The following is a 57,671-nucleotide window of genomic DNA, read 5'->3' as shown; positions in this document are numbered from 1 at the left end:
CGTCTTCTGGTCATGCATGACGAGGCCCTGGAACAGGTCGCGTATGATATCGGCTTCGTAGACCGTCGAGGTCTTGTGCGGATCGAGCGTCTCCGCTTCGGCGGCGGCTCCGCGGTTGTAGACGGTCTCGGCGAAAGCCGGCGTGTAGAACGTACCGGCGGCCAAGACCATGGTCGTGGCGAGTACCGTCGCCTTCAGCACATGTTTCAACATGGAGTTCTCCCTAATGACGTCGCCCTTCGGCCACGTCTCTAAGTGTTGACGCCCCGAAACCGATTGGTTGGTTCCTTTTGAGCGCGCAGCCGGTTCCCTCTCCGGCAGCTGGTGGCCAAACAGTAACGTGGAGATTTTTTATTTCAACAGACTCTCGGGGTCACCCAAAGTAAGGGGGCCGGGGCAGTCGTTTTGCGGGCGGCCAATCAATGGTCGAAACCATGAGTTTGACTGGGTTTCCTGGCCAGAACGCCGATCTGGGAAATAATCTGGCCGATCATTTCAGTTTACCGGAATGTATTAATTGGTTCTTAGGCAACCAAGGGTTACAAATTTCGATGGAATCGGCACATCGACCTTGGGTTCCAACGGGCAAGGGCAATGAACAAGATAGACAGTAATACTGTCGCATTGAAGCGTAAAATATTGCGCCACATACGGACGAATCTACGCAAAATTGGAGAAGAGTCCGGAACTTCCGCGGTCGAGTTCGCCCTGCTTTCCCCAATCTTTATCCTTCTTTTGCTCGGAATGGTTGCATATGGTATCTATTTTGGTGCAAGCAACTCCTTGCAGCAAATCGCCGCCGATGCCGCCCGCACCGCAATTGCCGGATTGAATCAAACCGAGCGCCAGGCGCTGGTGGCGAGTTTCGTCAAAAACAATGCCAGTGGATACCCGTTCGTCGATTCCGGCAAGCTGACCTATCAGGCGACGGACAGCACGGCCGACGGAAATCAGTTCGTCGTGTCGATCCAGTACGATGCCAGCAACCTGCCGATCTGGAACCTGTTACCAAGCCTTGCGATGCCGCAAACCACGATGTCGCGCAGATCTACCATCAGGATTGGAGGCATTTGAAATGTCGCAGTTCTTGCTGAGGAGCATCGGGTGGATCGCTCGCTCGATGGTTGGCGACAAGAAGGCGAACTTTGCCGTCATGACGGCGCTGACAGCGCCATTCGCGCTGGGGCTGGCTGCCTTCGCTGTCGACGAAGGTTCGATCTACACGGAGCGCAGGGAAGCCCAGGCGATGACCGATCTGGCGGCGATCACCGCGGCGTCGAACATCAATAATATGGAAGCCGCGGCGGTAACCACGCTCAGTGACAACCGAATGCCCGGCATCATTGTTCAAAAGGCAGGTCAGACAATCGTTCCCACGGTTGGCAAAACCGTCGTGTCGGTCACCGGCGGCCGATACTCAGCGGCGTCCTCCGTTGGTGTCGACAAGCGCTTCGAAGCCGGCAAAACGCCTTACAACGCCGTTCGCGTCACTCTGCGAAAAATCCCCGCCCGGTATTTCGCCAGTTCGCTCATCCCTACTCCGGTTGTCGGCACCGAAGCCATTGCCAGTGTGACCCCGCAAGCGATGTTCTCGGTCGGGTCCAGGCTCCTCAGCGTCAATGGCGGCATCCTCAACGCGCTTCTCAGCAAGTTGCTGGGCGCCAACATTTCGCTCAGCGTCATGGACTACAACGCGCTGATCTCGGCCGATGTAAACGTGCTTTCGTTCGTCGATGCCCTTGCCGTACAGTTGCAACTGACAGGTGTCAGCTATTCCGACGTGCTGGCGTCAAAAGCGACGGTAGGCCAGATCGCGACCGCCATGGCCAATGCGTCCGGGTCGGGCAGCGCCAGCAAACTTGTGCTGCAGACGATCGCGTCGAGGGCCACCAACACGGTCAAGATACCCCTCAGTCATCTTATCGATCTTGGCTCGATCGGCAGGCTCGGCCTCGGACAAAAGTCTCCCGGCTTTTCCGTCGACGCAAGCGCGATGGGCATGCTGGGTGCCGCCGCCTCGCTGGCCAATGGCTCAAACCAGGTCCAGGTCGATCTCGGCGCCACTATTCCGGGACTTACCTCCACCACGCTCGCCATCGCCATCGGTGAACCGATGCAATATTCACCCTGGCTGGCCGTCGGGGAAAAAGGCACCGTGGTGCGCACCGCGCAGACACGACTCAAGCTGGTCACCACGGTGGGCATCGGCAATTCCAATCTGGGCGGCGGCATCAGTCTGCTGTCCGTCAACCTGCCTCTGCATGTCGAAGTCGCCTATGCGGAAGCCAAGCTAACCGACATCAGCTGCCCGACCGGCCGGCCGGATAGCATCAAGGTCTCGATCGCCGCGCAGCCTGGCGTGGCCTCGCTGCACCTTGCCGCCAGCGACGCCGACAACAACGCATCGGCCTTCGCCGATTTCAGCAATCCGCAATCGTTCTCCGATGCCACGATTGCCCAGGTAAGCGTGAAGCTTCTGCTGCTTACCCTCAATCTGCTCGATGTGAAGGGTTCGTCATCACTTGCCATCACCAACAACGATCCGACCACATTGACGTTCGACAGCACCGATATCGCCAACAAGACGATAAAAACTGTCGCCACAAAAAACCTGACGCAATCACTCACGACATCGCTGGTCAGCGGCCTCTCGCTCTCGGTCAATGCACTGGGCCTCGGGCTGGACGTGACGGCCCTGCTCGGAACGGTTAAGCCGGCGGTTGTAACGGTTCTGAACGGCGTGACGGGGCCGGTCGACGAACTGGTCTATAACGTGCTTGCAGCTGTCGGCGTGCATGTCGGCGAGGCCGATGTGCGGGTTGTCGGCGCGACTTGCGGGCGCTCCGTGCTCGTTCAATGAGATAATGAAATAGAGCTCAGCCGATCCGGCCGAGGAAGCAGCCCAGCGGCGGCAGCGACAGCGTTCTTTCCTGCAAGACGCCGGCAGCACCGCCAAGGTCTATCGGCTCTATCGCTTCCAGATCCGGTGGCAATTGCCAGCCGGCCGGCTCGTCGGCGAAATTGAAGACACTGAGCAGCTTTTCGTCACCGCCTTCGCGAATGAAAGCAAGGACGTCGCCCTCGGCATCGAGGAACCGGATCGAGCCTCGAACCAGCGCCGGATGCTGCTTGCGCAAGGCCAGCATCGCACGGTAGCTCGCCAGGACGGAGGTTTGCTCGCCATCCTGGACGTCGACCGCCTGGGCGCGATGGCTTGCCGGGACCGGAAGCCACGGCTTGCCCGTCGAAAAGCCGGCATTGTCGGCGCCAGCCTCCCAGACCATCGGCGTTCGGCACCCATCCCGCCCCTTGATCCCCGGCCAGAAGCGGATGCCGAAAGGATCGCGCAAATCCTCGAACGCCAGTTCGGCCTCCTCCAGCCCGAGTTCTTCGCCCTGGTAGAGGCAGATCGATCCGCGCAGGCAGGAAAGCAGCACGATCGAGAATTTCGCCACCCTGTCCGGATCGCCGCCCGGCCTTGTCCATCGACTGACATGGCGCACGACATCGTGGTTGGAGAACGCCCAGCAAACCCAGCCGTCGAACACCTTACTCTCGAAGGCCTCGACACAGCCACGCACATGCGACGCCGAGAATTGCGGGCCGAGCAGGTCGAACGTGTAGGACATTTGGAGCTTGTCGCCACCGCCGGTATAGGCGGCGAGTGTCTGCAAGGAACGCGTTTCGTCGCCAATCTCGCCGACAGCGGCGCGGCCTTCATATTCGTCAAGCAAGGCCCGGAAGCGCCTGAGGAAAGCAAGGTTTTCCGGCTGGCTCTTGTCGAACAGATGCTCCTGATAGAGATAGGGGCTGGTTGCCGTATTGGTGCCGGCGACGCTTTCCGCCAAAGGCGGGTTGCTGCGCAGCCAGCGGTCGTGGACGTAATAGTTGACCGTATCCAGCCGGAAACCGTCGACGCCGCGCTCGAGCCAGAACCGCACCGTTTCCAGCAAGGCGTCCTGCACCTTTGGGTTGTGGAAATTCAGGTCCGGCTGCGAGGCGAGGAAATTGTGCAGGTAATATTGCCTGCGCGTTGCGTCCCATTCCCAGGCCGGGCCGCCGAAAAGCGACAGCCAGTTGTTGGGGGCGGTGCCGTCGGGCTTCGCATCGGCCCAGACGTACCAGTCGGCCTTGGGGTTGTCATGGCTCGTGCGGCTTTCGACGAACCATTCGTGCCGATCCGACGAATGCGACAAGACCTGATCGATGATCACCTTCAGGCCGAGCCGGTGCGCCTCCGCAATCAGTGCGTCGAAATCCTCTAATGTGCCGAACATCGGATCGACGGCGCAGTAATCCGAAACGTCGTAACCCATATCGGCCATTGGCGACTTGAAAAAAGGCGACAGCCAAACGGCGTCGGCACCGAGCGATGCGACATGGGCCAGCCTCGAGGTGATGCCGCTGAGATCGCCGCTGCCGTCGCCTGTCGTGTCCTGGAAGGAGCGCGGGTAGATCTGGTAGATGACGCAGCCGCGCCACCATTCGGCATTGTCAGCCATCATGGCTCTCCCCTGCGCCCGCACGCGCTGTCCTGCTTTCGATCATGAACAGGACTGTTCGCCCAGGCACCGGCCGCGAGATATCGCTACTATCCGGTTCGATAGCTGGGCGCCAATGAAAACCCGCCCGTTCCGGCAGCGTGAACATGCAGGCCCGGCGGTCGCCATTGATGACCACCGCAAGGCGACTGTTCTCACCGCTACCGAGAACCATGACCAGCCGGTGCCGCCTGGCATCGTCCCAGGCTGCCTCGTCGAACGGCACGCCGGTTTCCGTCAGCCAGGCTACGTCTGGGATTTCCGAACCCGCAAGCTGTTCTCCGGTCAGGAATGCTGTGTCCAAGAGCGCCGGCACGGCGCGACGCATCCTGGCGAGCAGAGCCGTATGATGCTCGAGCGCCAGGTCGCGCCCGGCCCAGTCAAGCCAGGTGATGTCATTGTCCTGCGCGTAGGCGTTGTTGTTGCCGCGCTGCGTGCGGCCGAACTCGTCGCCGGCCGTCAGCATGATCGTGCCGCGCGAGGCAAAGAGCGTCGCCAGCAGCGCGCGCTGGTCATCGAAGCGGGCCGTAACGATTGACTGGTCGCTGGTCTCGCCCTCGACGCCATTGTTCCAGGACAGGTTGTCGTCGTGACCATCGCGGTTCTGTTCGCCATTGGCCTCGTTGTGCTTGTGCTCATAGGCGACGATATCGGCCAGCGTCATGCCGTCATGCGCGGCGATGAAATTGACGCTGCGGCTCGTTGTCTGGTCTGCTTTGGCAAAGACATCGGACGAACCCGCAAGCCGCGTCGCCAGCGCACCGATCATGCCGCCGTCGCCGCGCCAGAAGCGGCGGATATCGTCGCGGTATTTGTCGTTCCATTCGAGGAAGGGCGGCGGAAAATTGCCGAGCTGATAGCCATCCGGTCCGATATCCCAAGGCTCGGCGATCAGCACCCGGTCGCCAAGAACAGGGTCGTTGCGAATGGCGTTCAGCAGCGGCGCATCGGCGTCGAAGACGCCGTCGACGCGGCCGAGGATCGGCGCCAGGTCGAAGCGGAATCCGTCGACACCGGCGCGCTGGACAAAGTGGCGAAGCGTGTCGAGGACCATTTCCCGGACGACCGGATGGTCGCAGGCGAGCGTATTGCCGGTTCCGGTGTCATTGACCAGAGCGCCGTCCGGCTCGTGCCGGTAGTAGGCGCGGCTGTCGAGCCCGCGCAGCGACAATGTCGGGCCGAGCCGGTCGCTTTCGCCGGTGTGGTTGAACACCAGGTCGAGAATGGTGCCGATGCCGGCCTCGCGCAGCGCGGCGACCGTTCCGCGCAACTCGGCCAGACCGCCGGGCGCCAGTCGCGGATCGAGCGCCATGAAGGTCACGGGATTATAACCCCAGGCGTTGCGCAGACCGAGCGGCGGTAAATGCCGTTCGTCGATCGATGCAGTCACCGGCATCAACTCAATGGCTGCCACGCCGAGTTTTTGCAGATGCTCGACAACGAGGGGGTGAGCGAGCGCTGCAATGGTGCCGCGTTGCTTCTCGGGAATGTCGGGATGCAGCTTTGTGAAGGCGCGTACCGGCACTTCGTAGATAAGGCCGCCGGGCCGAAACAGCGGCGGCAAGGCGGACAAGGGTTCCGGCAAGGCGCCGGCGATGGCTTTCGGCATCAGCGGCGCCGTGTCGGCCCCCTCGCCTCGGCGCGCGGCGAGCCGGCCGTCATAGGCATAGGGCCTGTCGATCTCGACGGCATAGGGATCGGCCAGCAGCTTGTCGGGATCGAACCAGAGACCGTGTTCCGGCGCGTAGTCGCCATCGGCGCGGAACCCGTATCGGGTCCCGGCGGCGAGACCGGCAACAAAAAGTGCATGGACGCCCTCGTCTTCCGACTGGAGTTCCAGCCGGTCGACTTCGCGGTTGCCGTGTTCGTCGAAAATCGAAACCCAGATGCGCCGAGCCGACGAGGACCATGCGGCGAAGCGGATACCGCCCTCCCCGGCAAGCCCGCCAAATCGCGGACGATAGCCGGCGGATAGTCCCGACGACATCAGGTGATGACGCTCGGCTTGGCGCGGCCCGTATGGCTGCGAATCCCGGCAATGTCGTCGGCCGCCGCGATCAGATCGGCAAGCGCCTCCTGGGTGTCGAGATCGTGGCGGTTCTTGTCCGGCTCGTAGCGCTCGACATAAAGCCGCAGCGTCGCGCCCGAGGTGCCGGTGCCGGACAGGCGAAAGACGACGCGTGAGCCGCCTTCGAACAGCACCCTGATGCCCTGTTTCCTGCTGACCGAGCCATCGACCGGATCGTGATAGGCGAAATCATCGGCGCTGGCGATCGTCATGCCGCGCACGCGGGTGCCAGGCAGCGAGCCGAGCTTGGCGCGCAACTCGCCGACAAGCGCGTTGGCACGATCGGTCTCGACCTCCTCGTAGTCGTGGCGCGAATAATAGTTACGGCCATAGGCCGTCCAATGCTGGGTGACGATCTGCTTGGCGCTTTCGCCGCGAACGGCAAGGATGTTGAGCCATAAAAGCACAGCCCACAGGCCGTCCTTTTCGCGGACATGGTTGGAGCCGGTCCCCGCACTCTCCTCGCCACAGATCGTTGCCATGCCGGCATCGAGCAGATTGCCGAAAAATTTCCAGCCGGTCGGCGTCTCGTAGATGCCGATGCCGAGCTTTTCGGCGACCCGGTCGGCAGCACCGCTGGTCGGCATCGAGCGGGCGATGCCTTTCAGCCCCGCCTTGTAGCCCGGCGCCAGATGGGCGTTGGCGGCGAGCATCGCCACCGAATCCGACGGGGTGATGAAAATTCCCTTGCCGATAATCAGGTTGCGGTCGCCGTCGCCATCCGAGGCGGCGCCAAAGTCTGGCGCATCCGGCCCCATCATCTCGTCGTAGAGGTGTTTTGCGTGCACCAGATTGGGATCGGGATGATGGCCGCCGAAATCCGGCAGCGGAATGAAATTGCGGGCGGTGCCGTTGGGCGCGCCGAGCCGGTTTTCGAGGATCTCCTTGGCGTAGGGGCCGGTCACCGCATGCATGGCGTCGAAGCGCATGCGGAAGCCCGACCTGAACAGCGCCCGCAATGCGTCGAAATCGAACAGGCTTTCCATCAGTTCGGCATAGTCGGCGACAGGATCGATGATTTCGACGGTCATGTCCCCCGTCTTGACCGTGCTGATCGTGTCGATGTCGACCTGCCCGATATCGGCGATCTTGAAGCTTGAAATCGCCTTGGTTTTTTCGAAGATCGCGTCGGTCAGCTTTTCCGGCGCCGGGCCGCCATTGCCGGCATTGTACTTGATGCCGAAATCCTCATGCGGGCCACCCGGATTGTGGCTGGCCGACAGGATAATGCCGCCAAAGGCCTTGTATTTGCGGATGACATGCGAAGCGGCCGGCGTCGACAAGATGCCGCCCTGCCCGACCATCACCTTGCCGAAGCCGTTTGCCGCGGCCATGGCGATGGCCTTCTGGATGACCTCGCGGTTGTAGAAGCGGCCGTCGCCGCCGATCACCAGGGTTTTGCCCTCGAACCCGTCCAGCGCGTCGAAGATCGACTGGATGAAGTTCTCGGCATAGTGCTCCTGCTGGAACACCGGGACCTTTTTACGCAGCCCGGAGGTGCCGGGCTTCTGGTCGGGATAGGGTTTGGTGGCGACGGTGCGGATCATCAGTCAGGCAGCCCTTTTCGAAAGCAGCAAGCGATAGAGTTGGATATATTTTTCGGCGCTTTTGTCCCACGAAACGTCGGCCTTCATGCCTTGCCGCTGCATCGACGTCCACACTGCGGGATTGGCATGCGCCTCGACAAGGCGGCGGACGGCGTGCAGCAAGGCGCCGGCATTGGCGGGCGCAAACTGGAAACCGGTCGCCACGCCGGCAGAGATGGCGGCTTCGTTGGCATCGATGATCGTGTCGGCAAGGCCGCCGGTGCGCGCGACGACCGGCACGCAGCCATAGCGCAGGCCGTAAAGCTGTGTCAGCCCGCAAGGTTCGAAGCGCGATGGGATAATGATTGCGTCGCAGCCGCCCTGCATGGTGTGGGAGAGTCCCTCGTCATAGCCGACGACGACGCCGATGCGGCCGCGATGGCGGGCTGCGGCGGCAAGCAACGCGCCTTCCAGCCCAGCGTCGCCGGAGCCGAGGATCGCCAGCCGTGCACCTGCCGCGACGATGCCGTCGATGGCCGCAGCCAGTATGTCCATGCCCTTTTGCCAGGTCAGCCGGCTGACGACGCAGACGATCGGACTGTCATCGCGATCGAGGCTGAAACGGTCCTCAACCGCGGCCTTGTTGGGCATTCGCGCCTTGAGCGTCTTTGCGGTGTAGTTGGAGACCAGATGCTTGTCGGTTTCCGGGTTCCAGATCTCGGTATCGATGCCGTTGACGATGCCATGGAGATCGACGGAGCGCATGTTGATCAGGCCGTCGAGGCCCATGCCGAATTCGGGCAAGCGGATTTCCTGCGCATAGGTCGGGCTGACCGTGGTGATCGCCCACGCCGCCTGCAGGCCGGCCTTGAGGAAGCCGACGCCGCCGTAATATTCGACGCCGTCGAGCGCCATCGCCGCCGCCGGCAGGCCAAGCTCGCCAAAGATGCCGGCGCCGAACTGGCCTTGGAAGGCTAGGTTGTGCACGGTGATCATCGACGGCGTGCCGACCGCCTTGCCGTAGCGCATGTAGGCAAGCGTCATTGCCGACTGCCAGTCATGGGCATGGACGATATCGGGCAGGTAGCCCGAGATCGCGCCGCCGGCAATATCACCGCCTACCTGGCTCAAGGCCGCGAACCGCCGCCAATTGTCCGGCCAGTCGGCGCCTGTCGCGTTGCCGTATGGGCCGCCGGGACGGTCGAAAAGATGCGGCGCGTCAAGCACGAACAGGTCGAGCCCGGCGATCTGGGCGGCATACACCGAAGCCTTGCCGCCCTGCAGCAATGGATATTGCTGAACCGGCTTCTTTTTCCTGAAGGCGCCCATCACCTGAGGATAGCCGGGGACGAGCGTGCGCATGGTGACGCCCTTGCCGGCCAATGCCACGGGCAAGGCGCCGGTCACGTCGGCGAGCCCGCCCGTCTTGACCAGCGGAAAGATCTCGGGCGCCACCGACAGAACCTGCATGCACTACGATCCCAGCCTGTTGATCATGTCCTGCGTGACGAGGCAGATGCCTTTTTCCGAAACGCGGAAACGCTTGGCGTCGAGGACGGGATCCTCGCCGACCACCAGACCCTCCGGGATCCTGACGCCGTGATCGATGACCACGCGCTTCAGCCTGGCGTTGCGGCCGACATGGACGTCCGGCAGCATGACGACCTCCTCCAGCGTCGAATAGGAATTGATGCGCGCGCCGGTGAAGATCAGGCTTCGCTTCAGCGAAGCGCCCGAAACGATGCAATCGCCCGACACGAGAGACGACACGGCCGACCCGCGGCGGCCATCCTCGTCATGCACGAATTTTGCCGGCGGCTTCAACTCGGCATAGGTCCAGATCGGCCAATCGCGGTCGTAAAGGTCGAGTTCCGGCGTGATGTCGGTCAGGTCGATATTGGCCTCCCAATAGGCGTCGACCGTGCCGACGTCGCGCCAATAGGCCTCGTTCTCGGCGGTCGAGCGCACGCAGGATTTGGCAAAACGATGGGCGATCGCCTTTCCGTGCTCGACGATGTAGGGGATGATGTCCTTGCCGAAGTCGCGGCTCGAGCCGGGCTCCGCCGCATCGCGACGCAATTGCTCCATCAGGAATTTGGTCTTGAACACATAGATGCCCATCGAGGCCAGCGCGAAATCCGGTTTGTCGGGAATGCCCGGCGGATCGGCGGGCTTTTCGATGAAGGAGATGATGGTGTCCTTGGGATCGACATGCATGACGCCGAAGCCGGTGGCTTCCATGCGTGGCACTTCGAGGCAGCCGACGGTGACGTCGGCGCCCGCCTCGACATGCTGGCGCAGCATCATTTCGTAGTCCATCTTGTAGATGTGGTCGCCGGCCAGGATGACCATGTATTCCGGCCCGTAGGCCTCGATGATGTCGATGTTCTGGTACACGGCGTCGGCGGTGCCCTCATACCATTGCGTTTCCGACACACGCTGGCTGGCCGGCAGAATGTCGAAACTCTCGTTGCGCTCGGGCCGCAGGAAGTTCCAGCCGCGCTGCAGATGGCGGATCAGCGAATGCGCCTTGTACTGGGTGGCGACGCCGAGGCGGCGGATACCGGAATTGAGCGCATTGGAGAGCGCGAAATCGATGATGCGGGTCTTGCCGCCGAAATAGACCGCCGGTTTGGCGCGGCGGTCGGTCAGTTCCTTGAGCCGGCTGCCACGGCCGCCGGCCAGCACATAAGCCATGGCGTCGCGTGCCAGCGGCTGTGTTCGTTTTGTTTCAGCCATTCCTATCCTCCCAGGTTAGATGCTCCAGACATAGCTCAGTCCGGGACGAATTCGAGCATGATCGTCGACAGCGGCGGCAAAAGCATCGTCGCCGAAATGCCTCCTCCTTCCGCCTGAGCCTCGACGCCGCCGCTATTGCCCTTGCCGGAACCGCCATAATCCGTGGCATCGGTGTTGATGATCTCGCGCCATTTTCCGGCCTGCGGCAACGGCACGCGGTAATTGTCGCGCGGCACCGGCGTGAAGTTGGAAATGACGGCGACCGGGTTGCCGCCCGGCGCGCTGCGCAGCCAGGCAAATACCGAGTTCGCGCTGTCGTCGACGATCAGCCAGGAAAAGCCCTCCGGCTCGCAGTCGCGGGCATGCAGCGCGGGGCGCGAGCGGTAGAGATAGTTGAGATCGCGCACCGTCTGCCAGACGCCGCGGTGGAGCCGGAAATCGAGCAGGTTCCAGTCGAGCGCGCGCGCCTCGCTCCACTCGCGGCGCTGTGCGAACTCCTGGCCCATGAACAACAGCTTCTTGCCGGGATAACCCCACATGAAGGCGTAATAGGCGCGCAGCGTCGCGAACTTCTGCCAGTCGTCGCCGGCCATCTTGTTGAGCAGCGTGCCCTTGCCGTGCACCACCTCATCATGGGACAGCGGCAGCACGAAATTCTCGCTGAAAGCGTAGACCAGGCCGAAGGTGATGTCGTTGTGGTGATGCTTGCGGAAGATCGGCTCCTTGGAGAAATACTCCAAAGTGTCATGCATGAAGCCCATGTTCCATTTGAAACCGAAGCCCAGTCCGCCTTCATGCACCGGCTGCGAGACTTTCGGCCACGAGGTCGATTCCTCGGCGATGGTCATCACACCTGGATGGTGGCCGTAGACCTCCTTGTTCATACGCTGCAGGAAGCTGACCGCTTCGAGGTTCTCCCGGCCGCCCTTCTCGTTGGGAATCCATTCACCGGCCTTGCGCGAATAATCGAGATAAAGCATCGAGGCGACCGCATCGACGCGCAGTCCGTCGACGTGATATTTCTCGGCCCAGAACAGCGCATTGTTGACCAGGAACGAAATCACTTCGCGGCGCCCAAAATTGTAGATCGCTGTGTTCCAGTCGGGATGGAAGCCCTTGCGCGGATCGGCATGTTCGTAGAGCGCGGTGCCGTCGAACTTTGCCAGACCGTGTTCGTCAACCGGGAAATGCGCCGGCACCCAGTCGAGGATGACGCCGATGCCTGCGCGGTGGGCGCCGTCGACGAAGCGGGCAAAACCGTCCGGATCGCCAAAGCGGGCAGTCGGCGCATAAAGACCCGTCGTCTGGTAGCCCCAGGACGGGTCATAAGGGTGTTCGGAGATCGGCATGAATTCGATGTGGGTAAAACCGGTCTCGACCACGTAAGGGATCAGCCTGTCGGCGAGCTCGTCCCACGACAAGAAGCTGCCGTCGTCGTGAAGCCGCCATGACCCGGCATGGACCTCGTAGATCGATACGGCTTCGCGCCTGTGGTCGGCATTGCGCCAGTAGTTCCGGTGCGCCTCGTCGCCCCATTCGTGCGCCGGCGGCAGCGCCGTCACCGAGGCGGTGGCCGGGCGCAGTTCGGACTTGAAGGCGAACGGATCGGCTTTGAGCGGCAATCTCACGCCATCCGGCCCGATGATTTCATACTTATACGGGCGGCCAGCGCCAATGTCGGGAATGAACAGCTCCCAGATGCCGGTATCGCGGCGGACGCGCATGGTATGCCTGCGGCCGTCCCACTCGTTGAAGTCGCCGACCACCGAGACGCGCCTTGCATTGGGCGCCCACACCGCAAAATGCACACCCGATGCACCTTCATGGTCGATGAGATGGGCGCCGAGCTTGTCGAACAGCCTGAGATGCGACCCTTCGGCGATGTAATAATCGTCCAGCGGGCCGAGCACGGGACCGAAGGAATATGGATCGGTCAGCCACCAGTCACCGCCGGAATTCCTGGCGTGATAGCGCAGCGGCTGGCGTTTGCGCAGCGACAGTTTGCCTTCGAAGAAACCGCTGTCGTCGCGTCTCGACAGCTCGCCGGCCTTCTTGCCGGTCAGCGTATAGGCGGTGACGAACTCGGCATGAGGGACGAAGCAGCGGGCGACAAAGCCCTTTCCCGCCTCATGCACGCCAAGCACGGCAAACGGATCGCCGTGCGTGCCGGCGACAATCGCCGCGACATCGCCGGCTGGCGCCAGTCCGTCCGGCCCGTTTGTCGCAACGGTCGCGCGCGGCTTGCTCATCAGGCAGTGACCCTCCCCGGGCACCAAGTGTATGTTTCTAGTGGAGTTTTGAATTCGACATTCGCATGCCGCCTTACCCTCCAAGGGATGCGAGGGTCAAATCACTCCATTAGGGCCACATTGTTCCTAGTCTCATGCAATCACATCAGGCGGGCACGTGCCAGATGTCTTTCGCATATTGGCGGATCGTGCGGTCGGACGAGAACCAGCCGACGCGCGCGACATTGCGGATGGCTCTGGCGTACCAGTCCGGGCTGTTGCGCCAGACGGCATCGACGTCGCGCTGGGTGGCGGCGTAGGCATCGAAATCCGCGGCGACCATGAACCAGTCGCTCTGGTAAAGACCGTTGATCAGGTCGCGATAACGGTCCGGATCGTCAGGTGAAAAGACTCCGGATGAAACCGCGGCCAGCGCCTGCGCCAATTCAGGCGATCCCTCGATCACAGCGCGCGGATCGTAACCATTGTTGCGCCGCTCGGCGACCTCATCGGTGGTCAGGCCGAAGATGAAGATATTATCGTCGCCCACGCATTCCTTGATCTCGACATTGGCGCCGTCGAGCGTGCCGATGGTCAGCGCGCCGTTCAGCGCGAACTTCATGTTGCCGGTGCCGGACGCTTCCATGCCGGCGGTCGATATCTGCTCCGAAAGATCGGCGGCCGGCATCATGATCTCGGCCAGGCTGACATTGTAGTTCGGCACGAATACCACTTTCAGCAAGCCGCGCACCGCCGGGTCGCGGTTGATGACCCGGGCGACGTCATTGGCAAGTTTGATGATCAGCTTGGCGTTGTGATAGCTGGGCGCCGCCTTGCCGCCGAAGAATTTGACGCGAGGCATCCAGTCGCGCTCCGGATGCGAGCGGATCTGGTCGTAAAGCGCTACCGCTTCGAGAATGTTCAAGAGCTGGCGCTTGTATTCGTGGATGCGCTTGACCTGGATGTCGAACAGCGCCGATGGGTCGACCTTGATGCCGAGCCGGTCGGCAACGAGCTTGGCAAGCCTCATCTTGTTCGCCCGTTTGACGGCGGCGAACTTGTCGCGGAAGGCTGCGTCCTCAGCGAAAGGATCAAGCCGCTTTATCTCGTCGATGTCGTCGAGGAAGCCGTCGCCAATCGCCTCTCGGGTGAGTGCAGTGAGGCCGGGATTGCACTGTATCAGCCAGCGCCGCGGTGTGATCCCGTTGGTCTTGTTGTTGATGCGATCCGGGTAGAGCCTGTGGAGGTCGGCAAACACCGTCTCCTTCATCAATTCCGTATGCAGTGCCGACACGCCGTTGATCGAGTGCGAGCCGACAAAGGCCAGATTGCCCATACGCACGCGCCGATCGCCATTTTCCTGGATCAGCGAGATGCGGCTGATCTGCTCGTCCGAGAACTGGTCGGAGGCGCGCGCCTCGAGCAGCACCTCGGCGTTGATGGCGTAGACGATCTGCATGTGGCGCGGCAACAGCCGCTCGAACAGCGGCACGGGCCAGCTTTCCAGCGCTTCGGGAAGGAGCGTGTGGTTGGTGTAGCCGAAAGTGCGCTTGGTGATGCTCCAGGCCTGGTCGAAATCCATGCCGTGGACATCCATCAACAGGCGCATCAACTCGGGGACGGCGATGGCCGGATGGGTGTCGTTAAGATGGATCGCCGCCTTGTCGGGCAGCGATTGCAGGTCGCCATACTGGCTGAGATGACGCTGGACGATGTCCTGCAGCGAGGCGGTGGAGAAGAAATACTCCTGCCTGAGCCGCAACTCCTGGCCGGCCTTGTGGGAATCGGCCGGGTAAAGGACGCGCGACAACGCATCGGCCTTGTTGCTTTCGGCGAGCGCACCGATGTGATCGCCGGCATTGAACTTGTCGAGCAGGATCGGGTCGACCGGCATGCCGGACCACAGACGCAGCGTGTTGACGCGGTTGGCCCGCCAGCCAACCACCGGCGTATCGTAGGCAACGGCCAGAACATGTTCGGTCGGCTTCCAGACGTGCCGCTCGAGCCTGCCGTCCTTCGAGGTGATCGATTCCACCGAGCCGCCGAAGCCGACCTCGAAGGAGCGTTCGCGGCGCTCGAACTCCCAGGGATTGCCGTGATCGAGCCACGTCTCGGGCAGCTCCACCTGCCAGCCGTCATGGATCTCCTGCCGAAACATGCCGTTGGCGTAGCGGATGCCGTAGCCATGCGTGGGGATATTGACGGTCGCCATGCTTTCCATGAAGCAGGCGGCGAGCCGGCCAAGACCGCCATTGCCAAGGGCAGCGTCCGGTTCGAGCGCTGCAATGATGTCGAGGTCGACGCCAAGCGACGACAGCGCCTCGCGCATATTGTCCATCAGGCCGAGATTGGAGAAGGCATCGCGCATCAGGCGGCCGATGAGGAATTCCAGTGACAGGTAGTAGACGCGCTTTTCCTGCTGGGCGTAGGCCTCTTGGGTCGCCTGCATCCAGTGATCGACTATGCGGTCGCGTACAACCTTGATCGAGGCGGTGAGCCAATCGTACTGGGTTGCAACGTTGGTGCCCTTGCCGACCCTGTATTTGAGGGCTTGCAAGACTTCCTCGGCGAGCGTCTTGGGATCCGGGTTTTCGAGCGTGGGCAGAGGAGCTTCGGTTGTCATCGCGCGCGTCATGCTGCCTCTCGTGACGTTGCCAGGATCATGCGGCTTTCACCATCTCTTCCAATGCTAGTACATCCCACCGGATGTTCAATCGATTCAGGTGATCGCAAGCCGGGTTGCCCTGCGGCAATTTGGCATTTGGAAACAGCGCGTTTGGGACCTCCGCGATGGGCCTCAAGTTCTTGCTCAGGCCGCCAGCGCCACTTCCGGCGGCACCTTGGCGCCGGTCATGAAGGCGACCGCGTCGGACATCGTATACTGCTTCGGATCGATGACGCAGAGGCGACGGCCGAGCCGGTGAATGTGGATGCGGTCCGCCACCTCGAAAACATGCGGCATGTTGTGTGAAATCAGCACGATCGGCAGGCCACGCCGTTTAACGTCGAGGATCAGTTCGAGCACGCGGCGGCTCTCCTTGACGCCGAGCGCGGCCGTCGGCTCATCCATGATGACCATCTTCGAGCCGAAGGCGGCGGCGCGGGCCACCGCCACGCCTTGGCGCTGGCCGCCCGAAAGCGTTTCCACCGCCTGGCTGATGTTCTGGATCGTCATCAGGCCAAGTTCGGTGAGCTTGTCGCGGGCGCGCTTTTCCATCGCCGGACGGTCGAGCATGCGTAGCCAGTTGCCAAGAAAGCCCGGCTTGCGGATCTCGCGGCCGAGGAACATGTTGTCGGCGATGGACAGCGCCGGCGACAGAGCCAGGTTCTGATAGACGGTCTCGATGCCGGCCTCGCGCGCCTCCATCGGTGATTTGAAGGCGATAGGCTTGCCTTCAAGCCGTATCTCACCTTCGTCGGGGGTGACCGCTCCGGAAATGGCTTTGATAAGCGATGACTTGCCGGCGCCGTTGTCGCCAATGACAGCAAGGATTTCGCCCGGATAGAGGTCGAAGTCTGCGCTGTCGAGAGCGGTGACGCGGCCGTAGCGCTTGACCAGGCTGCGCGCGGTAAGGATCGGTTCGTGAGTCTGGTTCATGCCGAGATCTTCCTGATCCACTGGTCGATACCAACAGCGATGATGATAAGGGCGCCGACGGACAATTGCGTCCATTGCGGATCTGTCCCCCAAAGCCTGAGGCCGAGCGCGAACACGCCGACGATCAGCGCACCGAAGATGGTCCCGAGGATGGAGCCGCGGCCGCCGAACAGCGAAGTGCCGCCGATCACCACGGCGGTAATCGAATTGATGTTCTCGAACTGCCCGGCCTGCGGCGAGACCGATCCGATGCGTCCGATCAGGGCCCAGCCGGCGATGGCGCAAATGATACCAGTCAGCGTGTAGACCGCGACCAGCATCCGGCTGACGCGCACTCCCGACAGTTCCGCGGCCTCCGGGTCGTCGCCCACCGCATAGACGTGCCGGCCCCACGCGGTGTGATTGAGCACGTACCAGGCAATTGCCGCCATGATCAGCACCAACAGCACGCCATAGGTGAAGACGGCGCCCCCGATCCTGAACGATCCGCCGAAAAACTGCAGCAGCGGCGCCGTCGTCTCGAGATCCTGGCTGCGGATGGTCTCGTTACCGGAATAGATGAAGTTGATGGCAGCGTAGATCGACCAGGTGCCGAGCGTCACGATGAAGGGCGGCAGTTTCACCCAAGCGATGAGAATGCCGTTGATCAAGCCGCAAATCGCGCCGACAAGCAGCCCGACGGCAACGGCCACCGGCGCTGGAACACCGTAATGCATGGCAAACTGGCCCATGACGACCGAGCTCAGCACCATGATGGCACCGACGGACAGATCGATGCCGGCGGTGAGCACCACCAGTGTCTGCGCGATGCCAACCATGCCGGTTATCGCCACCTGCTGGAGGATCAGGGTGAGGGTGAAAGGAGAAAAGAAGCGTCCGCCGACGACCACCGCGAACAGACCCACCGAGATGATCAGGATGATCAGGGGCACCATGGCAGGGCTTTTGTGCAAGCGGTGCTGGATGCTCTCGAGCGTCGAGCGGGAATGCGTCTCGAATGAAGCGACGCTGGTGTCGCTAGTGGCCAGGACCGTCTCGAATTCCTGCGGTCCCTTGCTCCTGGTAGTTTCGACGCTCAAGTCGGCCTCCCCGCCTGTGATGTGGAGCGGCCGAAACCGCTCCACATTCTCTATTGTTCTTTTGAAGTTGAGCCGATCAGGGGATCAAATCAACCCCAGCACTTGCTGAGGCCTTGCTTCGTGTCAATGGATTCGATGCCGGCGGCAGGCTTGTCGGTGATCAGCGTCACGCCGGTGTTGTAGAAGTTCAGACCGGGCGACGGCTCAGGCTTCTTGCCGCTGTCGGCAAAGGTCTTGATCGCCTCGATGCCGAGCGAGGCCATGAGCAGTGGATATTGCTGTGAAGTGGCGCCGATCACGCCCTCGGCAACGTTCTTGACACCCGGGCAGCCGCCATCGACCGAGACAATCAGGACGTCCTTCTCCTTGCCGACGGCCTTCAGCGCCTGGTAGGCGCCCGCGGCCGCAGGTTCGTTGATGGTGTAGACGACGTTGATATCCGGATCCTTCTGCAGGCAATTCTCCATGGCAGTGTGCCCGCCATCCTCATTGCCGCTCGACAGATCGTGACAGACATTGCGTGCGTCGGTTTCGTCGCCGATCTTGTTGGGATCGCCGAGGTCGATGCCGAAGCCCTTCATGAAGCCCTGATCACGCTGCACGTCGACGGAGGGCTGGCTGGCGATAAGATCCATGTAGGCGATGTGCGCGTCCTTAGCCTTGTCGCCCAAGGTGGCCTTTGCCCAGGAGCCGATAAGCTCGCCGGCCTTGAAATTGTCGGTCGCAAACGTCGCATCCGCGGCGTCGGCAGGCTCTAGCTGGGTGTCCAGAGCGATCACCAGCACCCCTGCATCACGCGCCTTCTTCACCGCCGGCACGATGGCCGCAGTGTCGGTGGCGGTGATCAAAATGCCCTTGGCGCCGTCGGCGATGCAGGATTCGATCGCCGCAACCTGGCCCTCATTGTCACCTTCCGCCTTGCCGGCGTAGGCCTTCAGATCGACACCAATTTCCTTGGCTTTCGCGGCGGCACCTTCCTTCATCTTGACGAAGAAGGGATTGGTGTCGGTCTTGGTGATCAAGCAGGCGCCGACCCCGGCGGCCGATGCCGTCGACGCAAAGGCCATCAGGCTCAGTCCGGCCGCGGCAAACACGGTGGATTTCAACAGTTTTGACGTGGTCACGATTTTCCTCCCATGGAACCATTTAGGATGCCGGCCAACCGGCATCTGCAGCGCGTCCGACGAAATCTCCCAGTGTCGGCGCCGACACTCAAGAGACACCAGTCCGCCAGCACTGTCAATAATTAAATCACTCTTATTTATTATTGACAACGCAGGATCGTTCACTCACTCTAGACCAAAAGCATTGAGGGGAAACGACGGGAGGAACAGGGTGGAGACCGGCATTACGAGGCACGGCTCGCCCGATGCGGCCGAAAGCCGCCTGCACCGCGGCACCAATCAAAGCGGCATGCGGGACCACAATGAGCGGCTGGTGCTGTCGCTGGTGCGCCAGCACGGCAGCCTGGCCAAATCCGACATCGCACGTATGACCGGCCTTTCGGCGCAGACAGTGTCAGTCATCATGCGCGAACTGGAGGAGGACGATCTGCTCGTCCGCCAGGCGCCGTTGCGCGGCAAGATCGGCCAGCCCTCGATACCCATGGCGCTCAATCCCGACGGCGCCTATTTCATCGGCCTGAAGATCGGCCGCCGCAGCGCCGAGTTGGTGCTGATCGATTTCCTCGGCAATGTGCGCTCTATGCTGCAGCATTCCTACCGCTATCCGGCGCCGCGCGAAACGGTGGAATTCGTCGCAAGCGGCATGAAGAAGATGCGCGGCGAACTCACCCCGGCGCAGGACAAACGCATTGCCGGGCTTGGCATCGCCATGCCGTTCGAATTGTGGAACTGGGCCGACACCGCCGGCGCACCGCGCGAAATCATGGACGAATGGCGCCATCGCGACATCCGCGCCGATATCCAGGCGCAATGCGAATTTCCAGTCTATCTGCAGAACGACGCCACCTCGGCCTGCGGCGCCGAACTCGTGTTCGGCCACGCGGCGGGTGCGGCACGCGATTTCGTCTATTTCTATATCGGTGCCTTTGCCGGCGGCGGCATCGTGCTGAACGGCCGGTTGTTTGGTGGCCCAACCGGCAATGCCGGCGCGCTGGGCTCGATGCCGGTGCCAGGGCCGGACGGCAAGCCGACGCAGTTGATCGACGTGGCGTCGATCGCCATGCTGGAAAAGGCGCTCAACGCGCGCGGCATCGAGGCCTCGCATCTGTGGACATCACCGGGGGACTGGGGCGAGATCGGCGCCGAGCTTGACGACTGGATCGCCAGCGCCTCGCAGGCGCTTGCCTATGCCATCGTTTCGGCCTCGTCCGTCATTGACTTCGAAGCCGCGGTGATCGACGGATGGATGCCGCTTGCCGTGCGCAGGCGGCTTGTCGATGCCATTATCCAGGCAATCGGCCGGATCGACGGCGAGGGCCTGAGGCTGCCGGCCGTTCGCGAGGGAACCGTCGGCATCCATGCGCGGGCGCTGGGTGGCGCCAGCCTGCCGCTGTCGGAGCGCTTCCTCATCGGCTCGACCACGATTTCCCGGAGCTTCTGAGCATGCTGATCGGCATCCCGGCGCTGCTCGGCCCCGAGCTTCTGGCGATATTGCGCGCCATGGGCCATGGCGACGAGATCGCCTTGGTCGACGGCAACTACCCGGCCGAGCAGCAGGCACAGCGGCTGGTCCGCGCCGACGGTCATCATCTCGTCCCCGTGCTCGATGCGGTATTGAGCGTATTGCCGGTCGACGACGCCGTGCCGCAGGCGCTGTTTCGCGCCTCGGCCAAAGGCGATCCCCTGCTCGCCGATCCGGTTCACCATGAGATGGAAGCGATCTGCGCCAGGCGTGCGCCGGGCCGCAAGGTGGTTGCGCTTGCCGGTGCCGACTTCTATGCACGGGTCAAGGCCGCGCACGCGATCGTCGCGACGAGCGAGCCGCGGCTCTACGCCAACATCATCATTCGCAAGGGCGTGATCTATCCGCCGGAAAGCAAGACTTCATGATCCTCTGCTGCGGCGAAGCCCTGATCGACATGCTGCCGCGGACCACGACGGAGGGCGAGCCGGCCTTTGCCCCCTATGTCGGCGGTGCCGTCTTCAACTCGGCCATTGCGCTAGGCCGGCTCGGCGCGCCCGCTGCCTTTTTCTCCGGCCTGTCGTCGGATCTGTTCGGCGGCCAGCTCAGGGAGGCGCTGAAGGCCAGCAAGGTCAGTTCCACCTATGCGCACACCTCGCCGCGTCCGACTACTCTCGCCTTCGTGCGGCTCACCAACGGCCAGGCGACCTACACCTTCTACGACGAGAACACCGCCGGGCGCATGCTGACCATCGAGGACTTGCCGGAACTCGGCAGCGAGATCGAGGCCATGCTGTTCGGCGCCATCAGCCTGATCTCGGAGCCGGCCGGGTCGGCCTATGAAGAGTTCATGCGGCGCGAGCATGAGCGCCGCGTGATGATGCTCGACCCCAACATCCGGCCAAACTTCATTCCCGACAAGGCCAGGCACCTCAGGCGCATCCGCAGCATGATGGCGATGGCCGACGTCGTGAAACTGTCGGACGAGGATCTGAACTGGTTCGGCGAAGCCGGCTCGCATGAGGACGTCGTCCGCAACTGGCTGGATCGCGGCCCGAAGCTGATCGTCGTCACCCACGGCAGCGAAGGCGCGGTCGGTTACAGCAGCCAGCACCGGGTCACGGTCGTGCCGGACAAGGTCGAGGTGGTCGATACGGTCGGCGCCGGCGACACATTCAATGCCGGCATTCTTGCCTCCTTGCACGAACAGGGTCTGCTGTCGAAGACGGCAATCGCCAGTTTGCCGGAAGACGCCATCCACAAGGCGCTTACGCTCGGTGCCAAGGCGGCGGCGGTGACGGTATCGCGGGCCGGCGCCAACCCGCCATGGCGGCATGAAATCACTTGACCGGCTGGTGCGCAGCCCATGGACTGCTCACCGACGATCACTTTATGTTTCGTCCAGCCTGGCGGGCGGGATGCGAAGCCTGTATCAGGCCGGCCGAAGCCCGCATTTCCCCGCGTTTAAGAGGGCAGATCGGAAATCAGAGGTAACAGGCTGCGACACTTGAGCAATTCAGGGTTTTTGCCCTGCGGCTTTCTCGGCCGTACCAAGTCTGCTACCAGCGGCCGGTTATCTGACTAAAACCGTTTGAGGCCGACATGCAGTTCATCGATCTTGGCGCGCAGCGCGAACGCATCCGCGACAGGCTGAAAGCGGCAATCGACCGGGTTGTCGACGAAGGCCGCTATATTCTCGGACCGCAGGTCACCGAATTCGAAAACAAGCTCGCCGCCTATATCGGCACCAAGCACGTGGTCGCTTGCGCCAACGGCACCGATGCGCTGCTGCTGCCGCTGTTTGCCGCCGGCATCGGCCCGGGCGACGCGGTGTTCGTGCCGAGCTTCACCTTCGCCGCCACGGCCGAAGTGGTGGCGCTGACCAAGGCCGAACCGGTGTTCGTCGATGTCGATGCCGACAGCTACAATATCGACATCGCCAGCCTCGAGGCGGCAATTGCCATGATCAAGGCGGAGGGCCGGCTGAGGCCGAAGGCAATCATTCCCGTCGACCTGTTCGGCCTCGCCGCCGATTACGAGGCGATCATGGCCATCGCCGATCGCGAAGGCCTGATGGTCATCGAGGATGCGGCGCAGGCGACCGGCGGCTCGGCTGACGGCAAGATGTGCGGCTCGTTCGGCACCGTCGGCTCGACCAGCTTCTATCCGGCAAAGCCGCTCGGCTGCTATGGCGACGGCGGTGCGATGTTCACCAATGACGATGCGATGGCCGAACAGCTGCGCTCGTTCGCCTTCCACGGAAAGGGCGAGACGCAATACGACAATGTCCGCGTCGGCATCAATTCACGGCTCGACACGCTTCAGGCGGCGATCCTGATAGAGAAGCTGGCCATCCTCGAGGACGAGATGGTGGCGCGGCAAGCGGTCGCCAATCGCTATGCCGAAGGTCTCGGCGATATCGTCAAGGCGGCGCGCAATCTGGGCGGCGGCCGCTCGGCCTGGGCGCAATACGCCATCGAAACGCCGAAACGCGACGGGCTCAAGGCACATCTCGGTGAAAAGGACATTCCGTCGGTCATCTACTATGTGAAACCGCTGCACAGCCAGATTGCCTATCGCGATTATCCGCGCACGCCGACCGGCCTTGCCGTTTCGGAAGAGCTGCCGAAGCGCATCCTGTGCCTGCCGATGCATCCCTATCTGAGCGAGGCTGACCAGGACCGGATCATCGAAACGATCCGAAACTATATCGGCTCGAATTCGGCGCATGTAGCGGCGGCATAAATTCGAAAGCTTCGAAGCATGGTCGCGGAATACATCGACGAGTTCATCATGTTCTGCGCCGGGTTGTGGATGGCTGGCGTCGGCTTCGGATTTCTCGCGGACCCGTTCCAAGCTCGCCCCGGCCAGCAGCAAGCATGGTGGACCAACTTTGGGACTCGCTTCAAATGGATGGGACCGCTGTTGATCCTCATCGCGATAGCGCTCGCATTCGCGGCACCTTCCTAGGCTGGCTATTTCATGAAGAAGATTGGTTTCCTCTCGTTCGGGCACTGGACGCCCTCGCCGCAATCGCAGACGCGGACGGCATCCGACGCGCTTTTGCAGTCCGTCGAGTTGGCGGTCGCGGCCGAGGAGCTGGGTGCGGACGGCGCGTATTTCCGCGTGCATCACTTCGCCCGTCAACTCGCCTCGCCCTTCCCGCTGCTGGCGGCGGTCGGCGCAAAGACCAGCCGAATCGAGATCGGCACGGCGGTGATCGACATGCGTTACGAGAACCCGCTCTACATGGCCGAGGACGCCGGCGCCGCCGATCTGATCGCCGGAGGGCGTCTGCAGCTAGGCATCAGCCGCGGCTCGCCGGAGCAGGTAATCGAGGGATGGCGCTACTTCGGCTACGCCCCGCAAGAGGGCGAGAGCGATGCTGACATGGCCCGCAGACACACCGGAGTGCTGCTCGAAGTGTTGCTGGGCAAAGGTTTTGCGCAGCCCAACCCGCGGCCGATGTTTCCCAACCCGCCCGGCCTGCTTCGCGTTGAACCACACTCGGAGGGCCTGCGCGACCGCATCTGGTGGGGCGCCGCCACCAACGCCACGGCGGAATGGGCGGCGAGGCTGGGGATGAACCTGCAGAGCTCCACGCTCAAATTCGATGAAGGCGGAAAGCCGTTTCACATCCAGCAGGCCGAACAGATCAGGGCTTTTCGTGAGGCCTGGAAGGCGGCCGGACACACGCGCGAGCCGCGGGTGTCGGTGAGCCGGAGCGTTTTTGCATTGGTCGACGATCGCGACCGGGCCTATTTCGGCGGCAACCAGAGCGGAGATCATTTCGGTTACATCGAGGCAGACAGACGCGCGGTGTTCGGCCGCTCCTATGCCGCCGAACCGGACGTCCTGATCGAGCAGCTAAAGGGCGACGAAGCCATCGCCGAGGCCGATACGCTGCTGCTTACCGTCCCCAACCAGCTCGACGTCGACTACAATGCCCATGTCATCGAGGCGATCCTGACCCATGTCGCCCCTGGCTTGGGCTGGCGCTGACGCGACTTTGTTCGAAAAGTCAGGGCGATCGTACGATGCCCGTGTTCTTGCGGTCTCACGGCTGCTTCCCGTCGGCTCGTTTCAGCATCGCAAATGCGCGACTGATCCGTTGCAGGGCTGTGGCGTTGGCCAGCACTGCGTACAGCGCGAACCCGCCCGCCAGAATCCAGGGCGAAGCCGCGCCCATGGCGGTCGCGACTCCGTCGGCGGCGAGCAGCACGCAAATGAACACCAGACGTTCCATCCGCTCGAAGAAATCCGGCCAACCATGGTTTTCCACGGGAATTTCCAGCGCCGTCCGCGCCTTGGCGTAACTGGTCAGGATCCCGCCGGCGAACGCGAACATTGCGATCGCCCACAGATCGGCGACCCAGCCGATAGCCGCAAAGACGGCCAATTCCTGATAGCGGTCGACGACGGCGTCGAAATAGCCACCGGCCTTGGTGCTCATATTTGTCCGGCGGGCGACCGCACCGTCCAGCGCATCGAAGGTGAAGGCAAACGCCAGGCAAAGGCCAAAGGCAAGGCTTGAATGGTGGTAGACGTAGGCCGCCGAGGACAAAGCGACGAGCACCAGCCCGCTGGCCGTAACCTGGTTCGGCGTCATGCCGATCCCGATCAGCGGAGAAGCGGCCTGCTCCCACAGTGGGTCGATGCGACTTTTCATGAGACCGGCGATCATGGCGGCTCCTCTGATGATGTCGTTTCACCGAGCTTTACCAGCAATTTGCGGGTTTGTTCCACCATCGCTACCGCTCCAATTGGTCAAAGCGGGCCGAGGCCGGGCTCACGACATTCCCAAGTCGCCGCAACAGCGATCTCTTTTGGCGAATGCGGCCGGCGGATTAAGGTGCTCACGAAGCTGACGGAGCAAATCGGCCGGCGGTCTGGCGGCCGCACCCGAACGATGTGACTATGATTGCTTGCAATCCTCGGGAAGCCGGCCGAAACTCGATGCATAAATTTCCACCCAAGTTTGCCTATCTGCTCGCGACCTCTGTCGGCGCGGGATTATCTCCAATATGGCCGGGCACGGCCGGCGCAATGGTTGGAGTGGCTGTTGCGGCGGCTCTGATACCTGCATCGTCTTGGCTGACCGTGCTTGCCTATGCGGCCCTGTTCGTCGTCGGCGTATGGGCGTCATCGCATGTCATCTCCCGTACCGGGACGGAGGACCCGCAGATCGTCGTCATCGATGAGACCTTCGGCGCTGCCGTGACAGTTTCCATGCTGCCGCTCGACCCACTCTGGTGGGCAGCAGGCTTCGTTGCTTTCCGGTTTTTCGACGTCGTCAAGCCTTGGCCCATCCGTATCATGCATGACAAGGTAAGGGGTGGGGCCGGCATTATGCTGGACGACGCGGCCGCGGCTGTCGTCGCTGGGGCGTTGCTGCTCCTGCTGAACGGCTTGATTGACCATTTGCGGTAACGGCGACATTCGGTCTGCCAAGGCCACGGTGGTCCATCGGAGTTTAGCGCCACAAGGGGAGACCGAACCGATGCGAAGCCACAGGATCGCGGCCATTCCAGGCGATGGGATCGGCAAGGGAGTCGTAGCGGCCGGGCTTCGTGCGCTGGCCGTCTGCGCCCTTGGCATCGGAACGCAGAAGGCATCCGACGGTCTGCCATTGCCTATGCCGTGTGGTGGGATATCGGCGGCGGTTCGATGAACCTGCTATCTGCGCCAGCGCACTGCCAGGCAGTCCTGAGCTCACGCGATCGAATTCAGCACCATGGAACATCGCCTCACCCGACGAGCACTTTACGACCGTGCTGATCCTCGCCGGTTGGTCGCCTGGCAAGTACCAGGCGACTTGGCGACGTGGCCCGTACGATTACGCTGGCATCAGCGGCTTGACGCGATCGACAATGGCGGCGACCGCTTCCTTCGGGCTCTTGCGACCGAGGACAGCGAGCTGAACCTCCTCGAGAAACGTCGACTGAGCGCGAGCGGCTTCGGGAAAAGCCGGGAAGGCCGGTCGCGCTTTGGCGAGCGCGGCAGCCTCGACCTTCGCCTGCGGCAGCGACCCGGCGAACGACGGCTCGGCATAGGTCGAGGTTCGGACGGGGCCATTGCCGTTGCGCGCCATGTCGAGTGTGGCGGCCTTGCTCGCTACGAAGCAGATGTAGCTCCAGGAGAGCTTCTTGTCCGTCGAATTGGCGGGAATGGCCATCGCCCAGGATTCGACGACCGGATGCATTTCGTGACCGCTGCCGAGGGTTTTGGAGCCGGGGAACTCGATCGCCTTGATCTTTCCCGGTGCGGTCGACTGTTCCTTGTTGTTGAGCTGCGCGTAGCGGGCGAAAGGCAGCACCGCGAAGGCCGCGCGCCCCTGCTGCATCCACGTCACCATGTCGTCGTTGCGCGTTGTGGCATAGCTGCGGGGGAGCGCGCCGGCCTTGAAGAGGTCGGCAAGCGCGGACAGGCCTTTTTCCATCGCCTCCGGATCGGGGACCACCTTGAACTGCTTGTCGATGAAATCGCCGCCGAAGGCGCGGGCGAACATGACCGGGAAGACGGCGAGGTCGCTCGCAAGGATCATGCCGACGACGGGCGTGCCGGACCTGGAGGTGAAGGTCAGCTTCTTCGCCTGGTCGACCAGCTCCTCCAGCGTGTTCGGTGGCGCCGAAATGCCGGCCTCCTGAAGCAGCTCCTCGTTGTAGAAAAGCCCCTGCGTGGCATGGCGCACCGGAACGCCGACGAGCTTGCCGCCGACGGTCATCGAGTGGCGCAGGCCCTCGGCGATATCGTCGAAATCCTCGATCGGCTCGGCTTTCCGGAGATCGTCTAGCGGCTCGAATAGCGAGGCGATCTGCGACGTCATGCGGTTGTCGATGACATAGCCGATGTTGAAATCGGTCTCGCTCAGGCTCGCCTCTCGGAACAGCCGGTCCTGGAGCGGATTGCTGTCAAGCGTGGTCCAGGATATCTGGGCATTGTTCTTGTCCTCCCAGGGCTTGATGACATTGCCGGCGGCGCCGGTCGTCAGGTTGGCTTGGTGGACGCGATGGCAAAGCACATTCAGCGTCTTTACCTGGGCATGGGCCAACCGACCCAAGGCACCCGTCGCGCCGGCGGCCATCGCCGTCGTCAGCAGGGCTCTGCGTGTCATGTGCAAAGGCATTGTCTTCCTCCCTTTCTCGGTGACGTCGTCACCCCTTGGTCGCGCCGGCGGTCAATCCGGCGACGAGAAACCGGTTCATCAGGACCACGAAGACGAGAACCGGCAGCAATTGGACGGTAGAGGCAGCAAAGAGGACGCCCCAGTCGACGCCATCGATCGAACTGATCATCTCCGAAAGGACCAGAGGCGCGGTCTTGGCGTGGTTGGCGGTGAAGATATAGGCGAACAGAAACTCGTTCCACGCGAAGACGACCACGAAGACGGCGACGGCGAGCATGCCGGGCGCTACGAGCGGCAAGATGATCTTCACAAGGATCGTCAGCGGCCGCGCGCCGTCGAGGACGGCCGCCTCGTCGAGTTCGCGCGGTACCTGGTCGATGAACGTGCGCATCAGGAGCGTGCCGAGCGAGACGAAGAAGGTCGCGTAGAGCAGGATCAGCACCAGATGGGTGTCGTTGAGCCCGAGCCGATTGACGACCGGGAACAGTGGCAGCGTTACGACGATCGGCGGGATCAGCCGCGATCCGATCAGAAACATCACCGATCCCTCCAGGAAACGGACGCCTCGATAGCGCGAGTAGGCAAAACCGGCGAGCAGACTTGCCATAACGGCAAGCGCCGTCGCCCCGGTGGTGATGACCAGGCTGTTGACGAGCCCGTCGAAAAAGGCCGGCCAGCGCTGCCACAGCGAGGCGTAGTGCTCGAAGGTCGGTTCGAAGAAGAGCTCCGGTGGAACCGCGAAAATCTCGCGACCGGGTTTGAACGACGAGAGCACGATGAAGCCGATCGGAAACAGTGACCAGACGACGATTGCCGCAACGGCGAGCGTCTTTCCGGCACCGATGGCGAGACGCCTAGAACGCATTGGCCACGGATTCCTTGCGCAGCCGCCAGACATAGCCAGTCGCAAGCAGCAGCGAGATGACGACCATCATCCATGCCGTCGCGGCCGCCGTGCCGAACGAGTTGTAGCGGAAGCCTTCCTGATAAAGATAAACGGAAACGACCTCGGTCGTGCGTGCCGGGCCGCCCTGGGTCAGGAGCCAGACCTCGGAAAAGAGACGGAAGGCGAAGATGTAGCGGAAGAGCAGCGCGATCAGCATCGCTGGCGCCAGAAGCGGCAGCGTGATGTTGCGGAAGAGCTGGAACGCATTGGCTCCGTCGGTGCGCCCAGCCTCGTAGAGCTCCTTCGGAACCGCGAGCCGTGCCGCATAGAGGATGATGAATGTGAATGGCAGGTGCAGCCAGATCGTGAGCAGGCCGACGAGGATGAGGCCGTGAGAAGGGATGAACGTCCAGTCGAGCGTCGGCAGACCGGTGTATCGCAGCATCAGCGTGATCGGGCCGACGTCTGGATCGAACAGGAAGCGCCACATTGCGACCGCCGTCACCTCGCTGATGGCGTAGGGAGCGAGCACCACGACGAGCATGACGCGCTGGAGGGGAAGCCCGGAGGCGAAAAGCAGGGCCAGGCCAAGGCCGAGCAGCAGTTCGATATGAACCGCCACGGCGACGACGAGGACCGTGTTCCAGACCGAACCCCAAAAATAGGGATCGGTGAGGACGCGGATATAGTTATCGAAGCCAACGAAAGTTGCCGATTGGCCGAATGACGAGGCTTCGAAACTCAGCCACAGGACGAAGATCGCGGGGAGCACGATGATCCCAAGCACCAGGAGGTGCACGGGCGTCGCATAGAGGTAGGCAGGCGAAAACGCGAAGCGCCGCCTCTTGGTCTCGCCAGCCGCTTCCGCCGCCCCTTCCCCCCTGTGGCCGACGGACGCCTCGGAACCAAATGCCATTGCTCCTCCCTGAGCGGTTGTGCGTCAGCCGTCCCTGGCGGCAAGTGGAACGGTGCCCTCCACCGTTGTTCTGTACATCACCCGGCGATATCCGGGATAATCGTTGATGGCGGTGTGCAGGACATGGGGATTGTTCCACATACCGAGCGTCTTCGGTTCCCAACGCAGCCTGCAGTTGAACTCGGGCCGGACAGCCCGCGCCATCAGGAAGTCGATCATCGGCTTGCTTTCTTCCTCCGTCATCCCCTTGAAATTGGTCATCACGCTGCTGACGAAGACATAGCGCCGGCCAGTCTCGGGGTGGCGACAGATCACAGGATGCTCGACGACGGCATTCTCGATCGCCTCGACATCGGCCTTGACGCCGAGCCGGCTGTGGGCCGCGTTGATGGCGAAGACCCCGCGGCCGCTATGGACGCCCGTCAGGCCTTGCAGGATCTCGACCAGCCGCGGCGAAAGCGAGTCATATGCCTTCTCGAGGCTGGAGAAGCAGGTGTCGCCGCCAACCGGCGGCACCTCCTCACCGTAGAGAATCGTAATGCCCGGTGGCTTCGGTAGCCAGGCGAGGTCCATGTGCCAGTCCTCACCGATCACTTTGCCCGTGTCGTCCGGCTCGCGCACGAAGCGCACGATATCGTCAAAGCCGTCGATCGGCGTGTGCACCGGATTGCCGCTAAATGGTCCGAACCGGCGGGCGACCTTGTGGACGCCAGCGGCGTCAAGCTCCTGATCGCGCACGGCGAGCGCATGATATTTGTAGAGCGCGCGGCGAACGTCCTGGAAGGCATCCTCGTTCGCGCTCGCCAGATCGATCCCGCGAATTTCCGCACCGAGTGCACCAGTGAAGGGGCTGACCTCGAAACGGGTGAATGCATCATCGCGCAGCACGTGATCCTCCCTAATACGCGCCTCGTCGCCATCATGGGCTGACTTACCTGCAAGTAAGTAATGTGAAAGCCAAAGGCTGTCAACTCACCCTCGCTTTGATCCACCCCATGTCTAGCCTCGATCCGAGCCCTTTCCCGCATCCTGCCAAGCGGCGCGGATGATCGCGGCGAGCGCTGCGAAGGTCCTGGCGACCTCGTCGAAGCTTCCGGTGTCCTGCGTCATCGGTGGACAGGACAGAAGGGTAATGCGCAGCATGTGCACGAGTTCGTTCCTGAGTGTGTGGGAGGAAAGCTCTCCGTCCTTCACCGCCTGGTCCACCGCATGACGCAGGCTCTGATCATAGACCCGATTGACGCGCTCCAGGGCACGTTCCGCTGGTTCTCCGAGAACCGGGAGGTCGTGGCGAAGGCGCGAAAGCGGGCTCCACATATTGCGGGCTCCCTTCTCAGCGTTGAAACGTTCGTAGAAGCGGCGCAGATCCTCGAGCTGCATATCGAGACGGTCGAAGAACCGGATATCGGGGGTCGTCCAAAAGCGCTTGATGCGGGCCTCGGCGTTGGCGGCGAAGTCCGCGATCAATTCCTCCATCAGCTGACGCTTGTTGCCGAAGTGATGATGGATGTTGGCGCGCGTCGTGCCGATTGCCGTCGCTATATCGCCGAAGCTGAAACCATCGTGGCCGCGCAGGACATAGAACTCGGCCGCGACCTCTTTGATTCTGCTGCGGGTAGAGTGCGCCTCATCACCGGGAGATCCTGAAGTGTTGGCTCTCATATCCCTTCCGAAATTCATGCCGCCGTTGGACGATCAGTATACGGGAGCGAGTTGCACCCCCCGTTTCATACATGGATATTCTTCTACGCACGAGTGGAAGTAATTTGCGCCAGGGGCAGACATTCGCGAAGCATCTTGGCGGCAGCGATTAGCTCGGTGCGGCGGGTGAGTAGATACGGGATGCGTGTAGCGAACTTCAATCGGGTTCGCGCCCTTGACTAGAATTCCGGGTCAAGCAGGGCAGTCAGCTTGCCGGGGGCACGCCGCAACTCAGGCAGTGGATAGTGGCTGCGCATCCGCTGCGCCAACCACTTCCCGCATTGTCACGATGGTGCGGAACGCCCTCACGTTCGAATTGGCGTGGAAGACTTCCCGCGCGAAGACATCGTACGCCTCCATCCCCGGCAATTGCAGGAGGAGCACGAAATCGGCTTCACCGGTGACATACCAGGCCTGACGAACCTCCGAGCGCCCGCGGAGCTTGCCGATGAAGGCGTCCAACTCGACAGCGCTCTCCCGTTCCAGGGAAACGAGCACATGGATGGTTAGCGGCAGGCCCACGGCCGCCGGACGAATGACGGCAATATCCGCCGCGATCACGCCATCCTTCCGCAGCCGGCGCAGGCGGCGCAGGACCGCACTCTGGGAAAGCCCGACCTGCTCGGCGAGACGCCGCGCCGGGATCTGGTTGTCGCGCTGAACCAGCGACAGCAGCACATGGTCGAAGCGATCGAGGGCGGCGGTTTTCGTCATTTGGACAGGCATCTATGACGAAATCAGGCAGCTGGGCAACGACAATAGGCGCCAAGCGCCATCGTTTCGGGAATAGAATTTCGCCTCATGACCACAGACACACAGCCGGGCCTTGGCCCTGATCTCATTGCGGCGCTGTTACAGCGCCTGTCGCCGTTTTATGCACCGACACCGCTGCTCGACCTGCCAAGCCTGGCTGCGAGCCTGGATGTGACCCAGGTGCTTGCCAAGAACGAGGGCCACCGTGCCCTGGGCAGCTTCAAGTCCCTCGGCGGCACCTATGCCGGTCTGTGCGCTCTCGCTCGCGCTACCGGGATGGATATCGATGAACTGCTCGATCCAGAGCGGGCCCAGACGCCGCTGCCGGCGCTAATCACGGCCAGCGCCGGCAATCACGGACTTGCCGTCGCCGCGGCGGCGAAGTTTGCCGGCGGGAGGGCAAGGATATACCTCCATACGGGCGTTCCTGCGGCGCGGGTGCGGCGTGTCGAGTCCCAAGGCGCCGAAATCGTGTGGGTCGACGGCACCTATGACGATGCCGTCGATCGGGCCTCTGCGGCAGCCCGCGCCGGGGAAGGCATTCTGGTGGCCGATACCTCGAGCGACCCGGATGATCCAGCGGTCGCTGATGTCGTCGCTGGCTATGGCGTGATTGCCGCGGAAATCCGTCGCCAAGTCGACGAGATTGGCCATCTGAGGCCAAGCCACCTTTTCGTGCAGGCCGGTGTCGGTGGACTTGCCGCCGCCCTGACGACTGGGCTGAAGGACTGGCTGATGCCTCCGGCCATGATCGTCGTGGTAGAACCAGAGGCCGCAGCCTGCGTCGCGGCCGCGCTGTCGCAAGCACGCTCAGTTCGGATACCCGGCGATCTCAAGACATCGGCAGACATGCTCGCCTGTGGCGAAGCAGCGGCATCGGCGCTCGACGTACTGCGCCAAGGCAACGCTCGGGTCATAACCGTGTCCGAAGCGGCGCTTGCCGACGCGAAGAGCCGGCTTCGTGAGGCAAACGGTCCAGACACAACCCCGTCGGGTGCCGCCGGCCTCGCCGGCCTCGCCACCGCCGTCGCGGCTTACGGCCTGTCGCAGGAGCTTGCGCTCGACGAATCGAGCCGGGTGCTCATTATCGTGACCGAGGCCGAACTGGAGAAGGACGCAGGACGATGGCACCGGACCCGGGATCATTGAACGGAAGAGCGGCTGGGCCACGCACTGCTCGATATGTCCGCATTCCAGACCCAACGCAGAACGGGTCCATGAAACTCATCTACCAGACCCACTCTCCCTACGCGCGTAAGGTTCTGGTCTTTGCCCACGAGACTGGGCTTGCCGGACGTCTGCGCGTCATTCATCAGGAGACGAGCCCCATCAATCGCAACGATGATGTGTTTGCGATCAATCCGCTTGGCAAGGTGCCCGTTCTCGTTGTCGACGACGGCTATGCTCTCTTCGATTCGGGCGTAATCTGCGACTATCTCGACAACCTTGAAAGCAGTCGTCGGCTCATCCCCGAAACAGGGCGGGCCAAATGGTCCGCCCTGCGCCTCCAGGCGCTTGCCGGCGGCATGTGCGACGCAGGCATTTCCATCCGCTGGGAAAACGAGCGTCGCCCTGAACATCTGCGTTATCCCGCCTTGGGTGCAGGCATGACGATGAAGCTTATCGAATCCTATGACTTCGTGGAAAGCGAGGTCGAATTCGACGCGCCGCTCCATGTCGGCCACATCGCGCTCGCCACTTGTCTAAGCTGGCTGGAATTCCGCGGACTGCCCGACTTCCTGCAGGGAAGGCCACGACTGGCACAATGGTATAGCTCCTTCGTGGAACGCCCTTCAATGCGTGCCACGCCCTACGGCGGCGACACGCGAGATTGATATCGATCGCCAGGCTTTCGAGTTCCAGCATGTGTCCCTCATCAGCCAGGCATTCTCGCGGCCATTTGCTGGTCGGCCTCGATAATAGAGCGCGAAACCGGTAATCTTGCCCGGGCTCGCGACCACGGCCGGCAGCTTCTGACGCAGGATTGCGCCGAAGTCATTCGGGATTTCCTGTACTGAAACCGGAGCAAAGCCGCCAGCCGAGAGCATCAAAATTCCTGCGACCAAGCCAATGCACAGTCGCTTCCTGGAAATGTAAGAAATGATTGGTTCTCCCGCCCGACCGCCCTGGCGCTGCCGCGCGACTTGTCCCAGGCGCAAGAACTGACATTCACGCCGATTGTTTCACCGGTTCGAAAAAATGTTGATGGCGGGCGGAACTGCGAGGATGTGGCGTTGCGGGGCCATTGAAATTTGGTCGAAACTCTCCAAAATTTTCAGTTGGTGGAAATCGCGAGAGCCACCACAGACGACGTCAACAGAGGAGACTATTCAAAGCGGAGGACTATCGATGGAAGGAGCCATTTCGACGAGTTTTCCCCCAATCGGGCCAGAGGGCCCTGATGTTTTTCTTGACCGGTTGCTCCATCCGGCACGGCATTTCGAGCGACCTGAGAACGTGCTGACCGACGTGACGCTGGACTTCCAGGAGAAGCGTGCAATCCTTTCGTCATGGGCATCTGATGCCTGTGCAGTGGAATCGGTGCCGGCGCTGCGCATGCCGCCGGGAGCAACTGAACCGGTCAGCTTCGATGCCATCATGGACGCGTTGCGCCAATTGGATCAATTGGAGAAGCTTCCCGGCGCCGGTCGCGGTCGTGAAATCGAAAGTATCGCGGTCACCGGTTTTACAGCATCCGTCGATCGACTTTGAGTTGAACGCGGCCACTCTCTGCATCCGAGGCATCCGCCCGCCGGCGAGGAACTCGCCGGCGGGCGAGGACTGGCGCGTTCTCTCCGCGTCCATTCATGTAGGGTTCCATAGGTCCGGCTCTCGCCTGAGTGTTGAATCCTTGCGATGCGGAAAAGCGGCCGCATGCCGGCGCAGATGTTGTCTGGAACTGCCTGGCGTTGCTGCAGAGCAGCAACCGCCACCGGTCGCAGGCGCTTGCCTGCGAGTGCAATGCGGCCGTCAGCCATCATTTCAACGACGTTTTGAAGGGGGTCTATCCGGCGGAGGAAAACGGCATGCCGGGCATGCCGCGCAGGAAAGGACAATGCAGACCCAGTATCGTCGCCGGCTGGTCTGGGCTTCCCACTTTTTTGCGCCGTACCTGGCCTGCACCGATGCCGCGTGGGCTTGGCGACCTATATCCGGTTCCCTGTGGAGGCCGCCATGGACATGAGCAACAGAAAGACGCGGTTCAATATCTGGTACTGGGTCGCGGCGTTCGTGGGCGTGATGGTCGTCCAGTATATCTATGCCACGACGCAGCACGTCGCCCAGATTCCGTACAGCCAGTTCGAGACCCTGCTGAACGCCGGCAAAATCGCCGAGGTGCAGGTTTCGGACCGCTTCATCCAGGGCCGCTTCAAGGAGCCGCAAGACGGCAGGCCGCTATTCATCACCACACGCGTCGAGCCGAACCTCGCCCGTGACCTGCAGGAGCACGGTGTCACTGTGACCGGCCAGGTCGAAAGCACCTTCCTGAGCGACCTGCTTTCCTGGGTTGTGCCGGTGCTCGTCTTCTTTGGCCTGTGGATGCTGCTTCTAAGACGCATGGACGGCGGCGTCGGAGGTTTGATGCAAATTGGCAGGAGCAAGGCCAGGGTCTATGTCGAAGCCAATACCGGCGTGACGTTCGACGATGTGGCGGGGGTCGATGAAGCCAAGGCCGAGCTGCAGGAGATTGTGGATTTTCTGAAGAACCCGGGCGAATACGGCCGCCTCGGAGGCCGCATGCCCAAAGGCGTGCTGCTGGTCGGACCGCCGGGCACGGGCAAGACTCTGCTCGCCAAGGCCGTCGCCGGCGAAGCCAAGGTCCCGTTCTTCTCGATCTCCGGTTCGGAGTTCGTCGAGATGTTCGTGGGGGTCGGGGCCGCGCGCGTGCGCGATCTTTTCGAGCAGGCGCGGTCCAAGGCTCCCGCAATCATATTCATCGACGAGCTCGACGCTCTTGGCCGCGCCCGCGGGACCATGGTCGGCGGCCACGACGAAAAGGAGCAGACGCTCAACCAGCTTCTGGTCGAACTCGACGGTTTCGATCCACAGATCGGCGTCGTGCTGCTGGCCGCGACGAACCGTCCTGAGATCCTTGATCCGGCACTTCTGCGCGCCGGCCGTTTCGACCGCCAGGTATTGGTCGACCGGCCCGACAAGCAGGGTCGCATCAAGATCCTGCAGGTTCACATGAGCAAGGCCAAGCTGGCGACGGATGTCGACGCGGAAAAAGTGGCGGCGCTGACGCCCGGTTTCACCGGTGCTGACCTGGCCAATCTCGTGAACGAGGCGACGTTGCTCGCCACGCGCCGCAAGGCGGATGCGGTAATGATGGGAGATTTCAACAATGCGGTGGAGCGCATCGTCGCGGGACTGGAGAAACGCAACCGGCTCCTGAACCCGAAGGAGCGCGAGATCGTCGCCTACCATGAAATGGGTCATGCGCTGGTAGCCATGGCGCTGCCTGGCGTCGACCCGGTGCACAAGGTGTCGATCATACCACGCGGCGTCGGCGCGCTCGGCTACACTATCCAGCGTCCGACCGAGGATCGCTTCCTGATGACACGCGAGGAGCTGGACAACAAAATGGCAGTGCTGCTCGGCGGCAGGGCGGCCGAATGGATCGTATTCGGCCATCTGTCCACCGGAGCCGCCGATGATCTCGCCAAGGTAACCGACATAGCGCGCGCCATGGTGACGCGTTACGGCATGTCGGCAAAACTCGGGCACGTGGCGCTGGAAAAGGACCCACGCTCCTTCCTGAGCCCCAACCCGCTCGCCGGCGGACCGCGCGAGCACGATTACGGCGAAGCCGCCGCCGATGCCATCGACGCGGAAGTGCGCGACAGTGTGGAGGCCGCGTTCGAACGAACCGTCAGCCTGCTCACCGAGCGGCGCGACGTGCTGGAAAGGGCGGCACGCAGGCTGCTCGAGACCGAGACGCTCGATGAGACTGACCTTGCGGCGCTGGTCGGAGACGCCTCGACGGCTGATCATGCTGCGCAGTATAGTTCCAGTCCGTCTTCGCATAAGAAGAAGGCTGTGCTGCAGCCGGCCAGGACCGCGGCTGCAATCCCCACGCGCGGATCGGGGAAATTTCGGACGCAATAATGATGTTTCGGACTGCTCCCGCCGGCATAGATCGCTCGTGGAAAGCCTTGCCGCACGCTACGACGGTGACACGCGAGATGGACATTGATCTCTAGGCTTTCGAAATCCAGTATGTGTCGGTCACCAACCAAGCGTTCTCGATGCCATTTTTCGGTCGCCCTCGGTGATATTGCGCGAGACGGGTGACCTTGCCTCGCGCAGCCTTGAGGGCGACCATCAAGGCCTTTTCTTCGTCACTTCGCCTGGCTCCGCTGCAGGGGTAAAATCCGCATGGCACAAGTGATCGTACGGGAAACGTATCGCCAGCCCTTTCCAGAAGCATCATGAAACCTCGTCGGTCTTCACCCGTGAACGGCAATGCCATCCGGCCAGCGTCGGACAAATTTGAAAGCCACCGTTCCGGCACGTGCGTCACTCCGGCAAAGGCGATCACGACATCGAGGTCTGGCAGATCAATTGCCTGCGTTGCATCACCGCACGTCACTTCGACGTGCGCATAATGAGCGAGATTGCCTTGCGCGCGCCGAGCTAGTTCTTCGTCGATCTCATATGCAATCACGCGTCCTTCAGAACCCGTCAGTTCAGCGAGGATGGCGGTGAAATAGCCGACACCGGCGCCCACCTGAAGGACGGTCTGGCCGGGAGTGATGTTCAGATGGTCGAAAACCAGTGCCCAAAGCGACGGCAAGCCGCTGTTCAGTCCGCGTTTTTCGTCAAGCAAGACCAGAACGTCGTGGTAGATCTCATGAAGTGCGGCTGAAGGGCTGGTATGGACCGCCCCGATTTGCAATCTCGAATGGATACGCCATGGCCCGTCGCCAAGGTAGTGTTCGCGCGGAACCCTTGCAAAGGCCTCGATGACCGCAGGATTGTGCAAGACAGGTGATGCGACACGCAGGTCTTCGGCAAACCACCGGCGCGCTACACTAGCATCGATTTCTGTTGGCATAGAGTATCGGCTCCCGGATTGCGCGTACTCCATCATGCTCTCAGAAAACCGAGTGACGGCAAAGGGCGCCTATCCTCGTATGGACGGGGCGACGCGCGCTGTCCGTTTGCGACCGAGCGCGGTCTCGCCGAGCGCCCTCCGCGAGACTGTAAACCATGGCGATATGGAAGAACACTCTGCCCGACGATCATATCGTCCGGCTGGCGAGCAGCCTTGTGAGCCAATCCGGATCCATTTCCGGCACGGAGGACAGAAGCCGTTCGGTATAGGGGGCATGCGGCGGCGTGAGAATTTCGCTCTTTAATCCCTGCTCAACGACTTTACCCTGGTGCATGACCACAATTTCGTCGGCGATCGCCCGCACGGTGGCAATGTCATGGGTGATGAAAATGTAGGTCATGCCGAGCTCGCGCTGAAGCCGGATCAAGAGCTTCAGGATTTCCTCTTGCACAATCTGGTCGAGCGCGGACGTGATTTCGTCGCAGATTATCAGCTCCGGATCGGCGGCCAACGCCCGGGCGATGCAAACGCGCTGCTTCTGGCCTCCCGACAGTTCGGCCGGCAGACGATCCAGGTAAGTTTCGCTCATCTCGACCATGTGCATGAGTTCGCCGATCCGCCGATCCCGTTGTGCACCCTTGAGGCCAAGGTAGAATTCAAGCGGACGAGCTATAACTTCTTCGACCGTCTGGCGCGGATTTAGGGCGTTGTCGGGCATTTGATAAATCATCTGTATGCGTCGCAGGATCTCTTTTGGGCGCAACTTCACGGTCTTGGAAAGGGCCTGGCCGGCAAAGGAAATCGACCCCGAAAGCGGGGGCAGCAGGCCGGTAACGACGCGAGCGAGCGTCGATTTCCCGGAACCGGACTCGCCGACCACAGCCACCGTTCTTCCGCGTGGAACTTTGATCGAGACATCCTGGAGCACCTTAACCGCCCGGCCGTAGGCCGCGGTGACGTTGTCTATCGTAAGCAAATATTCATCGGCCGGAACTTCGGGCTTGGCGAGCTTGCGCACGGCCCAGAGCGTCTTGGTATATTCCTGGGTGGGCGAGGCGAGCATCTGGCGCGTTTCTGCCTCCTCCACGGTTAGTCCATGGCGCAAAACCATGATGCGGTCCGCCATTTGCGCCACCACCGCCAGATCATGCGTCACATAGATTGCAGCGGTGTTGAACTCCTCCACGATGTTGCGAATGGAGGCGAGAACTTCGACCTGCGTTGTCACATCGAGCGCCGTCGTTGGCTCGTCGAAGACGATGAGGTCCGGACGGCAAGCCATCGCCATCGCGGTCATCGCCCGTTGCAATTGTCCGCCGGAAACCTGGTGAGGATAGCGAAAGCCAATGGTCTCCGGATCTGGAAGCTGAAGACGCCGATAAAGATCGACCGCACTCCGGTTCGCTTTCTCTCGGCTGGCAATCCCATGCGCCACCACGGTTTCGACAGTCTGATCGAGGAGTCGATGGGCCGGATTGAAAGAGGCCGCCGCGCTTTGCGCGACATAGGCGATACGGGAGCCTCTGAGGCGACGCCGCCCTGTTTCGCTTAGTGCCAGAAGATTGATCCCGTCGAACAGGATCGAGCCCTGTGTAATACGGCAGCCCGGCTTGGCGTAACCCATCGCCGCGAGGCCAATGGTGGATTTGCCGGCGCCTGACTCGCCGATCAGGCCAAGAACGTCCCCCCGCTTCAGCGCCAGATCGACCCCGCGGACTATGGGATACCACCGCTCGTCCGAGAAACCCTCCACATGCAGATTGCGGATCTGAAGCAGATCCTTGCCTTTTTCGCGCAATCCGGGAGCGCTATTTTTCATCCCGCAACCCGCTTGTTGCATGCAGGAACCAGTCCACGACGAAATTCACAGAGACCGTGAGGAGGGCAATCGCGCCGGCCGGCAGCAGCGGCGTGACATCGCCGTAGGTGATCAGGGTCGCATTCTCGCGCACCATCGATCCCCAATCGGCGGTCGGTGGCTGAATACCGACCCCCAGGAAGGACAGTGCCGCGATCGTGAGGAATACGAAGCAAAATCGCAAGCCGAACTCCGCGACCAGCGGCGGCATCACGTTGGGAAGGATTTCCTTGGCGATGATCCATTTCGGGCCTTCGCCGCGCAATCGCGCCACTTCGACATAGTCCATTACCGCCACGTTAAGCCCGACGGCGCGTGCGAGCCGAAAGACACGGGTAGAATCGAGCAGCGCAATGATGACTATCAGGCTTGTGATCGACGAGCCGAAGATCGAAAGCAGCACCAGGGCGAAGATAAGGCTTGGGATCGACATCAAGACGTCCACCGCACGCGACAGTATCTGGTCGAGCCATCCTCTGTACAATGCGGCAAGAAGGCCTAGCGAGACGTCGACTGCGAAGGACAGCAATGTAGTCGCGACGGCTATACCGATGGTGTTGCGCGCACCGTAAATCAAGCGTGTGAGCATATCGCGGCCGAGCTGGTCGGTCCCGAATCTGAACTGCTGGCTCCACGGTGCGAAGGCCTCGCTGAAGACCTGTGTTTCGCCGTATGGGGCGATCCAGTGCGCGAAGACCGCAACGACGACATAGCCAATGATCACGAGGATGCCGAACCAGGCACTGAAGGGTGCCTTCTTCAGCGCCGTTTTGGCCCGGGTGGCGCGCGAGCGCCTCAGCCTGTGAACCTGCGCGATGGGTTCGTAGCTGGTCATCGTGGATGCAAGAGCCTGGGATTGGTGGCGATGGAAATGATGTCGGCGGTCAGATTAAGGAGGATATAGGTCGCCGCGAAAATCAAGGCGCAAGCCTGGACAATCGGAACATCCCTTGATTTGACCGCGTCGACCATCAGCTGACCGATGCCGGGATAGACGAACACCACTTCGACGACGACCACTCCGACGACGAGATAAGCAAGATTGAAGGCCACCACCGTGACGATCGGAGCCCATGCGTTGGGCAAGGCATGCCTGAGTACGACGGCCATCGGCGAGACTCCCTTGAGACGCGCCATGTCGATATAGGGGCTTGCAAGCATGTTGATGATCGCCGCTCGTGTCATGCGCATCATGTGTGCGACGATGACGAGCGTAAGCGTGGTCGTCGGCAAGGCTACTCTCCAGACCTGATCCCAGAACGGCGTCTGGTCGTTCACGTTCGACAATGTCGGGAACTTGGGAACTGCGTTAAGTATCCAGTTCAGTGACACTGCAAGCCAGTGCGGCAGGGATTGTGCGAACTCGGAGCCGATGAATGTGTCGCGCGAGATGACCAGGTAGGCAAGCATATAGGCGACGAAGAACTCCGGGAACGAAATGGTTGTCAGCGTCACTGCGTTCACCACCCGGTCGAACCAGCCATTGCGGTGGAGCGCAGCGAGGATGCCCAGTCCCAGGGCGAGCGGAACTGCGATCAGCGCGGTCATCGATGCGAGGAACATCGTATTGTAAAGGCGCGGCGCGATGATCTCGGCGACGGTGCGCCGATATCCGGTGCGGCTTGCGAACGAAGAGCCGAAATCCCCGTGGAGCATCTGCCCGACCCAGACGAAATAACGCTCGACAGGCGGACGGTCGATGCCAATTTCTCGCTGGAAGGCGGCGACCGTTTCGGGTGTCGCGGATTGTCCGAGCATCGCCTTGGCGAAGTCGCCCGGCAGCATTGCAATCGCAGAGAAGATAATGATGGAGACGATGAACAGCGTGACCAGGCCGAGGCCAAGGCGCTGCAGAACCGTTCTTGCGACCGGGTTCATTTGCTCGCGTTTCCCGTTGCCGTCGCTGCCCTGCCGGCAGGGCACGCGGCTGCAAGCCGAAGCCCAGTAGCCATCGCGGGTCCGGCCCGCTCTCTCACGCAGTGGCGATCCACCAGCGTTCGGCCATCTTCAGTCCGTCGTTCTCCCAGTTCGGCGCCACTTCGCCATGTGCGAGCTTCTTGGATTTGGCGCTGACGAAGTTGTTGAAGACCAGCACGATGCTGCCGCCATCATCATGCGTCAGTTGCTGCATCTCGGCATACATTGCCGCCCGCTTGGCCTCATCCGTCTCGGCGCGCGCCTCGACAAGCAACTCGTTGAAGCGGGGATTTTTCCAGAACGACTCGTTCCAGCTGGAATCGGCGGCGAAGGCTTGCGTGAACATCCAGTCGGCCGTCGCGCGACCGCTCCAATAGGAAGCGCACCAAGGTTTCTTGAGCCAGACATTGTCCCAATAGGCGTCCTCGGCCTCGCGCACGACGTTTACGTCGATACCGCACTGGGCTGCCGTCTCGCGGATCAGCGCAGCCGCGTCCACCGCGCCTGCAAAAGCGGCATCGGCGACCGAGAGGTCCACCTTCAGTTTCTCCATTCCAGCCTTTTTTCAGATAGTGCTTGGCTTTCTCCGGATCGAAACTGTGCTGCGGCTGCGGATTGGTGGCGAATTTAATCGCCGGCGCGATCGGGTTGTCATTGGCCACGGTGGCGTGACCGAGAAAGATCTTGTCGACGATCTCCTGACGGTTGATCGCCCACTTTAAGGCCATCCGGACATCCGGATTATCGAACGGCGCCATCGTGACATTCATCGGCAAGGTATAATGGCCATAGCCGGTGACCTCGACGATCTCCACCTTGGGGTTGCGTTTCAACATGCCGAGGGTCTTGAGGTCGGCGCGGCCAATATAGTCCACCTCCCCTGTCGATAGCGCGGCCATGCGAGCGGCGAGATCGGTGATGGCGATAAACTCCACCTCGTCGAGATAGGGTTTGCCGTTCTTGAAGTAGTTCGGATTGCGCTTGAGTTTGGCCGAAACGCCGGGCTGGAAATTCTCAAGCACGAAAGCGCCGGTGCGAACGCCCGATCCCCAATCCGCCTTGCCGTCCTTGGCCGGCATGATGACCAGATGGTAGTCACTCATGATGTAGGGGAAGTCGGCGTTGCCGCTTTTCAGCGTGAAGACAACCGTTTCCGGGCCATCCGCCTTAATGCTGGCGACGGGCTCAAGCAGCGGCTTCGCCGCCGACTTAGTTTCGTCGCCCATATGATAGCGAAGCGAAGTCACGACATCGTCCGCCGTCACATTCTTGCCGTTGTGGAAGCTTGCGCCCTTGCGAAGCTTGAAGACCCAGGTTTTGGCGCCATCGGACGATTCAAAGCTCTCGGCAAGGTCCGGTTGGACGTTGCCTTTGGCGTCGACCTCGGTGAGGCTGTTGGACATCGAGCCCGAGAACGCTGTCTGTGTGAAGGTGTCCGGGTAGCCGGCCGGATCGATCGAATCCGTCGTCGCGCCATGTGCCATTCCGAGCTTGGCGAAGCCGCCCTGCAGCGGTTCGGCGCGGGCCGTGCTGACGAAGAGCTTATCCGCAGCGGTGACCGTCAGCCCAGCGGCCAGCCCAAGATTAATGAAATCGCGACGGGAAATCTTGCCGCGACCGATCAGGTTTTGAGCGATAGCAAGCTTGTATCCAGATTCTGACATTTGACTCTCCCATTGCGGATTTTCCGCGTTATTGTTCGTCACGCACCCTGTGAAGAAATCTGCCCGTTAGCCGCGATCATCATTTCTGCTACTCTTCGAATCCGTACCTCAATCAGGCCGTCACATAGATGCTGCCCGCCTCGACCGTTACTGGAAATGTGCGCGCGCGAACGGACGGATCGACCAGGGCCGCGCCCGATTTGATGTCAAATTCCCAGCCATGCCAGGCGCAGCGCACGATCTCGTTTTGGCGGTGATAGATGAACTGCGCCTCTTCGACCGGTGCAGTTGTTCCACATTGCGGCCCCTCGCAAAGGGGAGCGCCGCGGTGCGGACAAACATTCAGCAGCGCGTGGAATGAATCTCCGATGCGAAAAACGCCGACCGAAAGGCTGCGGATCTTGGCGATGAAGGGAGATCCGGTTTCGATCTCGTCGACTCTACAGATGTATGTCTTCTCGGGCATCGTCTGCTTCCTCAGGCAGCATTCGCCGCTTGCGCGCGCGGGATGCGCTTGTAAACCTCCAGCGCATTCAGCCCCATGATCTTGCTCTTCCAGGCAGGAGGGATTTGCAGCGTGTTGGCATCGTCATAGTCCCAATGCGGATAGTCGGAGGCAAACAACAGCGTATTTTCGCCGTCCATCGCCTCGAGAGTGGACCAGAGATGCTGAATATTTGCGGGCTGCTCCAGCGGCTGCGTGGAAAAGCGGATATTTCGCCGGCAATATTCGGACGGCAGCATTTTCAGCCATGGCGTCTCTTTGCGTAGGGCTTTGTAGTCGGCGTCCAGGCGCCACAATACCGATGGCACCCAGGCGACGCCGCATTCGATGACCACGAAGTAGAGGTCCGGCCATTTTTCGAAGACGCCATGCGCAATCATGCTTGCGACATGCGAAATGGCCGACATGTGCAGGATGGCATGGGTCTCCCAGAAGAATGTCGTCGGGGCCGGAGCAATCGCGGTCGAATTCACGCCACCATGGCCGCCCAGATGAATGGCAAAGGGCAGCCCCACCTCGGCGCAAGCCTCATAAATTGGATGGTAAAACGGATCGCCATAGGGCTTGACGGAGCCTTGCGAAGCGAGAACCTGAACCACGCGCGGGTGATTGCCCAGACGGCGTATCTCGGCGGCCGCGAGCTTCGGATCCTGTGGCGCGACGATGATCGAGCCCATGAAGCGATCGTCCTTCGGCAGCCATTGGTCGATCTGATAGTCATTGTAGGCGCTGACGAGGGCGCTGGCATAATAGGGATTGGCGAGGGTGGAAGCCTCGATCGGCTCATCGCCGGTCAGGATCGCCACATCGACCTTGTACTTGTCGAGGTGTTTTTCCTTCATGATGAGATAGTTGTCGGCTTCTGTTTTCGGACGGACGTCCTTGCGTGAGAAGTCCTGCGGATGAAACCAGGGACGATGGCCATGCGGGAAGGCGCCAACGGGACCTGTCTTCTCGCCTTCAACGAACATGTCCTTCCATAGGCCGGAAAGATAAGGCTCCAATACAGTCGCGCTCGACCAGTAATTGTGACAATCGCAGTCGACTATGAACACGTTGCTCAGCTCCGTAGCTTCAGCCTGGACGATCTGCCGGCCGATTTCACCGCGTGCAGCTTCCGCCTTGAGTATTGTTTGATCAAGCTTATGATCCTGCGCAATATGATCGACTTTTTCGATCGGAGGTCATGTGCAGCTAGATCACATCGAAACCTTTCTCGACATCATCGAGTCGCGAAATTTCAATCGTACCGCCGACCGGCTGGGGTTGACCCAGTCGACGATCAGCACCCGCATCAAGAATCTGGAGAGCGCGATCGGGTCCGAGCTCTTTCTGCGCGGGCGCGCCGGCGCTGAGCCGACAGCCGCCGGGCGGCGGTTCGAAGCCTATGCCAGATCCTTGCTGTCGACGTGGTCGCAAGCTCGACACGATGTGCGAGCGTTCAACCGTTTCGAGGGCACGTTGCGCATCGCCGCACAGGTGGGCATGACCCGTTCGGTCCTGCCGGGATGGGTCGAGACACTGTGCCAGGCGCTTCCAAAATCCTCGATCCATGTCGAGTCGGACTATTCGAACCAGATGGTCAGCGACCTAAGCATGGGAAATCTCGATATTGCCGTGCTTTATGCGCCTCGCTACCTGCCTGAGATCGCCTACGAGCATCTGATGGTCGAGGAATATGTGATGGTTTCGACGGCTGCCAGAACGCTGTCTGATGTCGACCCTGAAACCTACATTCGCCCAGGCTACACCGCGGTGCTGGAAAAGACGCACGCAGAGCTGCTGGCCGAGCTTGCGATCTGTCGGCTTTCGACGGGATCGGAAACTCTGGCGGAGATCATGCTGCGACGAACGGGCGGCACCTGCTACATGCGCAGCGACGATGCGCGCCGGTTCACGGCCGAGCTCCCATCGTTCCTCGTCGAGGGAGCGCCGACGCTGCACCAGCCAGTCCACACCGCGATCCTTGCGCGCCGCAAACACGAACCCATTATTCGCAAGGGCATCCGAGCTCTCCAGGTGGCTGTAATGTCCCTGGAAGTGTAATCGAAATTACCGATCATAACGGCAGGATTGCGCGGCTGTTCAGCGGGGTTTGAAGTGGCATCTTGGCTCCACTTCAAACCCGAGTTGAATGATGAATGCTTACGCGGCCTTTGCAGCCTCCGGCTTCGCCCCAACAAAGCTTCACCGGGAGTGGGCACAGACCACGCCGCAGCTTGTGCTCTGCCGACGCGTGATCGACGAGACGCACGATGTGAAAACATTCGTTCTCACACCCGCTTCAGATCGGATGTTCTGCTTCAGCGCTGGCCAATATGTTGTGGTGCACCTGAGGATCGAGGGGGCCGCGGTGACACGCTCCTACTCTGTTTCATCACCGCCGACGCGACCGCTCGACCTGCAGATCACCGTGAAACGGACGCCGGGCGGGCTCGTTTCGAATTGGCTCCATGACAATTTGAAGCCGGGCGATGGGATCGAGATCGAAGGGCCGCTCGGCTCGTTCAATCTCGACGATCTGCCGCATGCAAAGTCCCTCTTCCTTTCAGGTGGCAGCGGGATAACTCCCGTCATGTCGATGCTGCGGGCATTTACCGACCGCGCAGCAAACCAGGATATCCACTTCATTCATAGTGCGAGAACGCCGGACGACATCATTTTTCGGCTCGAACTGGACGCACTTGCCACTCGCTTTCCCAATGTTCATGTGACTTGCATTTGCAGTCATGGAGACCCGGCCTGGACGGGTCCAACCGGGCGAATTAACAGTGAAATGCTCCTGACTTTGGTTCCCGATCTCCATAGCCGCACGATTTTTGCCTGTGGGCCGGAATCCTACATAAAGGCTGCACGCAGCTGCCTCGATGCAATCGGGCTCGCCCCTTCACAGTATCATGAGGAGAGCTTCGGGGGCGGCAACATTTCGCGTTCGCTATCGGATTCAAAGGTTTCGTCTTCGGTCCGCTTCGCCCGCTCCGGCCTTGCATATCATTGCGCGCCCGGAGAGACCCTGCTGGAAGCGGCGCGCCAATGTGGCGTCTATGTCCCAACCGCTTGCCAGCAGGGAGTTTGCGGTACGTGCCGGATCGCCAAGCTGTCTGGCGAAGTCGTCATGGATGACCTAGGCGGACTGACCTTGGAGGACAAATCGGCAGGCTACATCCTGGCGTGCTGCAGCCGCCCACAAGGCGACATTTTGCTTGATCTATAATTGTACCCATCGCGGAACGAAATCGGGCAGCCTTTGCGTTCAACGACCAAGCCATACTACTGCGACCGCACGTGATTAGGTCTCGGAACCCGGATGGGCTCGCCCGATTTCTGGCGCAGCTCACGCTGGGCATCGCAAACGACAAAAGTCCTACCCAGCAATATGCTTGAGCTATCATTCAGCCGTTGCATGGGATCGACCTCGACACAAAGAGGCGCGGCAATTCGGCTCCAGCTACACCGTCGCGGCCGGATCAGGGGCGTTGCGGTTGAGATGAACCGCAATCGAATTACGGTTCACCAGGCGAGCCGCGAGGACACGGTGTTCAAACGGTGCGGTGTCGCCAGCCAGCCTCTTCAAGAGAAGCTCGGCTGCCGTCGCCCCGATCAGATGCGCCGGCTGCGCGATGGCTGTGATACCTTGGGCCACGAACTGCATCCAGTCGAGATCGTCGAAGCAAAGCAGCGAAACCTCTCCCGGAATCGCAAGCTTCAGTGCGGATGTCGCCTCCAGAACGCCTGTCGACATCACACCGTCGGCGGTAAACAGGGCGGACGGCGCATTGCGCATTGTCAGCAGATCGAGTGCCTCCTTTCGGGCTGCCTCGCTGGAATAGACCGCCACGCGGCGGATCAACTGTGGATCCGGCGAAATGCCCGCAGCGCGATGGGCTTCGAGATAACCCAACAACCGTTGCCAGCTTGGATGATGGTAGCGAACGTCGGAGCTGGAGAGATCAGCGTTTGTGACAAAGGAACCAACATCATCGCGTTGGTCCGGCCCGAGTTCCGCCAATATTCCGATGCGGCTGTGTCCGGCGGCGATGATCGCCGCTATGCTGCTACGCGTTACAGAAACGTTATCGACCACGACCGAATCGGTTTCCATGCCCGCCACGATGCGGTCGAACTGCACGACGGGACAGCCGGCCGCGACTGCGTCACGAAGATGATCCGGCTTGTCCAAGAAGGTCGATGAGACGACTAAACCATCGACCTGCTTTTCCAACAGCAGCTGCACCGCCTCTCGCTCGAGTTCGGCATTTTCGTCACTATTCGTAACGATAACCCCGAAGCCGCCACGGCGCGCGACGTCCCCTATTCCGCGCAGCACGCTTGCATAGAATGGGCTTTCGATGTCGCCTACGACAACGCCGATAGTCTGGGTCTTACCGGTGATCAGGCCTTTGGCCAGGCGATTGGGCCGATAACCCAGCGCAGATGCCGCGGCGCGCACCTTCTCCTGGACCTCAGGGCTGCTGTACCCGTAGTCACCAAGCACGCGCCCAGCCGTGGCAGAGCTCACTCCAGCCCGGCGAGCGACTTCGATGATAGTTGCGTTTTTGGATCTTTGAGTCACCCAGCAAGTCCCGCCGACCATGCAACGTCGTGGCGACGAACTAGCGGCAGTTAGGCACGCCCCGCAAGGCCGAACACCGCAGAACCCGCCGCTGCGCACACCATTTGAATTACAGCACCTCCGACAGAAAGCGTCGAAGACGCGGGCTCTGCGGATTGTCGAATAGGTCTTCTGGCCGGCCTGCCTCGACGATCCGCCCCTCGTCCATGAACACGACCTGGTTCGCGACCTTGCGAGCGAAATTCATCTCGTGTGTAACGACCACCATCGTCATCCCGCCGCGCCCGAGGTCGGCCATCAAGTTCAGGACACCTTTGACCAATTCTGGATCGAGGGCGCTGGTGACTTCGTCGAACAGCATAATTTCGGGTTCGAGCGCGAGCGCACGCGCGATGGCCACCCGCTGCTGTTGCCCGCCCGAGAGATTGGCCGGCCGATGGTCCTTGCGCTCCAGCAGTCCGACTTCATTTAGCCTCGCCAAGGCCGCGTCATTAGCCTCCTCGCGCGACATGCGTTTAACTTTGCGCAGCGCCAAGGTGATGTTGGCGAGCGCGCTACGGTCGGGGAACAGATTGAACTGCTGGAAAACCATGCCCACACGCCGCCGGAGTTGGTCAGGGGTCTGCTTGTAGATGCTTTCGCCGTCGAGCAGAATGTCACCGGCTCGGCATTCTACGAGACGGTTGAGGCAGCGCAGCAAGGTCGACTTGCCCGATCCGGACGGACCGATGAGGCAGGTGACGGTCCCGGGCTCCACTTTCAGACCGACGTCATGCAGCACCTGGACGGCGCCGTAGGCCATGTCGATATTTTTGACCTCGATGCCGCCACCCTTGAAGCGTGTGGGCGCTGCTGCAGGCAACGTCGCTGCTCCCGGCATGACGGCTTCGGCAAGCTCGGCGACCTCTTGGAGGCCACTCTGCACGGCGGTTATTCGTTTGCCGACGCGCATGCGCGCGTCGATGTAGTTGACGAGATGGGTCAGCGGCACCGTGATCACGAGATAGAACACTCCGGCCAGCAATAGGGGCGACAAGTTGCCGGTCAGCACAGCCTGGTCCTGGCCGACGCGGAACAGTTCGCGTTCGGAGGCGAGCAGACCAAGGAAATAGACCAGGCTGGAGTCTTTGACATTGCCGATGAACTGGTTGACCAGTGCAGGCAGGACGCGACGGATGCCTTGCGGGATCACCACCAGGCGCATGCCTTGGCCATACGTCATACCGAGAGTGCGTGTGGCGTCGATCTGACCCCGCTCGACGCTCTGAATGCCGGCGCGGAAAATCTCCCCGATGTAGGCTCCGGCGATCAAGCTGAGCGCCAGAATGCCCAGCGGATAAGGCGATGGACCGAACAGATCTCGGCCCAACCGCGCGAAGCCTTGGCCAATGATCAGGATTGTGACAATGGCAGGAAGCCCACGGAAGATATCGGTGTAGACTCGGGCAAGGAGTTTCAGCGGCCGGTTCTCTGAAATCCCCATGACTGCGAGGACGATACCGATCAGCGTCCCGAAAAACGTCGAGGCAAGGGCCAGGATCAAAGTGTTCTTGAGGCCGACCATCACCATGTTTGGCAGAACTTCTGCCATCGCCTGGAAATCAAGGAAGCTGCGGGCGAAGGTATCGAACCAGCTCATATCAAGTCCATCTATAACTCGGCCGGGCACCGTTGCTGACGGGCCCGGCCGGAAACGAAAATGAATACGCGCGAATTTACTTCTTGGGCAGATATTGATCCGGCATCGGAGTGCCCGGGAACCACTTCTCATGCAGCCGTTTCCAGGTGCCATCGTCCATGGCCTCGCGCAGCGCCTTGTTGAGCGCCTCGCGGAAGGCATCGTTGCCTTTCTTGACCACGAACCCGGCCGGCGCGTCGAAGGACGGCACGTTCATTGTAATCTTCAGGTTCTTATAGCGCTCCACATACTGCTTGGCCGACTCATAGTCAGTGAAATGGCCATCAATCGTCCCGTTATTCAGCGCCGCCACCGCAGTGTTGTTGTCGGGAAATTTGACAATGTCGCCCTTGAGGTTCTTCTCGGCATAGATTTCCTGCAGCGTTCCCTGGATCACGCCGATGCGCTTTCCGGCGGTGCTCTCATTGCTCGTCAGTGCCGGATCCGCCGAAATGATCGACAGGTAGCCGGCGAGATAGCCGTCGCCAAAATCCACCGTCTTCTTGCGCTGCGCCGTTGTGCCGATGGCGGCGACAGCTACATCGAAGCGGCCGTTGGCAACGGAGGGCAGCAGCGCCGAGAATTCCTGGCCGGTGAAAACGACCTGCTCCTCCTTGAACCCGAGCCGGCGCGCCACATCACGGAAGAGTTCGGCGTCGAAGCCGGTGAAGTTACCGTTGGTATCGGTGAAGACATAGGGTTTCGCATCGCCCATGGTTCCGACGCTGATCACCGTCGGGTCGATGAGGTTATAAGGGTTGTCCGCCGCGTTTGCCTGAGTTGACGAGGCCAACGTGCCAAGTCCTGTCAACAGCGCGATCGTCAGCGCCAGACCGGATTTCAAAAGTAGGCGCCTGCTCGAATTCGTGTGCATGTCTTCTCCTCTTACGATTGGCCGAACTCGGCCTTGCGATCCCACTCGACGTCTCATCTATCAAAACGCTCTTGGACGGCGTTCGGCCAGGAAGGTGAGAACGTTATCATTTTCTCTAGCATTGTCCATTTCTCGCGTCAATTGTTTCGGAGAATTTCGCAGCTAGATGGTTTTCCAGTCTTAAGCCTGGGGGATCTCCGGCGTCATCTTTCCTAGGTCGATTGCTGTCGCATGGCCGATTGCCCCGTAGTACCGGCAGGTAGCAGCAGCCGCCTCTGCGGCATGGCCGAGAATGTCTTGAGGCGCCTCTTTCTTAAGCAGGCCGAATAGCGTTCTGGCGATGAAGGTGTCGCCCGCGCCCAGGGTGTCGACGGGTTTGACCAACCGCGCCGGGGTTCGGTAAGAGACGGTGTCGCCGTGAAGCACCGCGCCGGCTCGACCACGAGTCACAAGAACCCACTTTGAACCACGTGCAAGCAATTCGGCCGCGATTGCGGCCAATTCCTTGTCGTCGAGACCGTCACCCGAGACACAAGCCAGATAGCAATAGGGTCCAATCTCGCGTCGATGTCCCGGGTCCCGTCGCGTGGAAAAATCATAAGACAACAGTGACTTACTTGATACAGCGGCAACCCACGGGTCCAAACCGCTGGACTGGCCGATGTGGACGGCCTGAAAGCCCGAGAGAAAATCCAGATCTTCTTGCGTCGGCGTAAACACCGAAACTCCGAGATCGAAGTCCAGGAAAATCCGATCGGCGTTGCGGTGACCTATGAGGCAGTAAGCGGTCGGTCCCTCGAGACGCCGTAATCGGGTGATGTCCACGCGCTCCGACGCCAGTGCAGTGCAGATAAGGTCCCCTGCCCGGTCTTTGCCGATCGCTCCGACATAGGCCGATCGCCCGCCGAAGCGGCTGACATAAACCGAGACATTGAGGCAATTTCCACCAGGATACATCTCGTCGCGAGCAAGATAACAATCGACCACGTTATCGCCTATCGCGGCAATCTTGACCATTGCAGGACTTTCAGTTTAAAGGGTGTGATAACGTTCGCACAGTGGCCGCCCACCTGTCAATTGTGGGCCCGCCCCTAGCTCTGCCAACGAGACGAGGAAGCTCATGATTTCCGCCCTGCCCTCCGACGTGGAACGCGCCCTGACCGCTACGGCGGGCACGCAGTTTTCGCACCTATTCCTCGTGGCGTGCGGCGGTTCGCTCTCGATCATGATGGCAGGCAAATACTTCGTCGACCGTCACAGCGGCACATTCGCCTGCGACATCTACAACGCAGATGAGTTCGTCTGCCGAGACCCGCGACGGTTGGGACCTGACGCGCTCGTTGTCCTTTGCTCGCAGACCGGCACCACCCGCGAAACTGTGCGAGCGGCCAATCATGCAAAGGATCGAGGCGCAACGACAATCGGCATGACGCTCGACCAGATATCGCCCCTCGCGCTGGCGGTCGACCACGCAGTCGCCTACCAGGCCTCCTACACGACGGGCAAAGCAATCGATTCAGCCTGCAGCAACTACGGCGTGCTCTATATGTTGCTCGCCGGCCTGATCGATGCTCGGGAGGATGCCGGGCTAACTGCCGATCTGCTGACGAGCCTGAGCCATCTTCAGCCGGCGATCGAGCGTGCGCACCGGACCTATGCCGACCGGTTTCAGGCCTTCGCCCCCCGTTTCGCGCCGCGCAATGCGATCTACACACTGGCCAGCGGTGCCAGCTATGGTGCGGCCTATTCGTACGGCATCTGCGTGTTGATGGAGATGCAGTGGTACGATTCGCAGGCCATACACGCCAACGAGTTCTTTCACGGCCCATTTGAGGTGGTCGACCGGGATACTTGCTTCGTGGTCTTGCTGGGTTTGGACGAAACGCGGAGCCTTCCCGAACGCGCCCGAGACTTCCTTTTCAAGTACGGCAGCCGGGAAAACGTCCTGGTGCTCGATGGAGCGGAACTCGACCTCAGCGGTATGTCCGAACACATCAAACCCTATCTCGTGCCCTTGGTGTTCTTCGACACGCTTTGGCGTTTTGCCTACGAGCTGGCCGCCCTGCGCGGCCGTCCAATGCTTGAGGGCCGGCGCTACATGAAGAAGCTCACCGAATATTAATTCCGCCGCGCTCTGCAGCCATCCAACAACTCCCAGCCCGGCTTCTGCGAAGAAGGATTTCTCTATGACCGCATCACCAAAGCCGCGCCATGTTGTTGTTATCGGCGCGGGCATCTTCGGCATCTCTTCCGCGTTGCACCTTGCTCGTCTTGGCCTTGATGTAACGCTTGTCAACGACGGCGCGCCAGCCAACGGTGCATCCGGCCGTTCACTTTCCTGGCTGAACTCAGCGCGACGTGCGGACACTGCCTACCACCGCTTGAGGCTTGCAGGCATCGACCGTTATCGGACCCTGGCCGCCACAAGGCCGGAAACGGGATCGTGGCTTCGCTTTGACGGCGGCCTCACCTGGGATGCGGATGACGAGACGAACCAGATCGCGTCCGTCTGCCAGTTGGAGCAGGATATTGGTTATGACGCGCTTCTGCTCGGCCCTGCCGAAGTCGGTGCAGTGGTGCCCGGCGTCAACGCGAGCGCAATTACCCCCCAGGGCGCCATCTTCAATCCTGGCGAAGGATGGGTTGACCTGCCGTCTTTGATCAGTCTGCTGCTCAATGAGTTCCGCTCCCGTGGCGGCAAGTTTGTTCGGGACGCTGGACGCGTCCGGATAGATGCCACAGGTGGTCGCGCGCGTGGCGTCGTCACTGCCGACGGTGTGCCGGTAAAGGCGGATGCAGTGGTCCTTGCGGTCGGGCCAGCGACGCCTATCATGCTCGCAGAGATCGGAGTTCGTGTCCCCGACGCCACGCCAATTTCACTTCTCTTGAAGACCAAGCCGATCAAGACCGAGCTCCGTGCCGTGCTGAATACGCCCCGCGTGGCGGTTCGCCCGACGCCGGACGGCGCACTTGTTTTGGATTCGGCGTGGTCGGAGGAAGAAGTCGTGGTCAACTCTGACGGAACCTACACCGTGCACGACAAGACCGTCAAAGGACTGCTCGAGGAGGCTAGTGCGGTGCTCGAGGGCAATCCGCGGCTCCAACTCGCTGCCTATGCAGTTGGCCCGAAGCCCATCCCCGGCGACGGCGAGCCAGTGCTTGGCTGCGTCGAGACCGTTGCCGAACTTCACGTCGCCTTCAGCCACAGCGGCGCCACGCTTGGATTGATCGTCGGCGAATTGCTTGCCAAAGAAATCGCCTCTGGCAATCCGCATCCCATGCTTGCAACGTTCCGCCCTAATCGTTTTGGGGCAAGGCCGAACTGTCCAGATGGGTCGCGGGCCTGGGGAAGAGCCGCGTGATCAGGTTGTCGTGCTACGGCAACAGAGACGGCGAGAGGTCGGCGCTGCGCGTCCAAGCGCGAACGCTCGAAGAAGAATGCCCCGCAAACTATGCTCAGATAGCCACTCGCGATCCACTGGAGTGCGCTAACCGCGACAAGTTGCGCAAGCTTCCGCCCGCAAAATCAGACACTGCGCATGATCAGAAGCCGTTGCTCCAGAACGATTTCACCTTGTCAAGAGACGGCCCGCCTTGCGGCGTGCGAGGGGTCGGCAATGACTTGACCAAGCCTTGACCAAGGGGCAGGATTGCGCCTATCGTCGCGTGCAAGAGCGATTGTCGAGCAATCCACACTCAGCTCGGCAATGAACACGGCTCACCACGTTGACCCGACGCGCGCAAGGACAGGAAATGACCATCACGGTGAAAGTTGGCGAGGCCAAAACGCATCTCTCGGAACTGCTTTCAAGGGTAGAAGCCGGCGAGGAGGTGATTATTTCGCGCGGCAATGATCCCATCGCTAAACTGTCGCGGATTCAACGCCGCAACGATGTCGAAGCCGTGATCGAAGAGATCAGCGCTGCCCGCGCCCGCGCCAAGCCCGTGACGCAGGACGAAATTCGGGCCTGGCGCGATGAAGGGCGCCGCGCTTGATGGCGATCATCGTCTGATGCCTTTCGTTGTCGACCTTTCCGTGGCGGCTGCCTGGATTCTTCCTGATGAAGACAGCGAGGCGGCGGCCGCCCTGATGCGACGATTGCCGGGAGCAACCGCGCCTGTCCCTTCCCTGTTCTGGCACGAGGCGCGTAACGTCGTATTGATGGCCGAGCGGCGTGGCCGCATCGCGGCGGGCGAAGCTGCCACCACCATGGCACGGCTGCGCCGATTGCCGCTGGAGGACGCCGGCGGCGGGTCGGACGGCGCAGTGCTGACATTAGCGGCTTCGCACGGGCTCAGCGCCTATGACGCCGCCTATCTGGCGCTGGCAATCGAAACCGAGTTGCCGCTGGCCACCCTCGATCGGAAGCTCGCACTTGCCGCACGCCGCCAGGGAGTCCAAATTCTCGGGCCGCTCGCGAATGGCAATTGACCTCTTCGCTCGGCCACCTGCCTATGTTATTCGACGTGCAGAAGTCTTTGACGCTCTCGATTCCGTGCTGCCTCTGGACCACCGCGACTTTCTCGCCGAAGAAACCCGAGAAGATTAAGGTAGACCGCACCGAAGAGTCTCTACCTTGTTGGAATCAGATGCAGTGCAGACTTCCCGCCCTTCACGGCCGCCGCTGACAGCTTGTGACAGCTTGCGGTCAAAGCTGGCAAGTTGGCCGCCGCGCGCCTTGGCAAGCGCGAGAAGGTAGGTAGCCGTCACCTGCGCCGAGGTCAGGATTTTGGCTGCATCAATGTCGCCGGAGCCAACCAGGCTCACATCGTCGGGCCAGAAGCTGTGCCCGTGCAGGGTCCGCAACTTGGTAACGATTCGCGCAACAACAGCTGGTGAGCCGGGAGAATTGGGATATCTTTGGTTGCCGACGATGCGCAGGACGCCGTTTTCGGTGACGGGACACGTAGCCCATGCGGAGTTTACCGGTCTCTTCGAACCAGCCATGCGCGTTCGTCATGGGCGACGTGGCCAGGATCTATCAGTGCGATCAGCACATTGACATCGAGCAGGAGCGTCACGGCAGTTCGTCTCGCAAGGCATTGACCGTCTCAAGCGTGACAGGAGGTGCATCCGGCCGAGGCGACAGTAGAGGAATCCCGTTGCGCTCGCCGCCGGCTTGAGGCCGACGCAGCGAGCGCCGGGCGAGATCGGTGATGACCTCGCCGAGGCTGCGATCCTGCTGCCGGGCGATGGCCTTGGCTGCAACCAGGACATCGTCATCGATCGCCAGTGTGGTTCTCATGTTGCCCTGCTTGGTGCGCATCAAACATCACGCATCATATAGAATAGCGACGTCGGATACTCAACCGGTGCGAATAGCCGGCGGACTTGGCGTGGAACGCGTTTTGTGCCGGAAGGATTGTCGCTTCACGGCTTCAACCTTTGTATGCGACGAGAACTGCGCCCGCTGCTGCAATCAGTGAAACGCCAAGCCAGTTCGGCAGGGACAATTGTTCACTGAGGAAACCCACTCCGAATACCGTGTCAAGCGCGCCGCTTAGCCTGGCGTCACCGAGCAACTCCCCCTCCCATAATGCGGCATCAGGGCTGCGGTCACATATCTTGATTGTGTTTGCTGACGTCAGCCAGCTCCAGCCACGTCGACAACAGCCTTGATTAGACCGGACTTCTGCTGCGCCCAGATCGCAATATCGCGTGGGCTGTCTCGCAGGGTAGTGCGATGGGTAACGAGTCGGTCGATTGGTATTTTTCCAGCGCGGATCGAGGCAATGACGTGCTGGAAATCGCTACGCGTCGCGTTGCGACTGCCGATCAGCATCATTTCCCGCTTGTGGAACTCTGGATCTGAGAAGGTTATGTCGTCCGGCACGACGCTGACCATCACCATGACGCCGCCATGGGCAACATAGGCAAAGGCAGCCTGCATCGAACGGCTGTTCCCCGTGGCGTCGAAGACGACGTCGAAACCTGCTCCCGCAGTTCGCTCCGCTATCGTTTCGACGATCGATCCCTTCGACCCGTCGATCACCAGGAAGCCCAATTGTCTTGCGGCAAAGGCCAGCCGCTCGGCATCGACGTCCATGACGGTCACGTTGAGTTGCGCTATGCGCGCAAAAAGCGCGGTGCCAAGGCCGATCGGCCCGGCGCCGATAACCAAGGTGCGAATGCCCGGCCCCGCCATGGATCTGCGCACCGCGTGAGCACCGATGGCCAGAAACTCGACCGTGGCAGCCTCGACCGGTGACAGGCCGGCCGCTGCTATCAAGTTCTGCGCCGGCACGAGAATCTGCTCGCTCATGGCACCGTCACGGTGCACGCCAAGCACCTCGATCGACATGCAGCAGTTCGGCTTTCCCTGGCGGCAGGCGGCACAATTTCCGCAGGCAAAATAGGGGTTGACGAGGATTTGCTCTCCAACCGACAGGTCCACCGGCGCGTTGATTGCCGCGATTGTTCCCGAAACCTCATGGCCCATGACGCGCGGATAGGCGAGATAAGGATGCCTGCCCTCCAAGATGTGGTAGTCGGTTCCACATATCCCGACATAGGCGACATTGATCAGTGCCCAGCCTTCGGGCGGAGTGCCTGGTGCCTGCTGCTCCTCAAACACCAGCCTGCCCGGCTCAGCGCATCGCACGACTTTGATGGTGGGGCCCATGACTATAATTCACCCCCTTGCTAAGCTGGAGTCCGGCAACAGGAAGTGGTGCGGCGGGGGCGACACCCCGGCCCCCGGGGGGGGAAAAAAAAGGCATTTACGTATTGAGCGGGCCCCAAACCGCGCCCGGGTGCACAATTGGCGACCACCGGTTGCCCCGCCTGGCCGTGGAGA

Annotated in this window: 51 protein-coding genes and 2 pseudogenes (1 of these 53 running past the window's edge); 19 read left to right on the top strand and 34 right to left on the bottom strand. The window is 61.4% G+C overall.

All coding sequences use genetic code 11. The features are described from left to right. Positions 1 to 213, bottom strand: the 5' portion of a protein-coding gene (locus NKH41_RS24060) for a peptide ABC transporter substrate-binding protein (protein WP_352771877.1). Its footprint begins 1,380 nt before the window's first position; only the first 213 of its 1,593 coding nucleotides appear in the window; it begins with the start codon at positions 211 to 213; its stop codon lies beyond the left edge, outside the window. A 381-nt stretch (positions 214 to 594) separates the two neighbouring features. Here NKH41_RS24060 and NKH41_RS24055 point away from each other — a divergent pair, with 381 nt between their 5' ends. Both NKH41_RS24055 and NKH41_RS24050 read left to right on the top strand, forming a co-directional pair. Then, positions 595 to 1,074, top strand: a complete 480-nt coding sequence (locus tag NKH41_RS24055; RefSeq protein ID WP_084641571.1) for a TadE family protein — start codon at positions 595 to 597, stop codon at positions 1,072 to 1,074. A gap of 1 nt (position 1,075) precedes the next feature. Next, positions 1,076 to 2,860: a pilus assembly protein TadG-related protein gene (locus NKH41_RS24050; protein ID WP_352771875.1), complete on the top strand. Its 1,785-nt coding sequence runs from the start codon at positions 1,076 to 1,078 to the stop codon at positions 2,858 to 2,860. 16 nt (positions 2,861 to 2,876) lie between these two features. On the opposite strand, the gene bglA is transcribed toward NKH41_RS24050, so the two are convergent. From bglA to NKH41_RS24000, 10 genes are all read right to left on the bottom strand, one after another. Beyond that, a complete protein-coding gene (bglA, locus tag NKH41_RS24045) occupies positions 2,877 to 4,505 on the bottom strand; it encodes a beta-galactosidase BglA (RefSeq protein WP_352771873.1) in 1,629 nt (542 codons plus the stop codon). Then, positions 4,495 to 6,528 carry a glycogen debranching protein GlgX gene (glgX, locus tag NKH41_RS24040; RefSeq protein WP_352771871.1) on the bottom strand — a complete coding sequence of 678 codons (2,034 nt, stop codon included), beginning with the start codon at positions 6,526 to 6,528 and terminating at the stop codon, positions 4,495 to 4,497. Before glgX ends, bglA begins: the two co-directional genes overlap by 11 nt. Next, positions 6,528 to 8,156, bottom strand: coding sequence for an alpha-D-glucose phosphate-specific phosphoglucomutase (locus tag NKH41_RS24035; protein WP_352771869.1), 1,629 nt, complete (start codon positions 8,154 to 8,156; stop codon positions 6,528 to 6,530). Before NKH41_RS24035 ends, glgX begins: the two co-directional genes overlap by 1 nt. Positions 8,157 to 8,159: 3 nt before the next feature. Further along, positions 8,160 to 9,605, bottom strand: a complete 1,446-nt coding sequence (glgA, locus tag NKH41_RS24030; protein ID WP_352771868.1) for a glycogen synthase GlgA — start codon at positions 9,603 to 9,605, stop codon at positions 8,160 to 8,162. A gap of 3 nt (positions 9,606 to 9,608) precedes the next feature. Beyond that, complete coding sequence (gene glgC, locus NKH41_RS24025; protein ID WP_023679306.1) at positions 9,609 to 10,874, bottom strand: glucose-1-phosphate adenylyltransferase; 1,266 nt, start codon at positions 10,872 to 10,874, stop codon at positions 9,609 to 9,611. A gap of 35 nt (positions 10,875 to 10,909) precedes the next feature. Continuing rightward, on the bottom strand, positions 10,910 to 13,123 hold the full coding sequence (gene glgB, locus NKH41_RS24020) for a 1,4-alpha-glucan branching protein GlgB (RefSeq protein ID WP_352771866.1): 2,214 nt from the start codon (positions 13,121 to 13,123) through the stop codon (positions 10,910 to 10,912). A gap of 145 nt (positions 13,124 to 13,268) precedes the next feature. Next, complete coding sequence (locus NKH41_RS24015; protein WP_352771864.1) at positions 13,269 to 15,737, bottom strand: glycogen/starch/alpha-glucan phosphorylase; 2,469 nt, start codon at positions 15,735 to 15,737, stop codon at positions 13,269 to 13,271. A 174-nt stretch (positions 15,738 to 15,911) separates the two neighbouring features. Beyond that, entirely contained in the window at positions 15,912 to 16,700 is a 789-nt protein-coding gene (locus NKH41_RS24010; RefSeq protein ID WP_352771862.1) for an ATP-binding cassette domain-containing protein, read from the bottom strand. Continuing rightward, a complete protein-coding gene (locus NKH41_RS24005) occupies positions 16,697 to 17,779 on the bottom strand; it encodes an ABC transporter permease (protein ID WP_352449101.1) in 1,083 nt (360 codons plus the stop codon). Before NKH41_RS24005 ends, NKH41_RS24010 begins: the two co-directional genes overlap by 4 nt. A gap of 89 nt (positions 17,780 to 17,868) precedes the next feature. Then, the gene (locus NKH41_RS24000) at positions 17,869 to 18,885 is read right to left on the bottom strand and encodes a sugar ABC transporter substrate-binding protein (RefSeq protein ID WP_352449223.1); all 1,017 of its coding nucleotides are present in this window, start codon (positions 18,883 to 18,885) and stop codon (positions 17,869 to 17,871) included. Positions 18,886 to 19,114: 229 nt separating this feature from the next. Here NKH41_RS24000 and NKH41_RS23995 point away from each other — a divergent pair, with 229 nt between their 5' ends. From NKH41_RS23995 to NKH41_RS23970, 6 genes are all read left to right on the top strand, one after another. Then, complete coding sequence (locus tag NKH41_RS23995; protein WP_352771860.1) at positions 19,115 to 20,344, top strand: ROK family transcriptional regulator; 1,230 nt, start codon at positions 19,115 to 19,117, stop codon at positions 20,342 to 20,344. A gap of 2 nt (positions 20,345 to 20,346) precedes the next feature. After that, positions 20,347 to 20,793 (top strand): RbsD/FucU family protein, encoded by a 447-nt coding sequence (locus NKH41_RS23990; protein WP_352449103.1) that lies wholly within the window; start codon positions 20,347 to 20,349, stop codon positions 20,791 to 20,793. Then, positions 20,790 to 21,713: a carbohydrate kinase family protein gene (locus NKH41_RS23985; protein ID WP_352771858.1), complete on the top strand. Its 924-nt coding sequence runs from the start codon at positions 20,790 to 20,792 to the stop codon at positions 21,711 to 21,713. Before NKH41_RS23990 ends, NKH41_RS23985 begins: the two co-directional genes overlap by 4 nt. 254 nt (positions 21,714 to 21,967) lie before the next feature. Further along, positions 21,968 to 23,110 (top strand): DegT/DnrJ/EryC1/StrS family aminotransferase, encoded by a 1,143-nt coding sequence (locus NKH41_RS23980; protein ID WP_352490788.1) that lies wholly within the window; start codon positions 21,968 to 21,970, stop codon positions 23,108 to 23,110. An 18-nt stretch (positions 23,111 to 23,128) separates the two neighbouring features. Further along, positions 23,129 to 23,335 carry a hypothetical protein gene (locus tag NKH41_RS23975; RefSeq protein ID WP_352490787.1) on the top strand — a complete coding sequence of 69 codons (207 nt, stop codon included), beginning with the start codon at positions 23,129 to 23,131 and terminating at the stop codon, positions 23,333 to 23,335. 12 nt (positions 23,336 to 23,347) lie between these two features. Continuing rightward, entirely contained in the window at positions 23,348 to 24,367 is a 1,020-nt protein-coding gene (locus NKH41_RS23970) for an LLM class flavin-dependent oxidoreductase (protein ID WP_352771856.1), read from the top strand. Between the two features lie 55 nt (positions 24,368 to 24,422). On the opposite strand, the gene NKH41_RS23965 is transcribed toward NKH41_RS23970, so the two are convergent. Further along, positions 24,423 to 25,049, bottom strand: coding sequence for a CDP-alcohol phosphatidyltransferase family protein (locus NKH41_RS23965; protein WP_352771855.1), 627 nt, complete (start codon positions 25,047 to 25,049; stop codon positions 24,423 to 24,425). 272 nt (positions 25,050 to 25,321) lie between these two features. Between NKH41_RS23965 and NKH41_RS23960 the strand changes: the two genes are divergently transcribed. Continuing rightward, positions 25,322 to 25,795 carry a phosphatidylglycerophosphatase A family protein gene (locus NKH41_RS23960; protein WP_352771853.1) on the top strand — a complete coding sequence of 158 codons (474 nt, stop codon included), beginning with the start codon at positions 25,322 to 25,324 and terminating at the stop codon, positions 25,793 to 25,795. 406 nt (positions 25,796 to 26,201) lie between these two features. Here NKH41_RS23960 and NKH41_RS23955 read toward each other — a convergent pair whose 3' ends face one another. The 6 genes from NKH41_RS23955 to NKH41_RS23930 all read right to left on the bottom strand — a co-directional run bounded on the left by NKH41_RS23955 (position 26,202) and on the right by NKH41_RS23930 (position 31,708). Continuing rightward, complete coding sequence (locus NKH41_RS23955; protein ID WP_352771851.1) at positions 26,202 to 27,491, bottom strand: ABC transporter substrate-binding protein; 1,290 nt, start codon at positions 27,489 to 27,491, stop codon at positions 26,202 to 26,204. Positions 27,492 to 27,519: 28 nt separating this feature from the next. Beyond that, a complete protein-coding gene (locus NKH41_RS23950) occupies positions 27,520 to 28,356 on the bottom strand; it encodes a carbohydrate ABC transporter permease (protein ID WP_352470924.1) in 837 nt (278 codons plus the stop codon). Next, complete coding sequence (locus NKH41_RS23945; RefSeq protein ID WP_352771849.1) at positions 28,346 to 29,293, bottom strand: carbohydrate ABC transporter permease; 948 nt, start codon at positions 29,291 to 29,293, stop codon at positions 28,346 to 28,348. Before NKH41_RS23945 ends, NKH41_RS23950 begins: the two co-directional genes overlap by 11 nt. 24 nt (positions 29,294 to 29,317) lie before the next feature. Next, positions 29,318 to 30,181: a TauD/TfdA dioxygenase family protein gene (locus NKH41_RS23940; RefSeq protein ID WP_352771848.1), complete on the bottom strand. Its 864-nt coding sequence runs from the start codon at positions 30,179 to 30,181 to the stop codon at positions 29,318 to 29,320. A gap of 111 nt (positions 30,182 to 30,292) precedes the next feature. Then, positions 30,293 to 30,955, bottom strand: a complete 663-nt coding sequence (locus tag NKH41_RS23935; RefSeq protein WP_352490781.1) for a TetR/AcrR family transcriptional regulator — start codon at positions 30,953 to 30,955, stop codon at positions 30,293 to 30,295. A gap of 270 nt (positions 30,956 to 31,225) precedes the next feature. Next, complete coding sequence (locus tag NKH41_RS23930) at positions 31,226 to 31,708, bottom strand: Lrp/AsnC family transcriptional regulator (protein WP_352503731.1); 483 nt, start codon at positions 31,706 to 31,708, stop codon at positions 31,226 to 31,228. 87 nt (positions 31,709 to 31,795) lie between these two features. Between NKH41_RS23930 and NKH41_RS23925 the strand changes: the two genes are divergently transcribed. From NKH41_RS23925 to ftsH, 4 genes are all read left to right on the top strand, one after another. Further along, a complete protein-coding gene (locus tag NKH41_RS23925) occupies positions 31,796 to 32,896 on the top strand; it encodes a pyridoxal-phosphate dependent enzyme (RefSeq protein WP_352771846.1) in 1,101 nt (366 codons plus the stop codon). A gap of 68 nt (positions 32,897 to 32,964) precedes the next feature. Further along, positions 32,965 to 33,582 (top strand): glutathione S-transferase family protein, encoded by a 618-nt coding sequence (locus tag NKH41_RS23920; protein WP_352470919.1) that lies wholly within the window; start codon positions 32,965 to 32,967, stop codon positions 33,580 to 33,582. A 514-nt stretch (positions 33,583 to 34,096) separates the two neighbouring features. Beyond that, positions 34,097 to 34,459 carry a hypothetical protein gene (locus tag NKH41_RS23915; RefSeq protein ID WP_352503729.1) on the top strand — a complete coding sequence of 121 codons (363 nt, stop codon included), beginning with the start codon at positions 34,097 to 34,099 and terminating at the stop codon, positions 34,457 to 34,459. A gap of 462 nt (positions 34,460 to 34,921) precedes the next feature. Next, entirely contained in the window at positions 34,922 to 36,856 is a 1,935-nt protein-coding gene (gene ftsH / locus NKH41_RS23910; protein WP_352771844.1) for an ATP-dependent zinc metalloprotease FtsH, read from the top strand. A gap of 91 nt (positions 36,857 to 36,947) precedes the next feature. Here ftsH and NKH41_RS23905 read toward each other — a convergent pair whose 3' ends face one another. The 8 genes from NKH41_RS23905 to NKH41_RS23870 all read right to left on the bottom strand — a co-directional run bounded on the left by NKH41_RS23905 (position 36,948) and on the right by NKH41_RS23870 (position 44,804). After that, a complete protein-coding gene (locus tag NKH41_RS23905) occupies positions 36,948 to 37,805 on the bottom strand; it encodes a protein-L-isoaspartate O-methyltransferase family protein (RefSeq protein WP_352503727.1) in 858 nt (285 codons plus the stop codon). A gap of 187 nt (positions 37,806 to 37,992) precedes the next feature. Continuing rightward, positions 37,993 to 39,624 (bottom strand): ABC transporter ATP-binding protein, encoded by a 1,632-nt coding sequence (locus NKH41_RS23900; RefSeq protein ID WP_352503726.1) that lies wholly within the window; start codon positions 39,622 to 39,624, stop codon positions 37,993 to 37,995. After that, a complete protein-coding gene (locus NKH41_RS23895; protein ID WP_352771842.1) occupies positions 39,614 to 40,498 on the bottom strand; it encodes an ABC transporter permease in 885 nt (294 codons plus the stop codon). The genes NKH41_RS23900 and NKH41_RS23895 overlap by 11 nt, the downstream gene beginning before the upstream one ends. Continuing rightward, positions 40,495 to 41,541 (bottom strand): ABC transporter permease, encoded by a 1,047-nt coding sequence (locus tag NKH41_RS23890; RefSeq protein ID WP_352771840.1) that lies wholly within the window; start codon positions 41,539 to 41,541, stop codon positions 40,495 to 40,497. Before NKH41_RS23890 ends, NKH41_RS23895 begins: the two co-directional genes overlap by 4 nt. A gap of 94 nt (positions 41,542 to 41,635) precedes the next feature. Beyond that, complete coding sequence (locus NKH41_RS23885) at positions 41,636 to 41,806, bottom strand: hypothetical protein (RefSeq protein ID WP_352934279.1); 171 nt, start codon at positions 41,804 to 41,806, stop codon at positions 41,636 to 41,638. A 16-nt stretch (positions 41,807 to 41,822) separates the two neighbouring features. Next, a complete protein-coding gene (locus NKH41_RS23880) occupies positions 41,823 to 43,286 on the bottom strand; it encodes an ABC transporter substrate-binding protein (RefSeq protein WP_352934276.1) in 1,464 nt (487 codons plus the stop codon). Between the two features lie 70 nt (positions 43,287 to 43,356). Then, the gene (locus tag NKH41_RS23875; protein WP_352503722.1) at positions 43,357 to 43,710 is read right to left on the bottom strand and encodes a Rieske (2Fe-2S) protein; all 354 of its coding nucleotides are present in this window, start codon (positions 43,708 to 43,710) and stop codon (positions 43,357 to 43,359) included. Positions 43,711 to 43,721: 11 nt separating this feature from the next. Continuing rightward, a complete protein-coding gene (locus NKH41_RS23870; protein WP_352771834.1) occupies positions 43,722 to 44,804 on the bottom strand; it encodes an amidohydrolase family protein in 1,083 nt (360 codons plus the stop codon). 133 nt (positions 44,805 to 44,937) lie between these two features. Here NKH41_RS23870 and NKH41_RS23865 point away from each other — a divergent pair, with 133 nt between their 5' ends. Beyond that, positions 44,938 to 45,795: a LysR family transcriptional regulator gene (locus NKH41_RS23865; protein ID WP_352503720.1), complete on the top strand. Its 858-nt coding sequence runs from the start codon at positions 44,938 to 44,940 to the stop codon at positions 45,793 to 45,795. A gap of 91 nt (positions 45,796 to 45,886) precedes the next feature. Then, entirely contained in the window at positions 45,887 to 46,963 is a 1,077-nt protein-coding gene (locus NKH41_RS23860) for an FAD-binding oxidoreductase (protein WP_352780570.1), read from the top strand. Positions 46,964 to 47,197: 234 nt separating this feature from the next. On the opposite strand, the gene NKH41_RS23855 is transcribed toward NKH41_RS23860, so the two are convergent. The 4 genes from NKH41_RS23855 to NKH41_RS23840 all read right to left on the bottom strand — a co-directional run bounded on the left by NKH41_RS23855 (position 47,198) and on the right by NKH41_RS23840 (position 51,891). Next, the gene (locus tag NKH41_RS23855) at positions 47,198 to 48,343 is read right to left on the bottom strand and encodes a LacI family DNA-binding transcriptional regulator (protein ID WP_352614842.1); all 1,146 of its coding nucleotides are present in this window, start codon (positions 48,341 to 48,343) and stop codon (positions 47,198 to 47,200) included. 88 nt (positions 48,344 to 48,431) lie between these two features. Next, a complete protein-coding gene (locus tag NKH41_RS23850; RefSeq protein ID WP_352771899.1) occupies positions 48,432 to 49,961 on the bottom strand; it encodes an amino acid ABC transporter permease/ATP-binding protein in 1,530 nt (509 codons plus the stop codon). Between the two features lie 76 nt (positions 49,962 to 50,037). Then, positions 50,038 to 50,874: an ABC transporter substrate-binding protein gene (locus NKH41_RS23845; RefSeq protein ID WP_352614840.1), complete on the bottom strand. Its 837-nt coding sequence runs from the start codon at positions 50,872 to 50,874 to the stop codon at positions 50,038 to 50,040. A gap of 180 nt (positions 50,875 to 51,054) precedes the next feature. After that, positions 51,055 to 51,891: a PfkB family carbohydrate kinase gene (locus NKH41_RS23840; RefSeq protein WP_352771831.1), complete on the bottom strand. Its 837-nt coding sequence runs from the start codon at positions 51,889 to 51,891 to the stop codon at positions 51,055 to 51,057. A gap of 103 nt (positions 51,892 to 51,994) precedes the next feature. Here NKH41_RS23840 and NKH41_RS23835 point away from each other — a divergent pair, with 103 nt between their 5' ends. From NKH41_RS23835 to NKH41_RS23820, 4 genes are all read left to right on the top strand, one after another. Further along, positions 51,995 to 52,996: an SIS domain-containing protein gene (locus tag NKH41_RS23835; RefSeq protein WP_352771829.1), complete on the top strand. Its 1,002-nt coding sequence runs from the start codon at positions 51,995 to 51,997 to the stop codon at positions 52,994 to 52,996. A gap of 64 nt (positions 52,997 to 53,060) precedes the next feature. After that, positions 53,061 to 54,236, top strand: a complete 1,176-nt coding sequence (locus NKH41_RS23830) for an NAD(P)/FAD-dependent oxidoreductase (RefSeq protein WP_352771828.1) — start codon at positions 53,061 to 53,063, stop codon at positions 54,234 to 54,236. Between the two features lie 391 nt (positions 54,237 to 54,627). After that, the gene (locus NKH41_RS23825; RefSeq protein ID WP_352467423.1) at positions 54,628 to 54,870 is read left to right on the top strand and encodes a type II toxin-antitoxin system Phd/YefM family antitoxin; all 243 of its coding nucleotides are present in this window, start codon (positions 54,628 to 54,630) and stop codon (positions 54,868 to 54,870) included. Continuing rightward, positions 54,851 to 55,306, top strand: coding sequence for a type II toxin-antitoxin system VapC family toxin (locus NKH41_RS23820; protein ID WP_352540699.1), 456 nt, complete (start codon positions 54,851 to 54,853; stop codon positions 55,304 to 55,306). Before NKH41_RS23825 ends, NKH41_RS23820 begins: the two co-directional genes overlap by 20 nt. 140 nt (positions 55,307 to 55,446) lie before the next feature. On the opposite strand, the pseudogene NKH41_RS23815 reads toward NKH41_RS23820, so the two are convergent. From NKH41_RS23815 to NKH41_RS23800, 4 genes and pseudogenes are all read right to left on the bottom strand, one after another. Next, positions 55,447 to 55,896: pseudogene (locus NKH41_RS23815) on the bottom strand (TA system VapC family ribonuclease toxin). Beyond that, positions 55,893 to 56,120, bottom strand: a complete 228-nt coding sequence (locus tag NKH41_RS23810) for a hypothetical protein (RefSeq protein ID WP_023679266.1) — start codon at positions 56,118 to 56,120, stop codon at positions 55,893 to 55,895. Before NKH41_RS23810 ends, NKH41_RS23815 begins: the two are co-directional and overlap by 4 nt. Positions 56,121 to 56,253: 133 nt before the next feature. Continuing rightward, positions 56,254 to 56,358, bottom strand: a pseudogene (locus NKH41_RS23805) (EamA family transporter); the annotation flags it as partial. A 101-nt stretch (positions 56,359 to 56,459) separates the two neighbouring features. After that, positions 56,460 to 57,485, bottom strand: a complete 1,026-nt coding sequence (locus NKH41_RS23800) for a zinc-binding alcohol dehydrogenase family protein (protein WP_352771897.1) — start codon at positions 57,483 to 57,485, stop codon at positions 56,460 to 56,462. Between the last annotated feature and the right edge of the window lie 186 nt (positions 57,486 to 57,671).

It is taken from the genome of Mesorhizobium sp. M1169, from assembly GCF_040318345.1.
Classification (GTDB): Bacteria; Pseudomonadota; Alphaproteobacteria; order Rhizobiales; family Rhizobiaceae; genus Mesorhizobium.
The sequence above is the reverse complement of the archived record's forward strand: the minus strand, read 5'-3'. Positions and strand labels throughout refer to the sequence as shown.

Coding starts and splice junctions, on each gene's coding strand:
- NKH41_RS24055 (WP_084641571.1), top strand. CDS start 595: ATGAACAAGATAGACAGTAATACTGTCGCATTGAAGCGTAAAATATTG.
- NKH41_RS24050 (WP_352771875.1), top strand. CDS start 1,076: ATGTCGCAGTTCTTGCTGAGGAGCATCGGGTGGATCGCTCGCTCGATG.
- bglA (WP_352771873.1), bottom strand. CDS start 4,505: ATGATGGCTGACAATGCCGAATGGTGGCGCGGCTGCGTCATCTACCAG.
- glgX (WP_352771871.1), bottom strand. CDS start 6,528: ATGTCGTCGGGACTATCCGCCGGCTATCGTCCGCGATTTGGCGGGCTT.
- NKH41_RS24035 (WP_352771869.1), bottom strand. CDS start 8,156: ATGATCCGCACCGTCGCCACCAAACCCTATCCCGACCAGAAGCCCGGC.
- glgA (WP_352771868.1), bottom strand. CDS start 9,605: ATGCAGGTTCTGTCGGTGGCGCCCGAGATCTTTCCGCTGGTCAAGACG.
- glgC (WP_023679306.1), bottom strand. CDS start 10,874: ATGGCTGAAACAAAACGAACACAGCCGCTGGCACGCGACGCCATGGCT.
- glgB (WP_352771866.1), bottom strand. CDS start 13,123: ATGAGCAAGCCGCGCGCGACCGTTGCGACAAACGGGCCGGACGGACTG.
- NKH41_RS24015 (WP_352771864.1), bottom strand. CDS start 15,737: ATGACGCGCGCGATGACAACCGAAGCTCCTCTGCCCACGCTCGAAAAC.
- NKH41_RS24010 (WP_352771862.1), bottom strand. CDS start 16,700: ATGAACCAGACTCACGAACCGATCCTTACCGCGCGCAGCCTGGTCAAG.
- NKH41_RS23990 (WP_352449103.1), top strand. CDS start 20,347: ATGCTGATCGGCATCCCGGCGCTGCTCGGCCCCGAGCTTCTGGCGATA.
- NKH41_RS23985 (WP_352771858.1), top strand. CDS start 20,790: ATGATCCTCTGCTGCGGCGAAGCCCTGATCGACATGCTGCCGCGGACC.
- NKH41_RS23980 (WP_352490788.1), top strand. CDS start 21,968: ATGCAGTTCATCGATCTTGGCGCGCAGCGCGAACGCATCCGCGACAGG.
- NKH41_RS23975 (WP_352490787.1), top strand. CDS start 23,129: ATGGTCGCGGAATACATCGACGAGTTCATCATGTTCTGCGCCGGGTTG.
- NKH41_RS23970 (WP_352771856.1), top strand. CDS start 23,348: ATGAAGAAGATTGGTTTCCTCTCGTTCGGGCACTGGACGCCCTCGCCG.
- NKH41_RS23965 (WP_352771855.1), bottom strand. CDS start 25,049: ATGATCGCCGGTCTCATGAAAAGTCGCATCGACCCACTGTGGGAGCAG.
- NKH41_RS23960 (WP_352771853.1), top strand. CDS start 25,322: ATGCATAAATTTCCACCCAAGTTTGCCTATCTGCTCGCGACCTCTGTC.
- NKH41_RS23955 (WP_352771851.1), bottom strand. CDS start 27,491: ATGCCTTTGCACATGACACGCAGAGCCCTGCTGACGACGGCGATGGCC.
- NKH41_RS23950 (WP_352470924.1), bottom strand. CDS start 28,356: ATGCGTTCTAGGCGTCTCGCCATCGGTGCCGGAAAGACGCTCGCCGTT.
- NKH41_RS23945 (WP_352771849.1), bottom strand. CDS start 29,293: ATGGCATTTGGTTCCGAGGCGTCCGTCGGCCACAGGGGGGAAGGGGCG.
- NKH41_RS23935 (WP_352490781.1), bottom strand. CDS start 30,955: ATGAGAGCCAACACTTCAGGATCTCCCGGTGATGAGGCGCACTCTACC.
- NKH41_RS23930 (WP_352503731.1), bottom strand. CDS start 31,708: ATGACGAAAACCGCCGCCCTCGATCGCTTCGACCATGTGCTGCTGTCG.
- NKH41_RS23925 (WP_352771846.1), top strand. CDS start 31,796: ATGACCACAGACACACAGCCGGGCCTTGGCCCTGATCTCATTGCGGCG.
- NKH41_RS23920 (WP_352470919.1), top strand. CDS start 32,965: ATGAAACTCATCTACCAGACCCACTCTCCCTACGCGCGTAAGGTTCTG.
- NKH41_RS23915 (WP_352503729.1), top strand. CDS start 34,097: ATGGAAGGAGCCATTTCGACGAGTTTTCCCCCAATCGGGCCAGAGGGC.
- ftsH (WP_352771844.1), top strand. CDS start 34,922: ATGGACATGAGCAACAGAAAGACGCGGTTCAATATCTGGTACTGGGTC.
- NKH41_RS23905 (WP_352503727.1), bottom strand. CDS start 37,805: ATGCCAACAGAAATCGATGCTAGTGTAGCGCGCCGGTGGTTTGCCGAA.
- NKH41_RS23900 (WP_352503726.1), bottom strand. CDS start 39,624: ATGAAAAATAGCGCTCCCGGATTGCGCGAAAAAGGCAAGGATCTGCTT.
- NKH41_RS23895 (WP_352771842.1), bottom strand. CDS start 40,498: ATGACCAGCTACGAACCCATCGCGCAGGTTCACAGGCTGAGGCGCTCG.
- NKH41_RS23890 (WP_352771840.1), bottom strand. CDS start 41,541: ATGAACCCGGTCGCAAGAACGGTTCTGCAGCGCCTTGGCCTCGGCCTG.
- NKH41_RS23885 (WP_352934279.1), bottom strand. CDS start 41,806: ATGTATGCCGAGATGCAGCAACTGACGCATGATGATGGCGGCAGCATC.
- NKH41_RS23875 (WP_352503722.1), bottom strand. CDS start 43,710: ATGCCCGAGAAGACATACATCTGTAGAGTCGACGAGATCGAAACCGGA.
- NKH41_RS23860 (WP_352780570.1), top strand. CDS start 45,887: ATGAATGCTTACGCGGCCTTTGCAGCCTCCGGCTTCGCCCCAACAAAG.
- NKH41_RS23855 (WP_352614842.1), bottom strand. CDS start 48,343: ATGGTCGGCGGGACTTGCTGGGTGACTCAAAGATCCAAAAACGCAACT.
- NKH41_RS23850 (WP_352771899.1), bottom strand. CDS start 49,961: ATGAGCTGGTTCGATACCTTCGCCCGCAGCTTCCTTGATTTCCAGGCG.
- NKH41_RS23845 (WP_352614840.1), bottom strand. CDS start 50,874: ATGCACACGAATTCGAGCAGGCGCCTACTTTTGAAATCCGGTCTGGCG.
- NKH41_RS23840 (WP_352771831.1), bottom strand. CDS start 51,891: ATGGTCAAGATTGCCGCGATAGGCGATAACGTGGTCGATTGTTATCTT.
- NKH41_RS23835 (WP_352771829.1), top strand. CDS start 51,995: ATGATTTCCGCCCTGCCCTCCGACGTGGAACGCGCCCTGACCGCTACG.
- NKH41_RS23830 (WP_352771828.1), top strand. CDS start 53,061: ATGACCGCATCACCAAAGCCGCGCCATGTTGTTGTTATCGGCGCGGGC.
- NKH41_RS23825 (WP_352467423.1), top strand. CDS start 54,628: ATGACCATCACGGTGAAAGTTGGCGAGGCCAAAACGCATCTCTCGGAA.
- NKH41_RS23820 (WP_352540699.1), top strand. CDS start 54,851: ATGAAGGGCGCCGCGCTTGATGGCGATCATCGTCTGATGCCTTTCGTT.
- NKH41_RS23810 (WP_023679266.1), bottom strand. CDS start 56,120: ATGAGAACCACACTGGCGATCGATGACGATGTCCTGGTTGCAGCCAAG.